Annotated in this window: 35 protein-coding genes and 2 pseudogenes; 22 read left to right on the forward strand and 15 right to left on the reverse strand. The window is 69.9% G+C overall.

Annotation, left to right across the window (positions count from 1 at the left end; all coding sequences use genetic code 11):
• Positions 1–395: 395 nt before the first annotated feature.
• From mnmG to BLU84_RS27385, 3 genes are all read right to left on the reverse strand, one after another.
• The gene (mnmG, locus tag BLU84_RS23965; protein WP_074873199.1) at positions 396–2,285 is read right to left on the reverse strand and encodes a tRNA uridine-5-carboxymethylaminomethyl(34) synthesis enzyme MnmG; all 1,890 of its coding nucleotides are present in this window, start codon (positions 2,283–2,285) and stop codon (positions 396–398) included.
• Between the two features lie 703 nt (positions 2,286–2,988).
• Positions 2,989–3,519: a hypothetical protein gene (locus tag BLU84_RS23970; protein WP_074873202.1), complete on the reverse strand. Its 531-nt coding sequence runs from the start codon at positions 3,517–3,519 to the stop codon at positions 2,989–2,991.
• An 82-nt stretch (positions 3,520–3,601) separates the two neighbouring features.
• On the reverse strand, positions 3,602–3,742 hold the full coding sequence (locus tag BLU84_RS27385; RefSeq protein WP_170849239.1) for a hypothetical protein: 141 nt from the start codon (positions 3,740–3,742) through the stop codon (positions 3,602–3,604).
• Positions 3,743–4,208: 466 nt separating this feature from the next.
• Between BLU84_RS27385 and BLU84_RS23975 the strand changes: the two genes are divergently transcribed.
• From BLU84_RS23975 to BLU84_RS24015, 9 genes are all read left to right on the forward strand, one after another.
• Positions 4,209–4,895, forward strand: coding sequence for an ABC transporter ATP-binding protein (locus BLU84_RS23975; RefSeq protein ID WP_074873205.1), 687 nt, complete (start codon positions 4,209–4,211; stop codon positions 4,893–4,895).
• Positions 4,879–5,865 (forward strand): HlyD family secretion protein, encoded by a 987-nt coding sequence (locus tag BLU84_RS23980; RefSeq protein WP_083383072.1) that lies wholly within the window; start codon positions 4,879–4,881, stop codon positions 5,863–5,865. The genes BLU84_RS23975 and BLU84_RS23980 overlap by 17 nt, the downstream gene beginning before the upstream one ends.
• On the forward strand, positions 5,862–6,830 hold the full coding sequence (locus tag BLU84_RS23985; RefSeq protein WP_074873212.1) for an HlyD family secretion protein: 969 nt from the start codon (positions 5,862–5,864) through the stop codon (positions 6,828–6,830). Before BLU84_RS23980 ends, BLU84_RS23985 begins: the two co-directional genes overlap by 4 nt.
• Positions 6,827–8,158: an efflux RND transporter periplasmic adaptor subunit gene (locus BLU84_RS23990; protein ID WP_211664600.1), complete on the forward strand. Its 1,332-nt coding sequence runs from the start codon at positions 6,827–6,829 to the stop codon at positions 8,156–8,158. The genes BLU84_RS23985 and BLU84_RS23990 overlap by 4 nt, the downstream gene beginning before the upstream one ends.
• The gene (locus BLU84_RS23995; protein ID WP_233431219.1) at positions 8,155–9,408 is read left to right on the forward strand and encodes an ABC transporter permease; all 1,254 of its coding nucleotides are present in this window, start codon (positions 8,155–8,157) and stop codon (positions 9,406–9,408) included. The genes BLU84_RS23990 and BLU84_RS23995 overlap by 4 nt, the downstream gene beginning before the upstream one ends.
• Before the next feature lie 113 nt (positions 9,409–9,521).
• Complete coding sequence (locus tag BLU84_RS24000) at positions 9,522–10,529, forward strand: pyridoxal-phosphate dependent enzyme (protein WP_074873289.1); 1,008 nt, start codon at positions 9,522–9,524, stop codon at positions 10,527–10,529.
• Between the two features lie 221 nt (positions 10,530–10,750).
• Complete coding sequence (locus BLU84_RS24005) at positions 10,751–11,563, forward strand: V4R domain-containing protein (protein ID WP_074873218.1); 813 nt, start codon at positions 10,751–10,753, stop codon at positions 11,561–11,563.
• Positions 11,564–11,718: 155 nt separating this feature from the next.
• Complete coding sequence (locus tag BLU84_RS24010; protein WP_074873220.1) at positions 11,719–12,462, forward strand: MHYT domain-containing protein; 744 nt, start codon at positions 11,719–11,721, stop codon at positions 12,460–12,462.
• A gap of 272 nt (positions 12,463–12,734) precedes the next feature.
• The gene (locus tag BLU84_RS24015; RefSeq protein ID WP_074873221.1) at positions 12,735–13,160 is read left to right on the forward strand and encodes a ketosteroid isomerase-related protein; all 426 of its coding nucleotides are present in this window, start codon (positions 12,735–12,737) and stop codon (positions 13,158–13,160) included.
• Positions 13,161–13,203: 43 nt separating this feature from the next.
• On the opposite strand, the gene BLU84_RS24020 is transcribed toward BLU84_RS24015, so the two are convergent.
• The 6 genes and pseudogenes from BLU84_RS24020 to BLU84_RS24045 form a co-directional block, all read right to left on the reverse strand.
• Entirely contained in the window at positions 13,204–13,422 is a 219-nt protein-coding gene (locus BLU84_RS24020) for a colicin immunity domain-containing protein (protein ID WP_083383073.1), read from the reverse strand.
• Positions 13,423–14,035: 613 nt separating this feature from the next.
• A complete protein-coding gene (locus tag BLU84_RS24025; RefSeq protein WP_074873224.1) occupies positions 14,036–15,487 on the reverse strand; it encodes an efflux transporter outer membrane subunit in 1,452 nt (483 codons plus the stop codon).
• A pseudogene (locus BLU84_RS24030) lies at positions 15,480–18,653 on the reverse strand (efflux RND transporter permease subunit). The gene BLU84_RS24025 and the pseudogene BLU84_RS24030 overlap by 8 nt, the downstream one beginning before the upstream one ends.
• A gap of 234 nt (positions 18,654–18,887) precedes the next feature.
• The gene (locus tag BLU84_RS24035) at positions 18,888–20,099 is read right to left on the reverse strand and encodes an efflux RND transporter periplasmic adaptor subunit (RefSeq protein ID WP_074873228.1); all 1,212 of its coding nucleotides are present in this window, start codon (positions 20,097–20,099) and stop codon (positions 18,888–18,890) included.
• The gene (locus tag BLU84_RS24040; protein ID WP_083383074.1) at positions 20,096–21,100 is read right to left on the reverse strand and encodes an SDR family NAD(P)-dependent oxidoreductase; all 1,005 of its coding nucleotides are present in this window, start codon (positions 21,098–21,100) and stop codon (positions 20,096–20,098) included. Before BLU84_RS24040 ends, BLU84_RS24035 begins: the two co-directional genes overlap by 4 nt.
• Positions 21,097–21,378, reverse strand: a complete 282-nt coding sequence (locus BLU84_RS24045; protein ID WP_074873234.1) for a DUF2798 domain-containing protein — start codon at positions 21,376–21,378, stop codon at positions 21,097–21,099. The genes BLU84_RS24040 and BLU84_RS24045 overlap by 4 nt, the downstream gene beginning before the upstream one ends.
• A 527-nt stretch (positions 21,379–21,905) precedes the next feature.
• On the opposite strand from BLU84_RS24045, the pseudogene BLU84_RS24050 reads away from it, so the two are divergent.
• Positions 21,906–22,868, forward strand: a pseudogene (locus BLU84_RS24050) (LysR family transcriptional regulator); the annotation flags it as partial.
• A gap of 337 nt (positions 22,869–23,205) precedes the next feature.
• Here the strand turns inward: BLU84_RS24050 and BLU84_RS27980 are convergent.
• Complete coding sequence (locus BLU84_RS27980; RefSeq protein WP_267889200.1) at positions 23,206–23,340, reverse strand: hypothetical protein; 135 nt, start codon at positions 23,338–23,340, stop codon at positions 23,206–23,208.
• Positions 23,341–23,350: 10 nt separating this feature from the next.
• Here BLU84_RS27980 and BLU84_RS24055 point away from each other — a divergent pair, with 10 nt between their 5' ends.
• Genes BLU84_RS24055 through BLU84_RS24065 form a run of 3 tightly spaced genes read left to right on the forward strand, consistent with a single transcriptional unit; the run spans position 23,351 to position 30,181 of the window.
• The gene (locus tag BLU84_RS24055; RefSeq protein ID WP_139175222.1) at positions 23,351–28,720 is read left to right on the forward strand and encodes a hypothetical protein; all 5,370 of its coding nucleotides are present in this window, start codon (positions 23,351–23,353) and stop codon (positions 28,718–28,720) included.
• Between the two features lie 10 nt (positions 28,721–28,730).
• The gene (locus BLU84_RS24060) at positions 28,731–29,687 is read left to right on the forward strand and encodes an RHS repeat domain-containing protein (protein WP_074873236.1); all 957 of its coding nucleotides are present in this window, start codon (positions 28,731–28,733) and stop codon (positions 29,685–29,687) included.
• A gap of 17 nt (positions 29,688–29,704) precedes the next feature.
• Positions 29,705–30,181 carry an OmpA family protein gene (locus tag BLU84_RS24065; protein ID WP_170849242.1) on the forward strand — a complete coding sequence of 159 codons (477 nt, stop codon included), beginning with the start codon at positions 29,705–29,707 and terminating at the stop codon, positions 30,179–30,181.
• 115 nt (positions 30,182–30,296) lie between these two features.
• Here the strand turns inward: BLU84_RS24065 and recD are convergent, their stop codons facing one another.
• The 3 genes from recD to recC are packed head-to-tail and all read right to left on the reverse strand — an operon-like array spanning position 30,297 to position 39,144.
• On the reverse strand, positions 30,297–32,147 hold the full coding sequence (gene recD / locus BLU84_RS24070; RefSeq protein ID WP_074873241.1) for an exodeoxyribonuclease V subunit alpha: 1,851 nt from the start codon (positions 32,145–32,147) through the stop codon (positions 30,297–30,299).
• The gene (gene recB, locus BLU84_RS24075; protein WP_074873244.1) at positions 32,144–35,767 is read right to left on the reverse strand and encodes an exodeoxyribonuclease V subunit beta; all 3,624 of its coding nucleotides are present in this window, start codon (positions 35,765–35,767) and stop codon (positions 32,144–32,146) included. The genes recD and recB overlap by 4 nt, the downstream gene beginning before the upstream one ends.
• The gene (recC, locus tag BLU84_RS24080) at positions 35,764–39,144 is read right to left on the reverse strand and encodes an exodeoxyribonuclease V subunit gamma (RefSeq protein WP_074873246.1); all 3,381 of its coding nucleotides are present in this window, start codon (positions 39,142–39,144) and stop codon (positions 35,764–35,766) included. Before recC ends, recB begins: the two co-directional genes overlap by 4 nt.
• Before the next feature lie 413 nt (positions 39,145–39,557).
• Here recC and BLU84_RS24085 point away from each other — a divergent pair, with 413 nt between their 5' ends.
• The 6 genes from BLU84_RS24085 to BLU84_RS24110 all read left to right on the forward strand — a co-directional run bounded on the left by BLU84_RS24085 (position 39,558) and on the right by BLU84_RS24110 (position 44,147).
• Positions 39,558–40,349: an ABC transporter ATP-binding protein gene (locus BLU84_RS24085; protein ID WP_074873249.1), complete on the forward strand. Its 792-nt coding sequence runs from the start codon at positions 39,558–39,560 to the stop codon at positions 40,347–40,349.
• A complete protein-coding gene (locus tag BLU84_RS24090; protein WP_074873252.1) occupies positions 40,349–41,098 on the forward strand; it encodes an MlaE family lipid ABC transporter permease subunit in 750 nt (249 codons plus the stop codon). Before BLU84_RS24085 ends, BLU84_RS24090 begins: the two co-directional genes overlap by 1 nt.
• Positions 41,099–41,309: 211 nt before the next feature.
• The gene (gene mlaD / locus BLU84_RS24095; protein WP_074873256.1) at positions 41,310–41,882 is read left to right on the forward strand and encodes an outer membrane lipid asymmetry maintenance protein MlaD; all 573 of its coding nucleotides are present in this window, start codon (positions 41,310–41,312) and stop codon (positions 41,880–41,882) included.
• The gene (locus BLU84_RS24100) at positions 41,879–42,541 is read left to right on the forward strand and encodes an MlaC/ttg2D family ABC transporter substrate-binding protein (RefSeq protein WP_074873259.1); all 663 of its coding nucleotides are present in this window, start codon (positions 41,879–41,881) and stop codon (positions 42,539–42,541) included. The genes mlaD and BLU84_RS24100 overlap by 4 nt, the downstream gene beginning before the upstream one ends.
• The gene (locus tag BLU84_RS24105; RefSeq protein WP_139175223.1) at positions 42,538–42,843 is read left to right on the forward strand and encodes an STAS domain-containing protein; all 306 of its coding nucleotides are present in this window, start codon (positions 42,538–42,540) and stop codon (positions 42,841–42,843) included. The genes BLU84_RS24100 and BLU84_RS24105 overlap by 4 nt, the downstream gene beginning before the upstream one ends.
• A 221-nt stretch (positions 42,844–43,064) precedes the next feature.
• Positions 43,065–44,147 carry an MlaA family lipoprotein gene (locus tag BLU84_RS24110; RefSeq protein WP_083383078.1) on the forward strand — a complete coding sequence of 361 codons (1,083 nt, stop codon included), beginning with the start codon at positions 43,065–43,067 and terminating at the stop codon, positions 44,145–44,147.
• 420 nt (positions 44,148–44,567) lie between these two features.
• Here BLU84_RS24110 and BLU84_RS24115 read toward each other — a convergent pair whose 3' ends face one another.
• The gene (locus tag BLU84_RS24115) at positions 44,568–46,184 is read right to left on the reverse strand and encodes a DNA recombination protein RmuC (protein WP_074873262.1); all 1,617 of its coding nucleotides are present in this window, start codon (positions 46,182–46,184) and stop codon (positions 44,568–44,570) included.
• 296 nt (positions 46,185–46,480) lie between these two features.
• Here BLU84_RS24115 and BLU84_RS24120 point away from each other — a divergent pair, with 296 nt between their 5' ends.
• Together BLU84_RS24120 and BLU84_RS24125 are read left to right on the forward strand one after the other, a co-directional pair.
• Positions 46,481–46,804, forward strand: a complete 324-nt coding sequence (locus BLU84_RS24120; protein WP_074873266.1) for a hypothetical protein — start codon at positions 46,481–46,483, stop codon at positions 46,802–46,804.
• 74 nt (positions 46,805–46,878) lie between these two features.
• Positions 46,879–47,394 (forward strand): hypothetical protein, encoded by a 516-nt coding sequence (locus BLU84_RS24125; RefSeq protein WP_139175224.1) that lies wholly within the window; start codon positions 46,879–46,881, stop codon positions 47,392–47,394.
• Between the two features lie 36 nt (positions 47,395–47,430).
• Here BLU84_RS24125 and BLU84_RS24130 read toward each other — a convergent pair whose 3' ends face one another.
• Positions 47,431–48,600, reverse strand: coding sequence for a class I SAM-dependent rRNA methyltransferase (locus tag BLU84_RS24130; RefSeq protein WP_074873271.1), 1,170 nt, complete (start codon positions 48,598–48,600; stop codon positions 47,431–47,433).
• A gap of 126 nt (positions 48,601–48,726) precedes the next feature.
• On the opposite strand from BLU84_RS24130, the gene BLU84_RS24135 reads away from it, so the two are divergent.
• Positions 48,727–49,512 (forward strand): rhomboid family intramembrane serine protease, encoded by a 786-nt coding sequence (locus BLU84_RS24135; protein WP_074873301.1) that lies wholly within the window; start codon positions 48,727–48,729, stop codon positions 49,510–49,512.
• Positions 49,513–49,853 lie beyond the last annotated feature (341 nt).

Consider the following 49,853-nt stretch of genomic DNA (forward strand, 5'->3'; position numbering starts at 1 on the left):
CAGCCACAACGAAACCGAGTCGCGCCGCCCTCGCAGCGGCTACCTGTAGGAGCGGCGCAAGCCGCGACCGCGACAACGCAACTACGGCGAACCTTACAACGCAGCCGTATTGCCGCAATCGCGACTCGCGTCGCTCCTACAGTCGGAATCGCAATATCGATTCGCCCGGCGAGAACGCCGCACGCGCGTGAGCTGCATCAGCCACAACGAAACCCAGTCGCGCCGCCCTCGCGGCGGCTACCTGTAGGAGCGGCGCAAGCCGCGACCGCGAACACGCAACTACGGCGAACCTTGCGACGCAGCCGTATTGCCGCAGTCGCGACTCGCGTCGCTCCTACAGTCGGAACCGCCGCATCGATTCGTCGGGAAAGAACGCCTTGGGCGCCCCGTCCCGCTCACGCCACCCGCGAACGCCGCGCGCGCGTGAGGTGCACCAGCAGCAGCGAGATCGCCGCCGGCGTCATGCCCGGAATGCGCTGCGCCTGCCCAACCGTCTGCGGCCGCACGCGTTCGAGCTTCTGCTGCGCTTCGGCCGACAGGCCGCGCACCGCGGCGTAGTCGAAATCTTCGGGAATCGGCGTGTTCTCGTTGCGCTGCTGGCGCTCGATCTCTTCGCGCTGGCGGTCCAGGTAACCGGCGTACTTGACCCCGATCTCGACCTGCTCGGCCACCTCGGCGTCGCTCGCGCCCGGGCCCAGCGACGCCACCTGCATCAGCTTGGCGTAATCCAGCTCCGGCCGCTTGAGCAGGTCGCGCGCGCTGCTCTCGCGGCTGACCTCGATGCCCAGCGTCTGCGCCAGCTCGCGCCCCAGCGCATTGTTCGGCGCCGCCCACACCGCGCCCAGGCGCGCGGTTTCGCGCTCCACCGCGTCGAGCTTGCGTTCGAACCGGCCCCAGCGCGCGTCGTCCACCAACCCCATCTCGCGCGCCACCGGCGTCAGCCGCTGGTCGGCGTTGTCCTCGCGCAGTTGCAGGCGGTACTCGGCGCGCGAGGTGAACATGCGATAGGGCTCGCTGGTGCCGTGGGTGATCAGGTCGTCCACGAGCACGCCCAGATAGGCCTGGTCGCGGCGCGGGCTCCAGCCTTCGACGCCGCGCACGAACCGCGCCGCGTTGAGCCCGGCCAGCAGGCCCTGCGCGGCCGCCTCTTCGTAGCCGGTGGTGCCGTTGATCTGGCCGGCGAAGAACAGCCCGGCCACGGACTTGGTCTCCAGCGTGCTCTTCAACCCGCGCGGGTCGAAGAAGTCGTATTCGATGGCATAGCCCGGCCGGGTCAGGTGGGCGTTCTCGAAACCGCGGATCGAGCGCACCAGCGCCAGCTGCACGTCGAACGGCAGCGAGGTCGAGATGCCGTTGGGATAGATCTCGAACGTCTCCAGCCCTTCGGGCTCGACGAAGATCTGGTGGCTGGCCTTCTCGGCGAAGCGCACCACCTTGTCCTCGATCGAGGGGCAGTAGCGCGGGCCGATGCCCTCGATCTGGCCGGTGTACAGCGGCGAGCGGTCGAGCGCGCCGCGAATGATCTCGTGGGTCTGCTCGCTGGTGTGGGTGATCCAGCACGAGACCTGACGCGGATGGTCGGCCGCGCTGCCGATGAAGGACATGACCGGACGTGGATCGTCGCCCGGCTGCTCCTCCATCACCGAGTAATCCAGGCTGCGCCCGTCGATGCGCGGCGGCGTGCCGGTTTTGAGCCGGTCGACCACGAACGGCCCTTCGCGCAGCCGCACGGCCAGCGCGGTCGCCGGCGGGTCGCCGGCGCGGCCGGCGGCATAAGTGGTCTGGCCGACGTGGACCTTGCCGGCAAGGAAGGTGCCGGCGGTCAGCACCACCGCCGGCGCGCGGAAGCGCAGGCCGGTCTGGGTGACCACGCCGGTGACGCGGCCGGCGTCGAATTCGATGTCGTCGACCGCAGCCTGAAACAGGCTCAGCCCCGGCTGGCCCTCGACCGCGCGGCGGATGAAGGCGCGGTACAGCGCGCGATCGGCCTGGCAGCGGGTGGCGCGCACGGCCGGGCCCTTGCTGGCGTTGAGCCGACGCCACTGGATGCCGGCGGCATCGGCGGCGCGGCCCATGACCCCGCCCATCGCATCGATTTCCTTGACCAGATGGCCCTTGCCGATGCCGCCGATGGCCGGATTGCAGCTCATCGCGCCGACGGTTTCGATCGAATGGGTCAGCAGCAGGGTGCGGGCGCCGGCGCGCGCGGCGGTCAGCGCGGCCTCGGTCCCGGCATGGCCGCCGCCCACCACGATGACGTCGAATTGGTAGAAGGAGTCGGACACGGGAGCGGATTCGGAAGAAGGGAGTCGGGGGCGGGCTCGGCAACGGCCGGCCGCAGCGCGGGCCGTATTTTCGCACGCTCCGGTCGAGCGGGCCGTCAGGTCGGTTCCACGGGCCGCCGTGCCTTCCCTCGCCCGCCATCCCCACGCCTGAAGTTGGCACAGTTCATGCTTGAGTTATTCATGCACCTTGCGGGGCAGGCGCTAGACGCCGGCTGGAATTGGAACAGGGGCTGGCCAAGCGCTCGCGGGGGAAGCCGGGGGCCGAATGTCGGGGGACATTCGGCCCCTTTTTATTGTCTGCGTTTTGGCCTTCGCCGGCCTGTGCCGCGCCCACGCGGCGACCGCGGCGCCCGTTCCGGGCTTTCGCCGCAACCCTTTGAAACAAAAAGAAAAGCGCGCGTAGATACGCGCGCTTTTCGGTCGCGTCCGCGATGCGGAGCGGAATGGGCGCCGACGCCTGACGGGGACGGAACAGGGGGGATCCGTGATTCCTCGCCAGGCGCCGACATAGAAGCCTGTGCTTACCGAAAACGTCCAAATGCGACGTAAGCGGTCAGTAGCGGTAGATTGCTGTCACTCCGTCAGGAACGCAAGTGCGCACCGTTCCAGTTCCGACGAAAAAGGGGCCCGTAGGCCCCTTGTGGTGTCTTGAGCGGTCGTAAACGACCGACGGCCGGTGTCCGGTTCAGCGGATTCAGCCGGATCAGCGCTCCACGTCGCGCCAGGCGCGGCCACCGTCGCGGCGCGCCGAAGGCATGGCCGGGGCGCGCGGCGTCATCATTTGCGGCTGCGGCGTCGAACGCGGCTGCGGCATGCTGCCGCCCGGATTGCGCGGACCCCAGGCGCCGCCGCCGACCGGGCGGGTGTCGCGCCACGGCAGGCCGCCGTCGCTGCGCGGCGGCGGATTGTGGTTCGACGGCGGGTTGGGCTGGTGCGGCCGGCCCGGGCGGTTGGGGTAGTAGTAGCGCGGATAGCCGTAGTAGTACGGATAGCCGCCGTAACCGCCGTAGTACGGATTGCCGTAATAGCCGCCGCCGTAGCGGAAGCGGTACGACTCGCCGTACGGGTAATAGCCGTAGCCCGGCCCGTAGTAGTTGCCGTAGTAGTTGTAGTCGACGCTCGGCCGGCCGTAATAGTACGAGCCCGGCCCACCGCCGCCGCGGACGGTGTAGTCGGAGACGCAACCGGCCAGCAGGCCGGCTGCGAGAAGCGGAATTGTCAGTTTGCGGATCATGGCAGACCCCCCGGATAGGGTTTCAGAGTCTGCCTGAAGCATTGAACTCGGGCTTAACTCGGCCGACCCGCAAATGTCAGTTTCAGGCCTGTTCGGCCTGGGCCGCGTTGTCGCTCAGATCGAAGTGGGGAACCGCCTGCTTGGCCGTGGGGATCACATCCGGCGGCTCGCAGCCGGTGAGCAGGACCAGGCTCAGAGCCAGACAGACCAAGAGTTTGCGCATGGGAGTTTCCCCTGTGATGGAGCGTCGTGGTGGGCCGGGCGCGGCTGCGTCCGGGTGGCGGGCGGCTGTCGTGGCCGATCGATCCGAGGGTCCAACCGCAACGCGGGCCGGCCGGGCCGGATAACGCTGTGCGGCGCGCATCCGATGCGCCTGCGCCCGTTCCGCGACCGAAACACCTGGCGGGTCGATCCATAAACTATCGATGAAGACCTGCGCGATTGCGGTACGGGTTCACATTCCTGGTTCATGAATCGTTGCCTGCGGGCGCGCGCGGACAGGCCCTCGCGCGGCGCCGCCGGACGAGGCCGGCGCGGCCGCCGGCACAAATTCTGACAAATAGGGGATTGCGCCGACCCGCGTCGGCGCGGGAACCTTCAGCGGGCGCGCCGGGTCGCAACGACACGGCAGCGCTCGCGCGGCGGACGTCCGCGCGCCGCTCTTCTCTCTTCTCCCGGCCCGGTTATCGATGATCGAATTGGATGCGGTCCATCGTCGCTATGAAATGAACGGCCAGGCGGTGAATGCATTGGCCGGGGTGGACCTGAAGATCGGTGCGGGCGAGTTCGTCGCCATCACCGGCGCCTCCGGTTCGGGCAAGTCGAGCCTGCTCAACATCCTGGGCTGCCTGGACCGCCCGACCCGCGGCCGCTACCTGATCGAAGGCCGCGACGTCGCCGAGTTCGACGACGAGGCCGCCAGCGACATCCGCAACCGCCGCATCGGCTTCGTGTTCCAAAGCTTCCATCTGCTGCCGCGGCTGACCTTGCTGGAGAACGTGCTGCTGCCGCTGCGCTTCCATCGCCAGCCGCCGGCGGACGCGCCGCAGCGCGCGCGCGAACTGCTGGCGCGGGTAGGGCTGGGCGAACGCAGCAGCCACCGGCCCAGCGAGCTGTCCGGCGGCCAGCAGCAACGCGCCGCGATCGCCCGCGCGCTGCTGCTGCAGCCGGCGCTGCTGCTGGCCGACGAACCCACCGGCAATCTCGATTCCAAGAGCGCGGCCGACGTGCTCGACCTGATCGGCGAAGTCCACGCCGGCGGCCAGACCGTGGTGTTGGTGACCCACGACCGCGACCTGGCCGCGCGCGCGCCGCGCGAGGTGCGCCTGCACGACGGCAAGGTCGAACTGGACAGCGCGCATGACTGGGCGGCCTGAGCGCATGGCCGCCTGCATCGCGACGCTCGCCCTGGCCGCCACGCTGGCGCTGGCGGCGCCGGCCGCGGGCGCGGTGGTGCTGACCGGCGAAGTGCGCTCGGTCGGCGCGCAGCAGATCTACACGCCGCAGGCCAATACCGCGCCGGTGTCGATCCGTTACTTCGTGCCGGAAGGGCAGGCGGTGAAGGCCGGCCAGGTGGTGCTGCGCATCGATCCGGGCCAGGCCGGCACCCAGATTCCCGAGCTCGACGCCAAGATCGAACAGGCGCGGGCCAAGTCGGCCAAGGAATTGGCCGAGCTGGAAGTCAAAGCGGTCGACGCCGAAGTCGCCCTGGCCGAAGCCGACGCCGCGCTGGCCACGGCCAAGATCGAGGCGGCGATTCCGCGCGGATTGATCTCGCAGCTCGACTACGACCGCCACCAGGGCGAACTGGACAAGACCACGCGCGAGCAGCGGCTCAAGCGCGAACTGCTCGACGCCGCGCGCGCCGCGGTCGCGCGCCGGCGCCAAGACGGCGAACTGGAAACGCGCAAGCTCGGCGTGCAGCGCGACTACTACGCCGCGCTGCTGCGCCAGTCGGAAGTGCGCGCCGAGCGCGACGGCGTGGTTCTGCACGGCTTCAACAACAACTGGATCGGCGGGCGCATCGACGAAGGCAGCTCGACCATGCCCGGCAGCAAGGCCGGCGAAGTGGTCGGCAGCGGCGGCGCGATGCAGGTGCGCGCGTGGGCGCTGGAGCCCGACCGCCCCGGCCTGCGCGTGGGCCAGGACGTGCAGCTGAGCTTCGACGCGCTGCCCAAGCGCGCACTGCGCGGGCGCATCAGCGCGATCGCCGGCGCGCCCGACCGCAAGCCCGAGTGGGGCGACGGGCGCTATTTCACTGTCGATATCGACTTGCCGAACGGCCACGGCCTGGCGTTGCTGCCGGGCATGAGCGTGCGGGTGACCGCGGCCGGAGCGCGCCGATGAGCCGCGCCGCCGCTATCGTCGCCGCGCTTGCGCTGGCCTGCGCGTGCGCCGCCGCCGGCGCCGCCACACCGCTGCGCGTGGACGGCGAGGTCTATGCGCGCCGCTCCTCGGCGCTGATGCCGCCGAACATCGAGCGCATGTGGCAGTTCAGCATCACCCAGCTCGCGCCCGACGGCGCGCCGGTCAAGCGCGGCCAGGCGGTGATCAGCTTCGACAGCAGCGACGTGATCAAGCAACTCACCGAAAAGCGCAGCCAGCTCAAGGAAAAGCAGAGCGAGCTGCAGAAGCTCGACCTGGAACTGGCCGACCGCGAACGCACCGAACGCCTGGCCACGGCCGAAGCGCAGGCCGCGCTGGAGAAGGCCAAGCGCAAGACCGAGCAACCGGCCGAGCTGATCGCCGGGGTCGAGTACCGCAAGCTGGTGGTGGCGCGCCAACAGGCCGAGCGCAAGTTCGAACTGGCGCGCAAGCGCGAGACGCTCTCGGCCGAGCAGCGCCGGCAGGAGCGGCGCCTGCTGGCGTCCGAGCGCGATCAGTTGCAGGCCGACGTCGACCGCCTGCAACGCTCGCAGCAGGCGATGGAAGTGACCGCGCCGCGCGACGGGCTGATGATGCACCGGAGCAATTTCGAGGGCGAGAAATTCGATGTCGGCTCGCAGGTGTGGGTCGGCCAGACCGTGGCCGAGATTCCCGACATGAGCACGCTGGCGGTGCGCGCCGAACTGGCCGAGCGCGATCTGGGCCAGGTCAAGGTCGGCGCGCCGGTGCGGATCGTGGTCGAGGGCGGCGCGGGCAGCGTGGTGCGCGGCAAGGTCGCCTCGGTCGGGCGCGCGGTGCGCAGCAAATCGCAGGTACAGCCGGTGCCGGTGCTGGACCTGGACGTGCAGCTCGACGATCCGCGCGCGCCGCTGCGGCCGGGGCAGGCGGTGCGGGTGGAGATTGCGGCGTCGGGAGCCGGCAAATGAAAAGCGGCGCTCGCGCTACGTGGTTTCTGCTGCGATGCGGCGGCTGGGTGGTGCTGCCTCTTTGGTTGGCCGCTTGCTCGGGCGAGATCGCGCCGGCCGCGACCGAAACCGTCGCGCCGGCGCCGCTGCGCCTGAGCGTGCGCGGCGAAGGCGAACTCAAGTCGGCCAAGGCCACGCCGCTCAACGTACCGGGCCGCAACTGGGCCGCGCGTCAGGTCGAATGGATGCTGCCGGAAGGCAGCGCGGTCAAGAAGGGCGACCTGATCGCACGCTTCTCCGCCGACCAAGGCAAGCAAGAACTCGCCCAGACCTTGATCGACCTGCAGCGCAACCAACTGGCGCGCGCGGCCAAGCAGGGCGACCTGGACACGGCGCAGAGCAAGGTCGCGGTCGATCTGGCCCAGGTCGCGGTGCAGTTGGCGATCGCCGAGCGCTACGCCAGCGCCGACCTCAGCACGCTGGCGCGCAACGAAGTGCTCGACGCGGTGCAGGACCGCAGCTTCCTCACCGCCAAGCAGGACATCCTGCAATGGCAGCGCGGCCAGTCCGGCGTGCGCGGCGGCGCCGAGCTGGCGGTGCTCGACGCCCAGCGCGCGACTTTCGATATCGCCGCCAAGGCGCGCCAGTCCGATCTGGATGCGCTGGAGCTGCGCGCGCCCAACGACGGCGTGCTGATGCTGGCGACCAACTGGCAGGGCGACAAGGCCAACGTCGGCGCGACCCTGCGCGCCGGCTTCGACTACGGCAGCCTGCCCGACGCTTCGGCGATGGAACTGGAGCTGAGCCTGCCGCAGATCGAAGCGCAGGGCGTGCGGGTCGGCAATGCGGTGGAGATGTTCCCGGTCGGCCGGCCGCAACAGAAGATCGTCAGCAAACTGTCCTGGGTCGCCAGCGCGGCCAAGGTGCGCAACCAACAAAGCCCGGTGAAGTATCTGAGCATGAAGGCGCCGATTCCGGCCGAAGCGATCGCGCGCTACAAGCTGGTGCCGGGCCAGCAGCTGGAAGCGCGGGTGGTGCTGCTGGACGCGCCGCGCGCGCTCAGCGTGGCCAACGTCGCGGTCGACAGCGACGACGGCCGCGACTACGTGCGCGTGCGCGTGCGCGACGGCGCAGGGTTCCAGCGCCGCGCGGTCAAGCTCGGCGTGCGCGGGCCGGCGCGCTCGCAGGTGCTCTCGGGTTTGAACGAGGGCGAGCAGGTGCTGCTGGCCGAGGCCGGCGCGATCGACGCGCCCACCGCCAAGGCCGAAGACGCGGCCAAGGATGCGGCCGAGCATCAGGAAAAGAACGCAGCGGCCAAGCCGCAGCCGGCGCGGGCGGTGGCGCGGTGAACCGCGCGCTGGGCTGGCTGCCGCCGATCTGGCGCGAAGCGGTCGAGGAACTGTGGCGGCGCCGGCTGCGCACGCTGCTGACCTTGCTCGGCCTGATCTTCGGCGTCGGCGCGATCGTGGCGATGCAGGCGGTGGGCGAGGGCAGCCGGCGCGAGGCGCTGCGCCTGGTCGAAAGCCTGGGCCTGAACAACCTCATCGCCGAAGCCAAATTGCAGCAGGACGAGAACAGCCTGCGCGAGATCCGCGCGCGCAGCCTCGGCCTGAGCCTGGCCGACGCCGACGCGGCGCTGGCGGTGGTGCCAGGCGCGCAGCGCTACGCCGCCGAGAAACCCATCCGCACCCATTCGGTGTTCAGCGACAGCGGCCACAGCGATGCGCAGGCCAGCGGCGTGAGCCCGGACTATTTCGAACTGTCGTCGCTGCGCGTGGCCAAGGGCCGCGCGCTGAATGCCGACGACGACCGCGCGCTGGCGGCGGTCGCGGTGCTCGGCCATCAGGCCGCGGCCGACTTGTTTCCCGGAGTCGACCCGCTCGGCCGCGATCTCAAGGTCAACCACGTGTGGCTGCAGGTCGTCGGCGTGCTCGCCGACCGCGACCTGAGCAAGGATCAATTCGAAGGCGTGCAGCTCGGTCTGGAGAGCAACCGCGTATACGTGCCGCTGGCCAGCGCGCGGGCGCGGTTCAAGTTCAATCCGCAGGAAGACGAGGTCGACCGCTTCCTGCTGCGCCTGTCCGACCCGTCGCAACTGGCGGCCGGCGCGCGGGTGCTGTCGACGGTGCTGGGCCAGCGCCACGCCGGCAGCGCCGACTTCCGCCTGGTGGTGCCGCAGCAGTTGTTCCAGCAGCACCAGAAGACCCAACGCATCTTCCGCGTGGTGATGGGCGCGATCGCCGGGGTCAGCCTGCTGGTCGGCGGCATCGGCATCATGAACATCATGCTCGCCAACGTGCTGGAGCGGCGGCGCGAGATCGGCCTGCTGCGCGCGCTGGGCGCGCGCCGGCGCGACGTGGTCGCGCAGTTCCTGCGCGAGGCGACGGTGATCTGCGTGAGCGGCGCGGCGCTGGGGCTGTTGTTCGGCGTGCTGCTGGCCTATCTGATCGCCGCGTTCGCCGGCTGGCAGGTGGCGTGGGCGCCGATTCCGGTGCTGCTGTCGGCGACCTTCTGCGCGGCGGTCGGGCTGGCGTTCGGCGTGTATCCGGCGCGGCAGGCGGCGCGGCTGGATCCGATCGCGGCGTTGCGGCACGACTGATCCGCAAGTCGGGATCGCAGATTCGCGAACGGCGTCGCGACGCGGACAGCGCCGCCGTCGCGCCCGCCGTGCCGCGCACGCTGCGCGCGCGCCGGCTGCGCTACGCTTGCGCGATGAACGCCCACGACACCCAGACCCTCGACGCCGTCGCGCTCGCCGACGCCCCCGCGTATGCGGACATCCTCGCCGCGGCCGCGCGCATCGCGCCGCACGCGCACGCCACCCCGGTGCTGACCTCGCGCGCGCTGGACGAACTGGCCGGCTGCCGGCTGCATTTCAAATGCGAAAACCTGCAGCGCGGCGGCGCATTCAAGTTCCGCGGCGCCTGCAATGCGGTGTTCTCGCTCAGCGACGAGCAGGCCGCGCGCGGCATCGTCACCCAGAGCTCGGGCAACCACGGCGGCGCCATCGCCCTGGCCGCGCGCCTGCGCGGCGCGCGCGCCACCGTGGTCGCGCCGCACAACACGCCCAAGGTCAAGCTCGCCGCGATCCGCGCCTACGGCGCCGACGTCGTGTTCTGCGAACCGGCGCAGTCCGCGCGCGACGAAACGACCGCGCAGGTGCTGGCCGACACCGGCGGCGTGCTGGTGCATCCGTTCAACGACCCGCGGGTGATCGCGGGGCAGGGCACCGCGACCCTGGAACTGATGGCCGCCGCGCCCGGCCTGGACGCGGTGATCGCGCCGGTCAGCGGCGGCGGCCTGCTCTCGGGCACCGCCATCGCCGCGCACGGCGGCGACCCCGCCATCGCGGTCTACGGCGCCGAACCGCTGGGCGCGCGCGACGCCCACGACTCGCTCGCCGAAGGCCGGCGCATCACCGGCCGCGCCACCGACACGGTCTGCGACGGGCTGCGCGCGGAACTGGGCACGCTCACCTTTCCTATCCTTCGCTCACACGTGTGCGAGGTGTTGCTGGTCGACGACGCCCAGGCGATCGCGGCGATGCGGCTGATCTGGGAGCGCATGAAGCTGGTGGTCGAACCCTCCGGCGCGGTGCCGTTGGCGGCGGTGCTCGCGCATCGCGACCTGTTCGCCGGACGCAGCGTCGGCCTGATCGTCTCCGGCGGCAATGTGGACCTCGATCAGGCGGCGCATTGGTTCGCCGCGCAGGCCTCGTGACCGGTTCCGTATTCGCTTTGCGTTTGTTATGCGGCGCACGTTGAGAGCAGGTACACGCGCCGCATAAAAAGCCTCAAAACCAGGGCTTTTCTGTGATCTGCGTTAGTGTTTTTTGTTAACGCAACTGGCACGATGCGCCATCGCGCGCCAGTCCCTGTCATGCCGCGCGGACCGCCCCATCCGGGCGATACCGACCCGTGCACAGGCCAGGGGAGTTCTGCATGGTGGATGTCGAGTTTCGCGTGGTTTCCGAGCGCCGCGACGGCCTGCTGCTGGCCCTGGGTCAGGTCGTCATCGCCAACGGATTCACCCTGCTGCGCCAGCGCATGCTCAACAGCGACGAAGGCGTGGTGTTGGTGATGGTGGTGCGCGGGCCGGCCGACCAATTGCTGGTGCTGGAAGAGAAGCTGGGCACCCATCACCTGGTGCAGAGCTTCGAAGCCTCGCCCTACGAAGGCGCGCCGAGCGCGCCGCCGCCGGTCGCGCGCGCCAACGGCCACAACGGCCACGGCGACGGCCATGCGCCGCCCGTCGCGACACCGGCGCCAGCGCCGGCCGCGCAGGCCGCGCCGGCGCCCGCCGGGGCCGCGCCGATCGACCTGCAACGGGTGGAAACGCTGCTGCCGCAGCTGGCCCGCAACTATCCCAACATCCTGCTGCAGTTGGTCGCGCTGGAGCGCGAGCTGCCGCCGGCCCAGCGCGAATCGACCTTGCGCTACATCGGCCAGCGCGTCGGCGCCTGGGTCTACAAGCGCGACTTCGCGCTCGGCGGACAGTTGCCGCTGGGCGACTCGGTGCGCCGCATCGCCCTGCCGGCGATGCGCCAGCTGGTCCAGGCCGAGCTGCAGGACGACGTCTTGCGCGTGCGCAACAGCCCCTTCTGCCATCGCGGCGAACATGGCGAGTGCTGCCATTTCCTGCGCGGCATGCTCGGCGGCCTGCTCGAAGGCCAGCACGGCGGCAGCGTGCGGGTGGTCGAAAGCCAGTGCCGCAACACCGGCGCGGAGACCTGCCGGTTCGAATTCGAAACCTGACCGGACAGACCGGTCGACCGCCGCGGCCGGGATCGCCGCGGCGCCACGCGCCGACGCACGCGCCGGCGTGGGATGTCGCCTTGGCGCGGGACGGCGCTCGGGCGGCCGATTGCTGTTCATCCCTGCCTTACAACCCATCCACCAGGGGGTTCGCCATGCCGCTCGACCAAGCAATCCAATGCGTCCACGACCCGTTGCTCGTCATCCTGTCCTATGTGGTGTCGGTGCTGGGGTCGTTCACCGCCCTGCAGTTGGCCATCGCCATTCCGGGCTCGACCGGCGCGGCGCGTTGGCGCGCGATCACCGCCGCCGGCATCGCCATGGGCGGCGGCGCGATCTGGGCGATGCACTTCATCGCCATGCTCGCCTGCCGCATGAACGTGGAAGTCACCTACGACCTGCCCGTGACCCTGGGCTCGGCGGTGATCGCGGTGGTGTCGTGCATGGCCGGCCTGGCCATCGCCGGCAGCGGCGTCTTCAACTGGGGCAAGCTGATCGTCGGCGGCGTGCTGATGGGCCTGGGCGTGACCGGCATGCACTACGCCGGCATGGCCGCGATGGTGATGCCGGCCGACACCGTCTACAACAGCACGCTGCTGGTGGCCTCCGGCGCGATCGCCGTGGTCGCCTCGATCGTCGCGCTGTGGCTGGCGTTCAACCTGCGCGGCTGGGGCCAGATGCTCGGCAGCGCGCTGGTGATGGGCGTGGCGGTGTGCGGCATGCACTACACCGGCATGCTCGCGGCCAGCTTCATCCCGGACAAGAGCGCGGCCGCCGCCGGCGGCGTCAGCGGCGGCTACCTGGGCGTGGGCATCTTCGTGGTCACCACCGCGCTGCTGGCGGCGGTGCTGACGATCAGCCTGCTGCGCCAGCGGCAGCGCGCGATGGTGCGGATTTGACGATAGCGATCTGACGAGCCGGTCCCACCGCGCTCGTCCGACCTCAGATAGCTGAGATCAGAACACGGCCCGGCGCTCGCACCGCCGGGCCGTGCGCGTTTGTGGGAGGGCCTTCAGGCCCGATGCTTTTGGCTCAGCTCGCCTCGTAGCTTCGCAGCGAAGAGCATCGGGCCTGAAGGCCCTCCCACAAAGGCTGCGCACGCTGCGCCGTCTCGTCGCGCCGACGCGAATGCGCGATCATGCGCCTGCCCCGCAACGCAGGACGATCGACGATGACCGAAAGCCCCCGCCGCCACGATCTGGCCACCGAACTGGTGCTGTCCTACTACGCCGCCTTCAACCGCGGCGATTGGGACGGCATGCTCGCCACGCTCGGCGACGAGGTGATCCACGACCTCAACCAGGGCGCGCGCGAAACCGGCCGCGACGCGTTCGCGGCGTTCCTGCAGCGGATGTCGCGGCACTACCGCGAACAACTGCGCGACATCGTGGTGATGGCCTCGCCGGACGGGACGCGCGCGGCGGCGGAGTATGTGGTGCACGGCGAATACGCGGTCACCGACCCGGGCCTGCCGGACGCGCGCGGGCAGAAGTACGTGCTGCCGGGCGGGGCGTTCTTCGAGATCCGCGAGGGCAAGATCCAGCGGGTGACCAATTACTACAACCTCGACCACTGGGTGGCGCAGGTCGGCGGGTAACGGTCGTCGCGTCCGCCCCTGCGCGAGCGACGGACGGCGGATTTCACTCGTATCGCACCGGGCCGTCGCTTGCGGCGTCCAGTCGCGCCAGGATCTTGTGCACCTCGTTCAACAGTGCGGCGTCATCGAACTCTTCGCATCCACGGTCGCTGTCCGGGTCGTAGTTGTCGGCGACGCAGAAGATGTCGGAGAGCGCCAGGCTCAGCGCCGGATCGTCGGCCACCAACGCGCCGTTGTCGCGCTCGCGTTTCCAGGCGGCGATGAATCAATCCTGGGCCCGCACCTCGCCGCGTGCGTACTCGCGCGCCGTCCATAAAAGTTCGCGACTCATCCGGGCGGCATCCGTTTCTTCGATCGATGCCGGGATCTTATCGTCAGCGCCCGGGCCAAGCAGGCACCGAACGGTGCCGCGCGATCGGAATGCGGGAAAAAGCCGACGAGTCGGCCGCAGCGGCTGCGGCGCGGGCGCGCTACCAGTCGCGCCTGCGCGCTGCGCGGCGGCCGGAACCCGTGGCCGCCCGCGCATTGCCGCTACGACCGGCCCGTCGGACCGAGGAATGCGGCGTCGCGGCCTGCGCGGCCGCGACTTAGCCAGGAACCGACCGCCCGGGACGCGCGGGGCGAGCCCCACCGCGAGGAACGCGCCGCGCGTCCCGGGCGAATCGATTCTGGTGGGCCGGCGCGACCGTGCGGTCGCGCCGGCGGCGATCAAAAAAACCGACGAGCGGCCTGCGGCGGAGAGAGGGGGAGGGGCCGGCCGCAGGCCGGGGTCGTCGGTCTGGAAAGCGGGGGTGGGCGTGGGAAACCGGAAAGCGGTATCGCGGCGCAAACGCTGCGTTGCCGTCTCCCGGACCCCACGCCCGGATCCCTTTACCTCAGTTGCGCGCCACGCCTTCGCGCACCGGCTCGCGCGCCGGCCAACCGCCGGCCATCGCCTTGTACAGAGCGATGGCGCCGGTGACCGAGCGGGTGCGGCCGTCGGCGAAAGCGTCCTGCGCCTGCAGCTGGGTGCGTTCGGCGTCGAGCACTTCGAACAGGTCGGCGGCGCCGGCCTCGTAGCGCACGCGCGCGAGCTTGGCGGCCTTGAGGCTGTCCTGCGCGGCGCGTTCCAGGTGCTGGTCCTCGACCCGCGCGCGGGCATAACGCACCAACGCGTTCTCGGTGTCTTCCAGCGCCAGCAGCACGCTTTGCTGATAGCGCGCCAGCTCGCCCTCGGCGGTGGCGTCGGCGGCCTTGATCCGCGAACGCACCCGGCCAATGTCGAGGAACGACCAGTCGATGCCGAGCGCGACCAGGCGGGTTTCGCTGGCGCGTTCGAACAGCGCGCTGGTGTCGATGGCCTGCGAACCGATCAGCCCCGACAGGGTGAAGCGCGGGAACAGATCGGCGGTGGCCACGCCGATGCGCGCGGTGGCCGCGTGCAGGCGGTGCTCGGCGGCGGCGACGTCGGGACGCCGGCGCAGCAGGTCGCCCGGCGTGCCGGCATCGAGCCGCGCCGGCAGCGCCGGCAGCGGCGTCGCCTGATCGAGCTCGGCGATCAGCGCATCGGGCGTCTGCCCAGTCAGCACCGCGAGGCGGTGCTGGGTGACCGCGACCTGGGCTTCCAGGTTCGGCACCCGCGCCAAGGTCGCTTCGAGCTGGGCGCGCGCGCGCGAGGTGTCGAACTCGGTGCCGCGGCCGGCGTCGAAGCGCGCCTGCACCAGGCGCAGGGTTTCGGTCTGGTTCTCGGCGTTCTCGCGCGCGACCCGCAGACGTTCCTGCAGGCCGCGCAGCTCGACGTAGCTGCGCGCCACTTCGCCGACGATGGACACCTGCATGGCCTGCAGGTCGGCCGCGCTGGCCCAGGTGTCGGCGCGCTGCGACTCGACGTTGCGGCGCACCCGGCCGAACACGTCCAGCTCCCAGCTCACGTTGGCCTGGGCGCTGTAGCTTTCGTTGTCGCGGCCGCGGTTGTCCACGCCCGGCATCTGGTCGCTGCTGGAGCGGGTATCGCTGCCGCTGGCGCTGCCGGTGATGGTCGGGAAGCGGTCGAACTTGGCGCCGCGCAACAGCGCGTTGGCGCGGTCGTAGTTGGCCAGGGCGATGCGCAGGTCGTGGTTGGCGCTGAGCGACTCCTCGACCAGGTGGGTGAGCACCGGGTCGTTGAAGTTCTGCCAGAACTCGGCGGCCGGATCCGGCGCGGCGGTGCCGTCGGTGGCCGCTTGCGCGTCGGCGCGGGCGAACGCGTCCGGCGTGGCCAGGGTCGGCCGGACATAGTCCGGACCGACCGCGCAGGCGGCCAACGCGAGCGTCAGCAACGCGACCGCGGGGAGCTTCAAATTACGCATGGACGGTCTCCGAAACATTGTGGTGGTCGCCGTGCGAGACCAGCTTGTTGCCGACCATCTTGCGCAGCGCCACGTAGAACACCGGGGTCAGGAACAGACCGAACAGGGTCACGCCGAGCATGCCGGCGAACACGGTGATGCCGGTGACCGAGCGGACCTCGGCGCCGGCGCCGTGCGACAGCACCAGCGGCACGGTGCCGGCGATGAAGGCGATGGAGGTCATCACGATCGGACGCAGACGCAGGCGGCAGGCTTCCAGCGCGGATTCGACGATGCCCTTGCCCTGCAGTTCCAGCTCGCGGGCGAACTCGACGATCAGGATCGCGTTCTTACAGGCCAGGCCCATCAACACCACCAGGCCGACCTGCACGAACACGTTGTTGTCGCCGCCGGTCAGCTTGACGCCGAGCAGGGCCGAGAGCATGCACATCGGCACGATCAGGATCACCGCCAGCGGCAGGGTCCAGCTTTCGTACAGCGCGGCCAGCACCAGGAACGCCAGCAGGATGGCGAGCGGGAACACGATCATCGCCGCGTTGCCCTGACTGGCCTGCTGGTAGCTCAGGTCGGTCCACTCGATCTCCATGCCGTTGGGCAGGACCTTGGCGGCCACGTCCTTGACCACGTCCATCGCCTGCGCCGAAGACATCACGCGCGGGTCGACGTCGCCGGCGATGTCGGCGGCCGGGTAGCCGTTGTAGCGCAGCACCGGGTCGGGGCCGAAGGTCTGCTTGATGGTGACCATCGAACCGATCGGCACCATCTCGCCGCGGTCGTTGCGGGTGCGCAGGTTGGCGATGTCCTCGACGCTGTCGCGGAACGAACCGTCGGCCTGGGCGATGACCTGCCAGGTGCGGCCGAACTGGTTGAAGTCGTTGACGTAGGCCGAGCCCAGGTAGGTCTGCAGCGTATCGAACAGCTCGGTCAGCGGCACGCCCTGCGCCTTGGCCTTGACGCGGTCGACTTCGGCGTCGAGCTGCGGCACGTTGGCCTGGTAGGTGCTGTTGGCGTAGCCCATGCCCGGGGTCTGCATGATCGTGCCCTGGAACGCGCTGACCGCGTTCTGCAGCGCGCCGTAGCCCAGGTTGTTGCGGTCCTGGATGAACATCTGATAGCCCGCGCCGTTGCCCAGGCCGAGGATCGGCGGCGGCATCAGCGCGAAGGTGAAGCCTTCCTGGAAGCCGGCGATCTTCTGGTTCAGTTCGGCGGTGATCTCCACCGCGCTGCGGCTGCGCTCGCTGAAGGGCTTGAGCGGCAGGAACGCCACGCCGGTGTTGGGCGTGTTGGTGAACTGCACCGCGTTGAGGCCCGGGAAGGCGATCGAGTGCTGCACGCCTTCGGTCTTCATCGCAACGTCGGTCACCTTGCTCAGCAGGGCGTCGGTGCGGGCGATGGAGGAACCTTCAGGCAGCTTGACCGCGGCGATCAGGTACAGCTTGTCCTGCAGCGGGATGAAGCCGGCCGGCACGATCTTGAACATGAAGCCGGTGGCCACCAGCAGCACCGCGTAGACCACGAACACCGCGCCGCGCTTGCCCAGGGTGCGCGAGACCGCGCTCTGGTACTTCTCCGAGCTGGTCTTGAAGAAGCGGTTGAACGGACGGAACAGCCAGCCGAACAGACGGTCGATCAGGCGGGTCGGCGCGTCCTTGGGCGCGTGGTGCGGCTTGAGCAGGCGCGCGGCCAGGGCCGGCGACAGGGTCAGCGAGTTGATCGCCGAGATCACCGTGGAAATGGCGATGGTCACCGCGAACTGCTTGTAGAACTGGCCGGTCACGCCCGACAGGAACGCCATCGGCACGAACACGGCGCACAGCACCAGCGCGATCGCCACGATCGGGCCGGACACTTCCTTCATCGCCTGGTGCGCCGCGTCGAGCGGGCTCAGGCCTTCTTCGATGTTGCGCTCGACGTTTTCCACCACCACGATCGCGTCGTCCACCACGATGCCGATCGCCAGCACCAATCCGAACAAGCTCAGGGTGTTGATCGAGAAGCCCAGCAGGTACAGCGCGGAGAACGTGCCCACCACCGACACCGGCACCGCGATCAACGGAATGATCGAAGCGCGCCAGGTCTGCAGGAACAAGATCACCACCAGCACCACCAGCAGCACCGCTTCCAGCAGGGTCGAGACCACCGCCTTGATCGAGTCGCGCACGAAGATGGTGGTGTCGTACACCGCTTCGTACTTGATGCCTTCCGGGAACGACTTGGACAGGCGGTTCATCGTGTCGATGACCTGTTCCTGGATCTGCAGCGCGTTCGCGCCCGGCGCCTGGAAGATGCCGATGCCGACCGCGTTCTTGCCGTCGAGCTACGAACGCAGGCTGTAGTCGCCGGCGCCCAGTTCCAGACGGGCGACGTCGGACAGCCGCACCACTTCGCCGTCTTCGCCGCGCTTGAGCACGATCTCGCCGAATTCCTTCTGGTCGCGCAGGCGGCCCTGGGCGTTGATCAGGGTCAGGAAGTCGCTGCTGTTGGCCATCGGCTCGGCGCCGAGCTGGCCGGCGGAGACCTGCACGTTCTGCTCGCGCATGGCGCGGACCACGTCGCCGGCGGTGAGGCCGCGCGATGCGATCTTGTCCGGGTCGAGCCAGGCGCGCATGGCGTAGTCGCCGCCGCCGAAGATCTGCGCGTCGCCGACGCCCGACAGGCGCGCCAGGTTGTCCTTGACGTGCAGGCGGGCGTAGTTGCGCAGATACAGCGTGTCGTACTTGCCGTTGGGCGAGGTCAGGTGCACCACCATCAGGAACACCGGCGACTGCTTCTGCGTCGTCACGCCCTGGCGGCGCACGTCTTCGGGCAGTCGCGCCAGCGCCTGGCTGACCCGGTTCTGCACGCGCACGGCGGCATCGTCGGCGTTGGTGCCGGGGCGGAAGGTCACGGTGGTGACCAGCACGCCGTCGGAACCGGCGACCGACTTGATGTACATCATGTCTTCGACGCCGTTGATCGCTTCTTCGAGTGGCGTGGCGACGGTTTCGGCGATGACCTTGGGGTTGGCGCCCGGATAGACCGTGCGCACGACCACCGAGGGCGGCACCACTTCGGGATATTCGCTGATCGGCAGGATCGGAATCGCGATCAGGCCGGCGGCGAAGATCACGATCGACAGCACCGCGGCGAAGATCGGCCGGTCGATGAAAAACTTGGAAAAGTCCATGACGGATTCCTTGGTGCGGCGATGAGCCGCATGGGTCCCCGGCCTGGCCCGTGGGTTCGGGCCGGCCTTTGATTGCTTTTGAACCGGATCGGGCCAGTCGCTCTTGCTCGTCATTCCCGCGAACGCGGGAACCCGGAGACTTCAAACGTTCTCGCCCGAACAGCCCTGGGTCCCCGCCTTCGCGGGGACGACGGTAGGAGGGCTACGCGGTTCGCAGATACCGCTCGACCTGCCTCACAAGGCCCCGGCCGCCGCGCCCGGCGCCGCGGGCGCCGGTGCCGGCGCGCCCATGGCGATGGTCTTGGGCTGCACCGGCATGCCCGGGAAGAACACCTTCTGCACGCCGTGCACGATGACCTTGTCGCCCGGCGCCAGGCCCGACTGGACCACGCGCAGGCCGTCGATCATGCGGCCGAGGACCACGTCCTTGCGCACCGCCTCGTTCTTCGAGCCGAGCACGTAGACGTACTTGCGGTCCTGGTCGGTCAGCACGGCCTTGTCGTCGACCAGCATCGCCTTGAACTGGCCGCTGCCTTCCAGCTGCACGCGCGCGAACAGGCCCGGGGTCAGCACGCGCTCTTCGTTCGGCACCACCGCGCGGGCGCGGATGGTGCCGGTGTTGGAGTCGAGCTGGTTGTCGGTGAAGTCGACGGTGCCGGCATGCGGGTAGCCGCTCTCGCCGGCCAGACCGATCTTGACCGGGTTCTTGTCGCCGGAACGCTCGCCCTTGCGGGCCAGGTCGTTGTAGCGCAGGTAGGTCTGCTCGTCGGCTTCGAAGTACACGTACATCGGGTTCTGCGAGACCACCGTGGTCAGCACGGTCTGATCGGCCGAGGCGAGATTGCCGGTGGTGATCAGGGCGCGGCCGTCGATCGGCGAGCGCACTTCGGTGAAGGTCAGGTCGAGCTGGGCCGAGGCGACCGCGGCTTCGGCCGCGCGCACCGCGGCGTCGCCCTGGGTGCTGGCGGCGCGGCGGGTCTCGAATTCTTCGCGCGAGATCGCCTTGGCCTCGACCAGGGTCTGGGCGCGCTTGTCCTGGGTCTGGGCCAGGCGCGCTTCGGCGCGCGCGCGTTCCAGTTCGGCCTGGGCGCGGTTGAGCTCGGCGCGGTAGCGGCGCTGGTCGATCACGAACAGCAGGTCGCCTTTCTTGACGTCCTGGCCTTCCTTATAAGCGACGCGATCCACGTAACCGCTGACGCGGGCGCGCAGCTCGACCGATTCGGGCGCGCTGACCCGGCCGGTGAACTCGTCCCACTGCCGGACCTGCTTGCTCAGGACCTGGGCGACGCTGACCTCCGGCGGCGGCGGCGCGCCGCCTTCATGCGGAGCGGCTTGGCTGCCGCAACCGACGGCGGCCAGGGCGATGACGAGACTCGCGGTCAACGCGAGCACGGAAAGTCCGACGCCGGGCTTGCCGGAGCGGACGGAGAAGTGATGGGTGCTCATCGGGGGGTGGGTTCCTGTTTGGGATTCGGTGCGGTCAGCGACTTCAGCAGGGCGCGCGCGTCGAGCAGACATCGTTGGCTCTTGTCGTCGGACGCACAGTCCGGTTCTTGCGCGGTTGCGGCGGCAGCTGGGAGCGGAACTGTCTGAAGCGGGACCGTCTTGGGTACGGCGTGCTTGCTGGCAGAAAGCGGGCTGGTAGTAGGGGAAGCGGTGGGACTCGGGGCGGGGCTGGCGGGCGTTGCGTCGGCGACGCGGCTGGCGGGCGCGGAAGGGGGGCGCGCCCGCGGCGGCAGCAGCGCCGGCGCCGGCGCGCGCAGCGCGTAGGGCACGATCGGGCGCGGCGGCTCTTCGCTGATGTCGTGATCGATCAGCGCCATCGCGCGCTGGCCGACCGACAAGGCGCTCGGCCATTCGGGGCAGGAATGGCGTTGGTTGAACTCGGTGCACACCGGCGTGTCCACGGCCAGCAACTGCACCCGCACCGCCAGCTGGCGCGCTTCGTCGTGCAGCACGCGGGCGAGCATGCGCAGCGCGGCGGCGCCGATCGAACGGTGGCCGTAACCGGCCCAGGGGTGCTCGCTGCCGGGGCCGCCGATCAGCACGTAGGTGCCGCCGCGGTCGCGTTCGGCCAGCAGCGGCAGCAGGTGGCGGGCCGCGGCGAGGTGGGGGAGAAGGTCCTCGTCGAGCTTGCGCCGCAGGAACTCGGCCGGGTTGTCGAGCAGGCGGCCGCGCTCGGCGCTGCCGCACACCGCCGCGACCACGCCGGCCAGCGGGCGGCCGAGCTTGCGCAGGGCGCGCGCGAGCTTAGCGCCGGCGGCATCGTTGGCGACCGAGCCGGTCACCACGCTTAGGTCGGCGTCGGGGTAGCCGGACTTGAGCGCCTTGAGTTCGCTGGAGCTGCGCGCGACCGCGATGACCGGGCGGCCGCTGTCGATCGCGGCCTGCACGACCCCGCGGCCGACGCCGCCGGTGGCACCGAGTACAACCAAAGGGGCTTTCATTGTCCCGTCCCTGGGACTTTCCCTCCCACAACCGGGACGATACCGTGACGCTTGTCATCCCGGGTGTAGTGCGCGAGCACGGCGCCGACCGCCGGCATCAACAACATGGCGGCCGGCAGGGCGATGGTGAAGGCCAGCACCCAGGCCAGCATCCAGGCTTCTTCGGCGCCCTGGGCGAGGCCTTGGCGGAACACGACCACGGCCAGCCCGATCAGGGCGGACATGGCCACCGACATGACTGGCAAAAATGCGTACCTGGCTTGGCGTGGGGTCAACATGGCGGGGGGACCTCGTGACGATGTGCGGCACAGGTTAGAGACGCGAACGGGTCTTGATTAGCCCGGGATTCAGGGAATAATTGTCCCGGCAACGGTCCAATCCCGGTTCCGCCCCCCTTGAAGGCCGGCGGACGCGCCCCAACCCCGATCCTGCGAAGGGGGGCCGCCGCGCAGGGCATCGCACGACGGGGCTACTTTCGGCGTTCGCCCCGGACGGCGGCAGTGGAGGCGATCAATCCACGCCGGTGACAGCCGTCACCCGACGAACTACCGACACCGCAACGATCCACCGCGCCGGCAGGAGCCGGCGGGCGCCAACCGCAAAGGATTCGCCGGCTCCACGCCGGCCGCCGCGCCGCAGTCCGCGCGACGACGCCACCCGTTCCGGCGCGCGGCCGCAGCGCGCCACGCCTCATCGCTGCACGTACATATCGATACAACTTCCGTCTCGCGTTCGAACACAATCGCTTGCCGACCCCGGGTCTGCGGCGCTGCGTTCCAGCCATCGAACCAGGAGTCCAACCCCCGTGGCTCACGATCTCAACGACACGCTGATCTTCGTCAAGGTGGTCGAAAGCGGCAGCTTCATCGCCGCCGCGCAGGCCCTGCGCCTGCCCAAGACCACGGTCAGCCGCAAAGTCCAGGAACTGGAAACGCGCCTGGGCGCGCAGCTCCTGCACCGCACCACGCGCAAGCTCGGCCTGACCGAAGCCGGCAACGTCTACTTCGAGCACTGCCAGCGCATCGCCCGCGAACTCAACGAGGCCGAAAGCGCGGTCGGCCAGTTGCAGGGCGGCCCGCGCGGCTGGCTGCGCATCACCGCGCCGTATTCGGTCGGCATCACCTGGATCGCGCCGCTGCTGGGCGAATTCCACGCCCGCCATCCGGAAGTGCGGGTGGAGATGAACCTCAGCAACGAAACCGTCGACATGATCGACCAGGGCATCGACGTCGCCCTGCGCGTGGGCGCGTTGCCGGATTCGAACCTGATCGCGCGCAAGCTGGCGGTGTTCCGCACCCAGATCTACGCCAGCCCGAACTACCTGGCGCGCCACGGCGAACCGCTGCATCCCGACGACCTGCGCCACCACCGCACCCTGGCCATGCCCAAGTCGCGGCGCAGCAACAACGAATACGTGTGGCCGCTCAGCGACGGCGAGCGCACCGTCGATTACGTCATCGACCCGGTCATGGTCGCCAACGACCCAGGCCCCTTGCGCGGCGCGCTGCTGTGCGGCGAAGCGTTGATGCTGGCCGCCGACGTCACCGTCAAGGCCTTCGCCGAACAAGGCTACGTGCAGCGCGTGCTGGCCGGCTGGACCGGCCCGGAGTACGAATTCAACGCGGTGTTCCCGCGCGGCCAGGTGCAGTCGCCGAAGGTCCGCGCGTTCGTCGATTTCCTGGTCGAACGGCTGAACTTCGACGCCGACTACATGCAGGTGCTGTGCCCCGACGCCAAGCGCTTCCGCAAGGCCTCCGAGGAAGCCGAAGCCGCGCTCGCCCACGGCCTGGCCAAGGAAGCCGGCGAACCGCGCACCATCGCGGTGCCGGTGGTGGAAGCGATCGAAGCCATCGCCGAGGCGGTCGACAACAGCGGCAAGCGCCCGGGCAAGGCGCGCACCGCGACCAAGGCCGACACCGCGCCGGCGCGGCGCGACGATACGCCCAGCGACGAGGATGCGGCGCTGGTTTGAGCGATACCGCGGCGCACGGCGCCGGACAGTTTCGTTGTGTGGATCCCCGTCGCCTCGCGGTCGAGGCGACGGTTTTTTTTGGCTGCTGATCAGCGATCGGCGCATCGAATCCTGCTTTTTCCGACTGCAGGGATCAAAGCAAGTCACGCGATTTATGTCCCGCTATCGATGTGACTTGAATCTTGATTTCCATTGCTGCAATGATCTGCGCGGGGTGGGTCAAGGATGCCCCAGAAATAAGCAGCTTCAGCCGCAACGGCTGATCCACGGACGATCCTATGAATTCGATGAATGAGCGCTTTCTTCGCTGCCAAGTGTTGCGATTCGGCTTGGCGTGGGCGTTGTTCCTGGCCTCGGCGTTCGCACTGAGTCCGGCGCGCGCGCAGCACACCGACTGGCCCAACGAGTACGCCAAACGCGTGCGCGCGACCGAGAACATCTCGCCACTCAGCGACGAAGCCTTCGGCGACAAGGTCAATCTGTTCAACGGCACCGTCCGCTTCAACCACGAGTTGATTTCCCTACCCGGCAACAGTGCGCTGCCGGTCCGGCTGGGCATCGTCTACGACCCGCACGACATCACCCAGGGCCAGTTGAGCGCCCCGTGGGATCTCGACATTCCGTACGTGGCCGCGGTCCACCACAGCAAGACGTCGGAGACCGCCGGTTGGGTAGCCATTCCCGGCTCCGTAAACAACGGCTACGTCACCTTCGAACGCTCGATGTTCTGGAGCGGAAACCGGCTCTCTCTCGACGGCGGCGGCGGCGGCGATCTGCTCAGGATCACCGCCGATCCCAAGCGGGTGAAGCCGAACAACTCCGTGACCTATACCTTCGCGACCAAGGACGGCTGGTACTTCTCCGAGCTGCCCTCGGTGCAGAACGGTCCAGGCAAAGGCTTGGTCGGCTACGCCCCGAACGGCACCAAATATACCTTCGACTGGTTGGCCTACCGGCGCTATTCCTCGATCACCCACCCCTGGGGCTACAACGTCCCCAACGCCATCCTGGGGCGCTACAAGCTGCAGCTTTACGTCACCAAGATCGAGGACCGCTTCGGCAACTGGGTCAAGTACGACTGGGAGTACGACCATCCCAAGCGCATCTACGCCAACGACGGGCGCGAGATCGTCATGACCTATTCCGAACCCTCGCCGGGCATGTTTCCTGGCCACCTGCGGAGCCAGATCCTCTCGGCCACCGCCAACGGCCGCACCTGGTCTTTCTCCCAGTTGGGCGGGTACGGCGGCAACGTCACCAACCCCGACGGCACCGAGTGGAAGTTCGAAGGACCCGCCACCTTCAACGCCTTCCGCCTGGACGTCGCCGAGTACCTGCTTAATCCCGAAACCAACCAGACCTACCTGAAGAAAAACCTGCCGTGCTCCCCGGGCGCGATCATCAAGGACACCACCTCGCGCATCCGCATCACCCACCCCTCCGGAGCGACCGCGCTTTACGTGTTCAAAGGCATGCGCCACGGCCGCACCAACGTACCGTTCTGGTGCGAAACCGGCATGGACGAGCAGCGCAGCGAACGCAACCGCTTCTCCACCTTCCACGACACCTGGTCGTTGGTCGAAAAACGCATCAGCGCGCCCGGCGTCGCCGAGAAGACCTACAACTACGCCTACGACGGTCTGGGCGAAGGCTACGAAACCCAGGACGAATCGCGCTGGGACATCGGCCCGGGCTGGAACGCCAAGTACGCGCCACCGGCGCCGAACTACAAGACGGTCACCGTGACCGAGCCCGACGGCACCCAGAATATCCACACCTTCGGTCGCGACCGCGACATCAACGAAGGTCAGCTGTTCAAGGTGGAAACGCGCAAGAACGGCCTGACCTATCGCGTGGTCAACAATGCTTACGTCGACAATGCCGAAGCAGCGGGCATGCCGTTTCCCGAATGGATGGGCTCCAGCGGCGACGAATTCGCCGACCGCCTGCCCAACTCGAACCGGCCGCTGAAGAACGTCGTCACCCAGCAGGACGGCGCCAGCTTCAACCGCAGCGTCAACGCCTTCGACGCCCTGGTCCGGCCGACCAACGTGACCAAATGGTCTTCCGGGTCGGCCAACGACGGCAGCCGCACCGACGCGACCGAGTACCACGACGACCTGGCGCTGTGGGTATTGGGCCAGGTCAACAAGGAAACCAACGCCAACACAGGCTGGGTCGCCGCGCAGACCGGCTACGACGCGCTGGCGCGGCCGTCGCAGCGCTATGCCTTCGGCCGCCTGGTCGAAAGCTACGGCTACAACCCCGACGGCACCCTGGCCACCGTCACCGACGGCCGCGGCAACGTCACCTCGTTGGGCAACTGGAAACGCGGCGTTCCGCAGTCGATCCAATACGCCGACCGATCCGCCGATTCGGCCGTGGTCGACGACAACGGCTGGCTCAGCTCGGTCACCGACGAGAACGGCTATGCCACCAGCTACGCCTACGACCCGATGGGACGGCTGCAGACCGTCACGCCGCCGGCGGGCGACAGCAACGCTTGGAGTTCGACCCAGATCAGCTTCAGCCGCCGCGACGTCGACGAATACGGTCTGCCGCCGGGTCACTGGATGCAGACCACCGTGGTCGGCGGCCGCGCCTGCAAGAACGTATTCCTGGACGGCTTCTGGCGTCCGGTGCTGACCCACGAATGGGACTGCGCCGACATCCCCGGTACTTTGCGCGCCAGCGTGCGGCGTTACGACGACAAAGGCCGGACGGTCTTCTCCAGCTATCCGGTCGGCTACGCCGAGGCCTTCGGCAACGTATTCACCACGCCGCTGAAAGGCACCTACACCGACTACGAACCGCTCGGACGCGTGTCGTTGGTGCAGCAGGACAGCGAACTCGGGCGCCTGGCCACACGCACGGAGTACCTGGCCGGCTTCCAGACCCTGACCACCAATCCGCGTCAGTTCCAGACCGTCGTCGCCTATCAGACTTTCGACGAGCCCAGCACCGAGGCTCCGATCGCCATGGTCCACCCCGAAGGCGCGCGCACCAATATTTGGCGGGATATCTTCGGCGCGGTCACCGCGATCCGCCGCAGCAGCGCGGACGGCGCCACCCAGGTCACCCGCAGCTACGTCTATGACGGCCAGCACCGGCTGTGCAAGACCGTCGAACCCGAGACCGGCGCGACTGCGGTCGGCTACGACGCCGCCAACAACATCGCCTGGACTGCGGCCGGCCTGGCCTTGCCGGCCAGCGACCAATGCAATGCCGCCGAAGCCCTGGCATCGGGCCGCGCGGTCCAGCGCGGCTACGACGCGCGCAACCGGATCAAGACCCTGGGCTTCCCCGACGGCCGCGGCAACCAAAGCTGGGAGTACTGGCCCGACGGCCTGCCCAGGCAGATCGTGACCCTCAACGGCGACGGCAGCGGCGCGGTCGCCAACCGCTACGAGTACAACAAGCGCCGCCTGCTGACCCGCGAGCAGCTCAGTTTCGACGCCATCGACTGGGCCTTCGGCGTGGGCTACACCAACGAAGGCCAAGTCGCCTCGCATACCTACCCCGACGGCCAGCAGGTCGCCTACGACAGCAACGGCCTGGGCCAGCCGCGCCGAGTCGGAGCCTACGCCAGCGACGTGAGCTACTTCGCCAACGGCGGCATGGCCCGCTTCGTCTACGGCAACGGCATCGTCCATACCCTGACGCAGAACGCGCGCGGCCTAGCCGAACGCAGCCGCGACGCCGGCGCGGCTGTCGTGCTCGACGACAGCTACGACTACGACGCCAACGGCAACGTCGCCGCGATCAGCGACGGTCGCGCCGGCGCGCCCGGCAACCGCAGCATGAGCTACGACGGCCTGGACCGGCTTACCGCCACCGCCGCTTCGATGTTCGGCCACGCGGCCTACAGCTACGACGCGCTCGACAACCTGCGCAGCGTCGCCATCGGCGGCACCGCTACCGTTGCGGGCCGCCAGCACGTCTATCAGTACAACGGCGCCAACCAACTGGAGCTGGTCAAGAACGCGGCGGGCGAGGGCGTGATCGGCCTGGGCTACGACCTGCAGGGCAACCTGCAGAACAAGAACGGCCAGGCGTTCGATTTCGATCTGGGCAACCGCTTGCGCGGGGTGGGCGACACCGAGTTCTATCGCTACGACGGCCACGGCCGGCGCGTGCTGTCCACCAGCCCCACGCTTGGCCGCATCGTCTCGATGTACGGACTGGACGGTGTGCTGCGCTACCAGCGCGACTACCGCAAAGAGAAGGACATCGCGTACTTCAGCCTCAACGGCAGCCCGGTGGCGAAGGCGACCACCGCGATCGCCCCGGACGTGCCGGTGCTGAAAGCGCCGAGCTACGTCTCGCAGCCCAGCTACACCGTGGAATGGAACGCCACCACCGCCGCCGGCAGCTATGAGTTGCAGCAGCGTGCCGGCACCGGCGCCTGGCAGAACCTGTACAGCGGCAGCCAGCGCAGCCACAGCGTCAGCGGCAACGCCAACGGCAGCTACGGCTACCGGGTGCGCGCCTGCAACGCCACCGGCTGCGGCGCATGGAGCGCCGAAGCGATCGTGCAGGTGCAGCGCGCCCCAAGCGCCGCTCCGGCCTTGAACGCACCGGCGACCGCGCTCAACGGCCAATACACGGTGAGCTGGAGCGCGACCGGCGGCGCCACCGACTACGTGCTGGAGGAAAGCTTCAACAACGGCGCCTGGACCACCGTCTACACCGGCGCCGGCCTGAGCCAATCGTTCACGGCGAAGCCCTACGGTTATTTCGCGTACCGGGTGAAGGCCTGCAACCCGGCCGGCTGCGGCCCGACCTCGGCGGCGAGCATGGTGTACGTGCTGTACCCGCCGGGTTCGGCGCCGACGCTGACCGCGCCGGCGCAAAGCGACGCCGGCAGCTTCAATCTCAGCTGGAACGCGATTGGCGGCGCGACCCGCTACGAGCTCGAGCAAAACGCGCTCGGCGGCGGCTGGGCGCTGATCCAGGACGCGGCCGCGACCGGCCGCACCATCGTCGGCGGCAGCACCGGCACGTATGCGTATCGCGTGCGGGCCTGCAACCAGGCCGGCTGCGGCGCAACCTCGGCCGAGGCCAGCGTGCAGGTCATCGGCCCGCCCACCGCCGCGCCGGCCATCAGCCTGGATGCCGTCACCAACACCGGCACCTTCTGGGTCGGCTGGACCAGCGTAGCGACGGCCACCTACTACCAAATGGACGAAAGCCGCGAGGGCGCGGCCTGGACCGGGGTGTACCAGGACACCGCAACCGGCGTCACCGTGTGGAACCGCGACGACGGCCGTTACGGCTACCGCGCGCGCGGCTGCAACGCGGCCGGCTGCGGCCCCTATGCCGACGCGCGCTTCATCACCGTAGACCGGCCGCCGGCCACGCCGGCCATCAACATGGCCGACTGGCTGATCAACACAATGCGCGGCAAGCCTTCAGTGAGCACCTGCACCGTGCGCTGGTCGACCTCGGCGAAGACTACCGCCTACGAACTGCAAAACGCCGATACCGGCGCGTTGCTCTATCGCGGCACATCCAACGATATCCGATCCACCTCCAGCGGCCAGTACTGCGCCTACAACTACAACGTGCGCGCTTGCGGATCGGGTGGTTGCTCCGCCTGGTCGGCGCCGGCGTATCCCGCGACCCGCCGCACCGTGCCGATGGATTGAGGAGCGAGCCATGCACAAGAGCCTGTCGAACCTGATCCTCATCTTCGCTCTCGATGCGGCCGCTCCAGCAAGAGCGGCCACAGTCGTGGAATACATCCATACAGACGCGCTGGGCTCGCCGACCGCAGTGACCGATGCAAACCAGAACATCGTGGAACGCAGCGAGTACGAGCCTTATGGACGCCTGATCAACCGGCCGCTCGCCGACGCCCCCGGCTACACCGGCCATGTAAGCGACGCTGCCACCGGCCTGAACTACATGCAGCAACGCTACTACGATGCCGAAATAGGACGCTTCCTGAGTACGGATCCGGTGACTGCGTACTCGAAGCCCGGCACGAACTTCAACCGGTTCTGGTATGCGAACAACAATCCATACCGGTTCATCGATCCGGATGGGCGTTACGTCTGCTCAGGAAGCATGGAAAACTGCAAACAGTTCGATTCGGCGATCGAAGCGGCGACCAAAGCCGCGGTCAATCCGAAACTGTCGACCGACCAGAGGGCCGCCCTCTCAAAAGCCGTCAACTTCTATGGGGAGAAGGGCAACAGCGATGTTAGGATTTCCTTCTCGAAGCTTGCGGGAGACTACGCGAACATCAGCACCGATAGGCAGGGCAAGGGCGATGTCGTTTTCGATCTGGCCAAAATCGGTAGTCGCGATCCTGCCAACGCTTCGGGACTTTCGAACGGTTTGGCGATGAGGATTCTGCACGAGGGCGATCATGGCGCCCGGATCAAAGACGACGGTTTCCCTGCCTCGCGATCCGACCGATTCGAGCGCGAGCAACATGGTTACCGGGCCGAAGGCTATTATCAGAAGGCCACCGGCTATCTGCAGAACGGAAACAACATCTGGGCGCCTTGGAACTCTGGCGACGGAATCGACGAAAGCACGGTGAACTCGCGCGCGCAATGGTCGGTAGAGTTCTCATGTCGCGGATCGAACGAAGGGAGTTGTCGGTGATGGCTAATCGATATCGTGTGTCGCTCCTGATCGCGGGTACAGTCATGGCAGCATGCGCTTGCGCGAGCGATCGCGTGCCCGAGTCCGGGCGAGACGGCGAGGACCGGATCGTCTTTTCCGATCCGGCCGACTTTATCGGCGTCACGTTCAAGGCGGGTCGACCTCGCGCCGGCGAGGCGCCCACCATCGAGGCCCTGCAGTCGCCTGTCGACGTGAAAGCGCTGGAGAGCGATCTGGAGCTGCTGAAGACCGCCCCGGCCAATATCGCCCTGGGAACCGCAGGCTTCACCGATTCCGCCGAATGTTCGGGAGATGCGTGCCGCGAGCTGTCGCTGCGCCGCGCGAAATTCCTCGCGAATTGGCTTTTCAGCCATGGCATCCCCCGATCGAGACTGTCCGGACCTAAGGGATTCGGCGCGGAGCAGGCAATCGGAGACAACACCACCGAAGAGGGCAGGGCGCGCAACAGGCGTGCGTACATCAGTTACGAATGACGGTCCGTTCCGCGCAGAGACAAGAAAACGACGCTCGCCGAGGCAACGCATCAAGCGCCGCCGCGAGGTAGTTGTGTGGCGAGCGAACGATGTCCATCGCTGAACCGCCTGTGTTCTATGTTTGCCCGGCCAACCGCCAAGCCAACCCCGACACCCGCGCCGCGTGCCGCGACAGCGCCGTGCGCAGCACCGCTTCGCTCGCGGCCAGATGCAGCTCGCTGCGCGCGCGGGTCAGGCCGGTGTAGACCAGTTCGCGCGAGAGGTGGCGCGCGTCCTGGCGCGGCAGTTGCAGCCACACCCGTTCGAACTCCGAGCCCTGCGATTTGTGCACGGTCATGGCGAAGGCGCCGCTGTGCGCGGGCAGGGCGGAGGGATGGAACGCGCGCACGCCCTGAGCGCCGCCGGCGAACCAGGCGACGGTGCCGGCGGCGAGGTCTTCGCGGCCGTCGGCGGCGCGCGCGCGCAGGCAGACGCCGATGTCGCCGTTGAACAGGCCGTGGCGATAGCTGTTCTCGGTGATCAACAGCAGGCGGCCGTGGAAGTAGGCGGAGCGGTGCGCGCCGGCCAGGGCTTCCTCGATGCGTGCGTTGAGCGGCGCCGCGCCCTGGCCGCCGTCGCGCAGCGCGGTCAGCAGGCGCAGGCGCGCGGCCAGGGCCAGCGCTTGTTCGGGATCGTCGGCTTCGCCGATGGCGCGCCACGCCGGCAGCAGGCGTTCGCGGCCGCTGCCGGCGAGCGGGTCGTGCACGTCCTCGTGGAAGTGCACGCCGCGCAGTTCGCCGCTGCGCAGCAGCGCCAGCGCGGTGTCGGCGTCGCCGCTGCGCACGGCTTCGGCCAGCGGCGCCAGTTGCAGGCTCTCGGCCTGGCGATAGCCGCGGCGCAGGTGGACGCGGCTGGCGGCCAGCGCGCTCGGCGCGGCCAACGCCGGCACCGCGTCGCCGAGCAGCGGGCGCAGCGCGCGGGCTTGCGCGGCGGGCAGGCCGTCGTCGTCGCCGGCGGCATCGACGATCGCGGCGAGCACGTCGCCGGCTTCCACCGACGGCAGCTGATCGCGGTCGCCGAGCAGGATCAAGCGCGCGCCGTCGGGCACGGCTTCGACCAGCTTGCACATCAGCGGCAGATCGACCATCGAGGCTTCGTCGACGACGACCACGTCGAAGGCCAGCGGATTGCGCGCGTCGTGGCGGAAACGCGGACGGTCGGGCACCACGCCGAGCAGGCGGTGCAGCGTGCCGGCCTGTTGCGGCAACGCGGCGAGCAGTTCCGCATCCACGCCCGGCAGCTCGCGCAAGCGCTCGGCCGCAAGGCGCAGGCTTTCGGCCATGCGCTCGGCAGCGCGGCCGGTCGGCGCGGCCAGGGCGATGCGCGGCGGCGCCACGCCGTCCAGGCGCGCCTGCGCGATCAGCAAGACCAGCAAGCGGGCGATGGTGGTGGTCTTGCCGGTGCCGGGGCCGCCAGTGGCGAGCAGCAGCGATTGCAGCAGCGCCAGCGCGGCGGCGCGCGCTTGACGGTCGTCGTCGCGCGCGTGCGGGAACAACTGCGCGAACAGCGGCGCCAGCGCGTCCAGGTCGGCCGGCGGCGGCGCGAACGCCTGCAGACGGCGCAAGCCGGCGGCGAGGCGGCGTTCGTACTCGCGATAGCGGCGCAGATACAACAAGCCGCGTTCGAGCACCAACGGCGCGGCCGCATCGGACGCCGCATCGGCGGCCGGCACCGCGACCCAGCGCGATTGCGCCAGCATCCCCAGCCACGCCTCCGGCTCGGGCCATTCGACCGCCGCTTCGCTGAGCAACTGCGGCCGGCGCGGATCGAACGCGGCGTGGCCGCGCGCGATCGCCTGCGAGGCCAACGCGGCCGCGGCCAGCACCGGGTCGGGCGTGTCGCGGTCGAGCCGGCGCAGCGCTTGGGCCAGGGCGTGGTCGACCGTGCGCAGCGAGCCGTCGCGGAACAGGGCGTCGAGCAGGCTCATCGCGGGCCTCCGGCGAACGCCGCGTCCATCGCCTCGATCAATGCCAGCGGCGGCTTGGCCGCATGCACGCCGGCGCCGGGATCGGCCGCGTCCAGGCCGCGGCAGAACAGATAGCGCACGCCGCCGAAATCGCGTTCGTAGTCGTACGCCTCGCCGAGGCGGAAGCGCAGCCAGCGGTGCAGGGCGACGGTGTAGATCAGCGCTTGCAGGTCGTATTCGCTTTCGGCCATCGCCCGTTCGACCTGCGCGGCGTCGAAGCCGGGCAGGCGGTTGGTCTTGTAGTCGAGCACGTAATAGCGGCCTTGGTAGGCGTAGACCAGATCGATCTTGCCGGTCATCAGGCCTTCCAGGCGTCGGCGCGAACCGAACGTACGCCGCTCGCGCACCTGACCGTGCGCGTGCAGCGCCGCCAGCAGCGCGTCCACCGGCGCGGCGTCGAGGGCGAAATGGAATTCCATCTCGCTGCGGCGCTCGCGCTCGGCCAGCTCGCACAGGCGCGCGCCCTCGGGCAGCGGCGCGACCAGGGTGCGGCCGACCAGCGAGGACAGCAGTTCGATGCCGTCGTCGATGTCGGCCTCGGCATAACCTTCGCTGCGCATCGCCGACGCCAGCGCCTCGTCCTCGCCCGGCGGCGGCGGATCGCCTTCGCGCCACTCGCGCCAGGCGCCGAAGTCCACCCGCTCCAGCGCGGTGTGCACGACGTTGCCGAAGCGGCTGCCGCCGAAACGCGCATCGCCCGGCAGCGGCGCCGCCGATGCGGCCTCGACCTGGGTCTGCGGCTCGTCCTGCGCGCCGCCCTCGTCCTGCGCGGCCGGGTCGAAGCCGGCGTCTTCGTTGGTGAGCTGGGTGAAGCTGTACACCCACCAGTCGCGCGCGGCGCGGCTGCGCGCTTCGCGCGCCGGCGGCACCGCGCCGTCGGCGACCGGCGGCAACGGCGCGGGCGGCGGGCCGACCGCGCTGGCATCGATGGCGACGCCGGGCGCGCGCGCCAAGCCATCGAGGTCGGCCAGCATCGGTTGCAGCGGCGACAAGGCCGCGTGGTACAGCGGCCCGGTCGCGATCCACAGCGCGTGGCGCGCGCGGGTCAGGCCGACGTAGAGCAGGCGCGCGTCCTCGGCGCGGGTTTCCAGCGCGGCGCGTTCGCGCGCCGCGTCCCAGTCCGGCGCGTTCGGGTCGAACGCTTCGCTCTGCAATTGCAGCACCCGGCCGTGTTCGGGATCGGGATACTCGCACCAGCGGCCCGCGCGCGGCTCGCGGCCGAGCGCCACGAACGGCAGGAACACCAGGCCGAACTCGAGGCCCTTGCTCTTGTGCAGGGTCAGGATCTGCACCCGGTGCGCGTCCGATTCCAGCCGCAGCTGCTGCTTCTCGTCGCCGTCGTCGGCCTCGGCGATGCGCAGGCGCAGCCAGTCGCGCAGGCCGTGCAGGCCGAGCGCGCGGCGGTCGGCTTCCTGCAGGGTTTCGGCCAGTTGCAGCAAGTTGGTCAGGCGGCGCTCGCCGTCGCTCAGCGCCAGCAGCCGCGGCGCCTGTTGCGCGCACAGTTCGGCCAGCAGCGCGAGCGGGCCGTGGCGCTGCCAGCGCTCGCGCCAGTGCAGCGCCTGCGCTTGCCAGCGCGCCTGCTCGGCCTCGTCGGCGGCCAGCCGCGCGACCTGCGCGCCGCCCAGGCCGACCAGCACCGTCGCCAGCGCCGCGCGCAGGCGGCCGCTGTCGCCCGGATGCAGCAGCGCGTCGAACAGGGTCAGCACCTCCATCGCCTGGTCGGTCGCGAACAGGCTGCGGCGGCCGGCGGCCACCGCGGGGATGCCGGCGGCGCCGAGCGCGTGCTGGATCTGCGCGGCTTCGTCGTGGCTGCGTACCAGCACGGCGATGTCGGCCGGACGCAGCGGCCGGCCCTGGATCGTCGCCCGCCCGGCGCGCGCGTCGGCGAGCCAGCCGTGGATCGCGGCGACGCAGGCGCGCGCGGCCAGATCGCGCGATTCGGGCGAACTCCATTCGGCTTTCTTGCGGCCGTCGGCCGGCGGCGGCAACGCGCGCAGCAGCAAGGCCGGCGCAGTGGCGCCGTCGCGCTGCAAGTCGTCGTCGGCGACCGCGCCGCCGGCTTCGACTTCGCGGAAACGGATGCGCGGATCGACGAACGCGGCCGCGCCGGCCTGCGCGTACAGCGCGGCGATCGCGCGCAGCAGCGAGGGGCGCGAGCGGAAGTTGTGGTCCAGCGGCGGCGCTGCCTGCGCCTGCGCGGCGGCGGCCAGATAGGTGTGCACGTCGCCGCCGCGGAAGCCGTAGATCGCCTGCTTGGGATCGCCGATCAGGAACAAGCCGGTGGGTTGTGACCCATCGCCGTCCACCGCCGCCTCGCCGAACACGCGGCGGAAGATCGCCCACTGGCGCGGATCGGTGTCCTGGAACTCGTCGACCAGGGCCACCGCGTACTGCTCGCGCAAACGCCGCGCCAAGGCCTCGCCGTGCGGGCCTTCCAGCGCGTTCGCGACGTCGGCGATCAGGTCGTCGAAGCTCTGCACGCGGCGCACCCGCTTGAGTTCGGCCAAGCGCTGCGCCGCCGCCGTGCGGATGCGATGGGCCAAGGCCAGCCGCTGCCCCGCCAGCCATTGCTCGCGCTGCTGCGCGACCTCGAGAAAGCGCGCCACCGCATCGAACAAGGGCGAGGCCGGCAGCTGCGCTTCCTTGCCCTTGTTGGCCTTGGACGCGAGCGCGGCCGGCGCGAGCTTGGCCGCGCGCTCGTCCAGCGGTTGCGACCAGTCGCCGTTCGCGCACCAGGCCTGCAACTGCGCGCGCAGTTCGTCGGGCAGGTTGGCGCGGTAGCTGTTGCCGTTGAGCGCCTTGCCGGCGATGGCCGCGGCCAATGCGGCGAAGGCGTCGTCGGCGTATGCGGCGAAGGCGTCGCGCAGCGCAGCGCCGGCGCGGTCGAGTTCGGCCAGCGGGTCGTCGCTTACGGCCGGTGCGGCCGGCAGCAACAGCGGTGTGCGCAGCAGCGCGCCGAGGTCGGCCGCCAGCGCGGCGGGGCCGCCCGGCCATTGCAGCGCCAGCAGTTCGGCGTCGCCGGCGTTGTCGCCGAACGCGCGCCACAGGTCGACCGCGATTTCGTCGTGCAGCTCGCGCTCGCTGCCGATCAGTTCGGGCGCGGCGAACGGCTGGCCGGTTTCCAGCGCGTGCTCGGCCAGCACCCGCGCGCAGAAGCCGTGGATGGTGACCACCGCGGCCAGGTCGATCTCGCGCGTGGCGCGCTGCAGCCGCGCGCGCAGCGCCGCCTCGCCTTCGATCGCGGCTTGCGCGCGCACCAGCGTGCGGGTCAGCGCGCGCTCGGCATCGTCGTCGGCCTCGTCCAGCGAGGGATCGTCCGCGGCGATGCGCGCGGCCAGCAGCAGGCGCCGGCGCAGGCGTTCGCGCAATTCCTGGGTGGCCGCGTCGGTGAAGGTCACCGCGAGGATGCGGCTCACGCCGAGGCCGCGTTCGATCACCAAGCGCGCGACCAAGGTCGCCAGGGTGTAGGTCTTGCCGGTGCCGGCGCTGGCCTCGATCAGGCGCAGGCCGTCGAGCGGCAGGTCCAGGAAGGGATCCCTCGCCGTCGCGTCGCTCGAAACCGGATCGTGCGCGGCGCTCATGCGGCGTCCTCATCGCGGCCGAGCACGACCGCATCGAACACCAGCCGGGCGATGCCGCGGAATTGCTCGCCGAGTTCCGCGTCGGCGAACGGATCGCGCCCGCGCAGCGCCAGGCGCACGCCGGGCTGGCCGCCTTCGCCCCAATGGCGCGGGCCGCCGTGCCATTGCGCTTCGGCCTTGGCCCAACCGTCCTTGTCCTGCATCGCCGCCTCGTACCACAGCCAGCCGGCGCGCGGCAGGAACGGCAGCGGCATGCGCAGGCCGTAGTCGCGCAGGCGCAGCAGCGCGGCCAGCGCGGCGCGCGCTCGCGGCGGCGGCAATGCGGCGCGCAGGTGCGGGCCGGGGCCGTCGCTGGCTTGGGCGAACTGCGCCAGCGGGCGCGCGTCGCCGAGCGCCGACAACACCAACCAATCCAGGCCGTGGGCGATTTGCGCCGGTCCATGCAGCGTATCGAAGCGCAATCGCGCCAGCCCACTGGGATACAACTCGTCGAGTCGCCCGAGCAAACGGGTGCCATCGACTTCCAGTTCGAACGGCAGCGTCTGCGCCGCGCCGCCGCGCCAGCGCGCGAACGCATCGGCGTAAGGCCGCACCTGGCTCAGCAAGGCATCGAGCTGGCGTCGCCCCAACGGCCCCGACGGCAGCAGCGCGCGCGCGCGCAACGAAGCCTGCAAGCGCTCGCGATCGACCGCGCCGTCGCCGGCGAGCAGATCGTCGAACACCGCGCGCTGCAGTTGTTGGCGGAACAGACCGCGGCCCGGCAGCACCAGCGGCTCGACGTCTTCGGCGCTGTCGATCTCCTCGGGCAGACGCAGGCCCAGGCGCTGGCGCAGGAACGCGGTCGGCGGATCGCGCAGGAAGCTGCGCAGGTCCTGGTAATTCAGATCGCGCTCGTCGCCGTCGCCTTCCAGCGGCGGCAACGGATCGTCGAGCCACGGGCCCAGCTCGCTGCGGCGGCCGGCGCCGGCGTCCGCCGCCGGCCGCCATTCGCTGCGATAGCTGAAACGGCGCGGCTCCGCGGCGTCGGCGCCGTCGCCGCCGAACGCGGCCGGCGCGAACGGCTGCAAGGGCTGGCGCACGACGAACTGCGCGCGCACCCGGGCCGGGTCGGCGTGGTAGCGCGCGACCGCATCGAGCAGCTCCGACACCAGCGGCGAAGGTTCACGCTGGCTGCCGTCGCGCGGGTCGGCGCCGAGGTAACTCAGATAGAACGCGTCGGAAGCGGCGCCGAACAATTGCAGGAACAAGAAGCGGTCGTCGTCGCGCAGCGAGCGGTCGCCGTGGCGGCGCGCGCCGGTGCCGAGTTCGGCGGCGAGGCGGTTGAGGCCGCCGGACGGATCGCGGCGCGGATAATCGCCGTCGTTCATGCCGAGCAGGCAGATGACCCGGAACGGAATCAGCCGCATCGGCACCATGCGGCCGAAGCTGACCCCGCCGGTCAGCAGCGGCGCGCGCGTGTCGGCCTCGGCCAGCGCGGCGCGGAAATGCGAACGCACCACTTCCGGCGCGACCGCGCCGTCGAAGCCGGCCGCCGCGGCGTCGCCGGCGAAACTCTCCACCAGGCTACGCAGGCGTTCGAGCGTGCGCTGGTCGCCGCTGTCGCGCGGGCGCTCGGGCAGCAATGCGCGCAGCAGGCCGAGCAGGCGCTCGGACCACTGCGCCGGCGTCAATTCGGCGGCGAGGCCGCGCTCGAACCGCGCCAGCACGCGCAGCAAACGGATCAGCGCATCCAGCGCGTCGAGCGCGGCGCCTTCGAGTTCGGCGTACGGCGCGACGCCGGCGACCATGTGGCCGCCCTCGTCGTCGTCGCTGTCGCCGGCGGCGTGGCCGATCAGCAGGCGGTCGAGCGCGAACGCCCAGGTGTAGGCGTCGTCGCCGGGCGCGTCGTGGCGGCCGCGATGGGCCGCGTCGATGCCCCAGCGCGCGCCGGCTTCGCTGAGCCACACGCGCAGGCGCTCCAGGCCGTCGCCGTCGAGGCCAGCCTGTTCGGCGATCGCCGGCGTCGCCAGCAGGTCGAGGATTTCGCTCAGCCCGAAGCGCGACACCGGCAGCGCCAGCAGGCGCAGGAACACTTCGGCCAGCGGCTCGGCGGCGAGCGGGCTGACGTCGGCCAGCGCATACGGGATGAAGCCCGGCCGCCCGGCGAGGCCGCCGAACACCGCGGCGATGTGCGGCGCGTAGGGATCGATGTCGGGCGCGAGCACCGCGATGTCGCGCGGTTGCAGCGGCGGGTCGAAGCGGCGGCCCTGTTCGGACTGCGGATCGAGCAGGCCCTGCAATTGGTCGTGCAGCACCTGCACTTCGCGCAGACGGGTGTGGCAGGCGTGGACCTGCACGCTGGCGTCGAAGCGGTCGAGCTCGGCGCGCCACGGCTGCGCCGGCAGCGCGCGCCGGTGCAGCAGGTCGCGTTGCAGGCGTTGCAGCAGGCTGTCGCGCGCGGGGTCGTCGAAGCGGCTTTCTTCCGGGTCGGCGTAAGCGGCGATCTCGCCGGAGGGATGCACCACTTCGTAACCGCCCAGCACCGCCATGAAATCGCGGCCGGCCGCGCCCCAGGCCTGCAGCAGCGGGTTGTCGTCTTCGCCGAACGCGGCCGTTTCGCCCTGGCGCAGGCGCTCGGCCAGGGTGCCCAGGTCGCCCCAGTACTTGCGCGTGGGCGTGGGCAGATAGAAATGCAGGGTGCCGGCGCGCGCCTGGGTGGCGATCACCCGCAGCACGTCGGGCGAGATGTTGAGGGTGGCGAAGGCGAACAGGCGCGGCGGCAGGCCGCGCGGCGCGTCGTCGCGTTCGCCGTCGCCGCCGGCGTCCCCGCCGAACCGGTGCAGGTACTCGTCGATGCGGCGCGCGCGGTAGCGGCGGCCGCCGGCGACCTTGCGCCACAGCGCGGCCTGCGGGTCGTGGCGTTCGTGCCCGGCGTCCCAGGCCAGCAGCCAGTCGCGGCGCCAGGCCTGATATTTCTCGAACAGGCCGGCCAGTTCGCCCGACAGCGACCAGGCCTTGAGCGGGTCGTCGCCGCCGAGGTAGGCGCGCAGCGGCGCCAGCGCCGGCTCGCGCAACTGCGCCGGTTGCGCCAGTTGCGCGTACAGCCGCCAGCGCAGCGCGGCGGCGTCGAGATCGTCCTCGCCGCCGGCCACGTTGGCCGCCAGCGCGCGCTGGACGAATTCGCCCGGGGTCAGGAATTCCAGGTTGGCGGCGATGCCGTGCGCCTGCGCCAGGGTCGCCTGCAGCCAGCGCCGCATCGCCACCTGCGGGATCAAGATGGTGTCCGGCGCCAGCAACGGCTGCCCCGGCGCCGGCGTGCGCAGTTCCTGCGCGAGCAGTCCGGCCAGCACGTCCAGCGCATTGGAATGGTAGAGACGGAAATCGGGACGCGCGGGCATAGGGCGCCATCTTGCCGCACGCTGGCGCTGCGCGCGCGCAGCGCATCGGGCGTTTGCGCGCGGCGCGGGTTACGCGCTGTTACCCAGCGCGCATGGGCGAGGGCTTAGGCTGAGCTGCGGCCTGTGCGCGACGATGCGTTGCTCTCGTGGTGGCGGCGCCGGCGCTTAAAACCGTTTTAATCGGCGAAGGCTCCAATCATCAAGGTCGCGCCGCGCGGCCGGCGAGGATTCGGCCCACTCAGGATCCGGTCAAACAAGCGGCACGCCGGCAGCGGCGCCCGCGGCCGGCTAAGCTGCGACAATGTCCCACGCTCCATCCCCGTTCAGGCTGGCTGGGCCAAGCTGCGCCGTTTTGCAGCCCCCCACCTGCCTGCTTGCTGGCCAGCTCGCTCTCACCGGATAGCCGCCCCCGCATGACGACGACTTCGACGCCCATCGTCCGCCTGACCGACCTGCGCCTGGATCGCGGCGGCCGCAGCGTGCTGCGTGGGATCAACCTGAGCGTGCCGCGCGGCAGCATCGTCGCCGTGCTCGGCCCGTCCGGCAGCGGCAAGTCGACCCTGCTGTCGGCGCTGACCGGCGAGCTGGCGCCGGCCTCGGGCACGGTCGAAGTGTTCGGCCAGCCGGTGCCGCAGAACCAGCGCGAACTGCTGGAGCTGCGCAAGGGTATCGGCGTGTTGTTGCAAGGCAACGGCCTGCTGACCGACCTGACCGCGGCCGAGAACGTGGCCCTGCCGCTGCGCGCCCACACCAAGCTGCCGAACCCGCTGATCCGCCGGCTGGTGCTGATGAAGCTGCACGCCGTGGGCCTGAGCGCGGCCGCCGACGCCTACCCGCGCGAACTCTCCGGCGGCATGGCCCGGCGCGTGGCGCTGGCGCGCGCGCTGGCGCTGGACCCGCCGCTGATGATCTACGACGAACCGCTGACCGGCCTGGACCCGATCGCCTCGGGCGTGGTCATGAGCCTGGTGCGCCGGCTCAACGACACTCTCGGCCTGACCAGCATCGTGGTCACCCACCACGTCCACGAAACCCTGCCGGTGGCCGACCACGCCATCGTCATCGCCAACGGCGGCATCGTCTTCTCCGGCACCCCGGCCGAGCTGGAGCACAGCGACGACCCCTTGGTGCGCCAGTTCCTGCGCGGCGAGCCCGACGGCCCGATCGGCTTCGACGCCGCCCCGCGCACTTCGGAGGCCGCGTAATGGCGTTGTTCGATGTCGTCCGCTCGCTGGGCCGCGCCGGCCTGTTCTCGCTGTCGGTGCTGCGCGCGTCCAAGCCCACGGCCGACTTTTTCCGCGAGCTGATCCGCGAGATCTACAAGATCGGCGCGCGTTCGCTGCCGATCATCGCCGTTGGCGGCGCGTTCGTGGGCTTGTCGGTGACCCTGCTGGGCTACCGCGCGCTCGACACCTACGGCGCGGCCAACCAGGTCAGCGCCATGCTCGGCCTGGGCCTGTACCGCGAGCTCGGCCCGGTGCTGACCGCGCTGCTGTTCATCGGCCGCGCCGGCAGCTCGATCGCCGCCGAGCTGGGGCTGATGCGCGCGACCGACCAGATCACCGCGCTGGGCCTGATGGCGATCGACCCGGTCGGCAAGGCGGTGGCGCCGCGGTTCTGGGCGGCGGTGCTGTGCGTGCCGTTGCTGACCGGCTTCTTCTGCAGCCTGGCGATCAGCGCGAGCTATTTCGAGTCGGTGCACGTGATCGGCCTGGAGCCCGGGATCTTCTGGCAGGTGCTCAAGGACAGCGTGGATTTCTTCGACGACTTCCTCATGGCGTTCGTGAAGTCGGCCGTGTTCGGCGGCACCGCGGCGCTGGTGGCGGCTTATGTGGGCTACCACGCCGAGCCGACCATCGAGGGCACCTCGGTGGCGACCACGCAGGCGGTGGTCAACGCTTCGTTGCTGGTGCTGATGTTCAACTTCGTGATGTCGGCGTTCCTGTTCAAGTAACGATTTCCCCTTCTCCCGCTTGCGGGAGAAGGTGCCCGAAGGGCGGATGAGGGCGAGCAAGGTGATCGGAGCCGCGCGCTGCGCGCCCCTCACCCCAACCCCTCTCCCGCTCGCGGGAGAGGGGCTTTCCGCAGTTCGCTGTCGCGATAACAGACAAACCGTTTCCCCAGCCGCGTTGAACCGCGCGGGCTTTATCCCCAAGGTGGTGCCCATGTCCGTCCGCAGTCCCCGCATCGAATTCGCCGTCGGCGCGTTCCTGCTGCTCGCCCTGGCCTCGCTGCTGGTGTTGGCGATCGCCTCCACCAACGGCAAGTTCGGCTTCGGCCGCGACAATTACGAGGTCACCGCCAAGTTCACCAGCATCGGCGCGCTGCGCCCGAACGCGCCGGTGAAGATCGGCGGCGTCAACGTCGGCCAGGTCGCCGACATTTCGCTGGATCCGAAGAGCTACGCCTCGGTGGTCACCCTGTCCATCGACAAGCGCTACAACAAGCTCTCGGCCGATACCTCGGCCGGCATCTTCACCAGCGGCCTGCTCGGCGAAAGCTATATCGGCCTGACCCCGGGCGGCGACCCGGACGACCTCAAGCCGGGCGACGAGATCTACCTGACCCAGCCGGCCATCGACCTGATCCAGTTGGTCGGCAAGTACATGTTCAGCGGCGGTGGCGCACAAGGCGGTGGCAACGCCAGCGGCGGCGACGCCGCCAAGCCCGCCGACGCCGGCACCCCCGATTACCTCAAGGGCGAACCCACCGCCCCCTCCAGCGAGAGCAAGCCATGAAGCGCATCCTGACCGCCTCCCTCCTCGCCTGCGCCCTGCTCGCCGGCGTGCCGTCCCTGGCCCTGGCCCAGGCCACCGCCGCGGCGGGCACGGCGCCGGCCGCCGGCACGCCCAGCGCGATGGTGCTGACCAACACCACCCGCATCCTGTCGACCCTGGAATCGCGCCGCGCCGAGTTCAGCAAGAACCGCGCCGCGCTGAGCCAGTTCGTCACCACCGAGTTCAACCAGCTGTTCGACCGCGACTACGCCGCGCGCCTGGTCCTGGGCACCCACGGCCGCGGCGCGGCCGACGCCGACGTGGCCAACTTCGCCGACGCGCTGACCAGCAGCCTGATGCAGCGCTACGGTTCGGCCCTGCTCGACTTCAACACCCGCCTGCAGGTGCGGATCAAGTCCGAAACCCCGCTGCGCGGCGGCGCCATCGTCAAGGTGTCGAGCGAGTTCCTGCGCCAGGGCGGCGAGCCGGTGCCGGTGGACTACCTGCTGCGCAAGAGCGGCAACCAGTGGAAGGTGTTCGACGTGATGGTGGAAGGCGTCAGCTTCGTGCAGACCTTCCGCAACCAGTTCGACACGCCGCTGAGCCAGAAGTCGATCGCCCAGGTCGCCGCCGACATCAAGGCCGGCAAGCTGCAGGCGCAGGCGAGCGGCAACCAGTGAGCCCGACGGCGCGCCCGGCGGACGCGACGGCCAGCGTGCGCCGCGACGGCGAGACGCTGGCTTTCGCCGGCACGCTCGACCGCGCCGCCGCGGCGGCGTTGTGGCCGCAGGCGCGGCCGCTGGCGGCCGGCGCGCGCCGTTTCGATCTGACCCAGGTGGCTTCGGTCGACAGCGCCGGCCTGGCGCTGTTGGCCGAACTGGCCGCGCAGGCGCCGGGCGTGGCCGTGGTCGGCGAGCCGACCGGGCTGGCCGAGCTGCGCGCGGCCTACCGCCTGGACGAGTCGCTCGGCTTCGGACGCTGAGGACCGCGCCGCCGGATCGCTGTCGCCCCTCCCCCATTGTTGCGGTCGCCGACGCCCACGGACGTGGCCTGGCCGCCCCCACCGCTGTCCCGGAAGACTAGACTGCAACCATGCGCCCCCACGCACTCCCTCTCGCGCTGGCTTTGGCCTTGGCCGCGCACACCGTCCCGGCCCTGGCGAACGACGCCGCGCCGGCCCTGCCGGGCGACCCGTCCGCGCTGATGATCGATCCGGCCACGCTGGCCGCCGCCGCGCAAGCGAGCGCGGCGCCCGCCGCCGATGCCGACGCGCCGGTGCAGACCGACTCGGCGCGCGCGCTGGCCAAAGCCGGTGCCGCCGATGCGCATGCCGGCGCCGATGCCGTCGCTGCCGATGGCGCGCAAGCGCCGCACGACGCGCCGTCGCTGGACTACGCCGTCGCCCAGGTCGACCCGACCGCCGGCGCGACCGCGCCGCCGGCCGAACCGGCCGCCGCGAGCGCCGACCCGCGCACCGACGCCGAACGCGACTTCGATGCGCTGTACGGCAACCCGCAGCAGGAATACAACCCGGTCGCCGATCCCACCCTGCCGGCGCCGGCCAACGTGCCCGGCGGCTACGACCCGTGGGAGAAGTACAACCGCAAGATGCATCGCTTCAACAACGCGGTCGACCGCAGCGTGGCCAAGCCGCTGGCGCGCGCCTACACCAAGGTGGTGCCGCGGCCGCTGCGCCTGGGCGTCAGCAACTTCTTCAACAACCTCGGCCAGCCGGTGTCGATGGTCAACGCGTTGCTGCAGGGCAAGCCCAAGCAGGCGGCGCAGTCGCTGGGCCGGTTCGCGCTCAACACCACGCTGGGCATCGGCGGCATCTTCGACCCGGCCACCGCGGCCAAGCTGCCCAACCGCAGCGAAGACTTCGGCCAGACCCTGGGCGTGTGGGGCTGGAAGCGCTCGCGTTACTTCGAACTGCCGTTCTTCGGCCCGCGCACCGTGCGCGACGCCTTCGGCGCGGTCGGCGACGCCCCGCTGAGCCCGCTGCGCCGGATCGAACGCGACCGCATCCGCATCGGCCTGCAGGGCCTGCAACTGGTCGACATCCGCGCCCAGCTGCTGCCGCTGGACAACCTGCGCGAAGGCGCCGAGGACGAATACGCGCTGGTGCGCGATTCGTGGATGCAGCGCCGCGATTACCAGATCTTCGGCGACCGCCTGGAGAAGAACGGCGAGACCCAGCTGCCGGACTACCTGCAGGACGACAGCAACCCCAGCGTGCCGGCCAACGCCATGCCGGTGATGCCGACCGACGGCGCCGGCGTGCGCTGATCTACGCAAGCCTTCGAAACGCGAACGGCCCGGATGCGAATCCGGGCCGTTTTGTTTTCAGATCGCCGCGTTGCTTCGGTTTCCCCCTGTAGGAGCGGCGCGAGCCGCGACCGCGGGGTGGCCAGCTTGCGTCGCAAGCGAGTGTCGCGGTCGCGACTCGCGTCGCTCCTACAGGGAGAAACGCGACCGCGCCGCGAGCGGGGCAACGCGCTTCATCCTGCTCCGACAATCCCGTCGCGTCTTCGATACGTTGAGCCGCGCAGGCCGTTTCGTTTCACGCCCGCCGCGTTGCTTCGGTTTGCCCCTGTAGGAGCGGCGCAAGCCGCGACCGCGGGGTGGCCAGCTTGCGTCGCAAGCGAGTGTCGCGGTCGCGACTCGCGTCGCTCCTACAGGGAGGAACGCGACCACGCCGCGAGCGGGTTACTTCGCTTCGTCCGGATCCGGCAAGCCTGCCGCGCCCTCGATCGGCCGCGGGCCGTCGGGTTCCAGCGCCTGCGCGTCGTCGTCGACCGGCGGCAAGGCCAGCGGGGCGGACGCCGCTTCGCCTTCGCGCTCGTCCTCATCCAGCGCCGATTCCACCAGCTTGGCCGGCATCGCCTTGTTCGGCTTGACGCCCAGCTCGCGCAGCATTTCGGCCTGGCGGATCGCGTTGCCTTTTCCGCGGCCGAGCTTGTCGCGCGCGGCCTCCAGGGTCTTGTTGGCGCCGTCGAGCTGGCTCGCGGCCTTGTCCAGGTCGGCCACGAACGCGGCCAGCTTGTCGTACAGCAACGCGCCGCGCTTGGCGATCTCCTGCGCGTTGCGGCTCTGCGCTTCCTGCCGCCACAGGTGCTTGATCGTGCGCACCACGAACAGCAGCGTGGACGGGCTCACCATCAGCACGTTGCGGTCCCAGCCTTCCATGAACAAGCCGCGGTCGTTGGCCACGGCCAGCATGAACGCCGGTTCGATCGGCACGAACATCAGCACGAAATCCAGCGAGCGCAAGCCGTACAGCTCCTCGTAGCGCTTCTCCGACAGGCCGCGCATGTGCTGGCGCATCGACTCGATGTGGCGCTTGAGCGCGCGCGCGCGGGTGTCTTCGTCCTCGGCGCTGACGTACTGCTCGTAGGCGACCAGCGACATCTTCGCGTCGACGATCATGTGCCGGTCTTCGGGCAGGTGCAGGGTCACGTCCGGGCGGCGCTCGCCGTCCTCGGTGCCGTGGCTTTCCTGCACGTCGTATTCCTCGCCGCGGCGCAGGCCGGCGGACTCCAGCACCCGCTCCAGCACCAGTTCGCCCCACGCGCCCTGGGCCTTGTTCGAGCCCTTCAGCGCGGTGGTGAGGTTCTTGGCGTCCTCGCTGAGCGACTGGTTGAGCGTCATCAGCTGGCGCACCTGCTCGCCCAGCGCGGTGCGGTCGCGGGTTTCGTTGTCGTAGACGGTTTCGACCCGGGTCTGGAACTCGGCCAGCTTCTGCTGCAACGGATCGAGCAGTTGGCCCAGGTGGCTGCGGTTTTGCTCGGTGAAGCGCCGGCTCTTCTCTTCCAGGATCTCGTTGGCGAGGTTGCGGAACTGCGCGCTGAGTTCGTCGCGCACCTCGCGCAGTTGGGCGATCTTCTCCTGCGCCTGGTTGCGTTCGGCGTCCAGCTGGGTCGCGGTGCGGCCGAGTTCGACCGTGCGCCGGTTGAGATCGCCGGCGATGGCGTCGCGCTCGCGTTCGAGCTGTTCGAACTCCAGACGCAGGCGCTGCAGAGCCTGCTGTTCCTTGTCGAGTTCGGCGCTGCTGCGGCCGATGGCCTCGCGCAGCAGGCCGCTGTCGCGCACCAGCTGGTTGCGCTGGGCGTCGAGCTCGTCGAGCCGCGCCTGCAGTTCGGGAATGCGCGCGCAGCGCTCGCTCAGCTGGGCGCGCTCGGCCTGGGCGGCGGCGAGCTGGGCGCCGAACTCGGCCCGGGCGGCCTCCTGCGCGCGCGCGGCGCCGGCGCGGGCCAGCAGCCAGGCCAGCGCGGCGGAGGCCAGGGCAGCGACGAGAACGACGGCGACGACAAGGGCTGGGGACATCCGGGACTCGGGACCAAGGCTGCGAAGCGGGGGAGGCGGGCCGTCCATGCCCGGGCGCCGCGCGGCGGCGCGGCGTGCAGGCACGTGCGGGTGCCTAGTCTAGGGCCAGTCTAAACGGGTGAGTCTCAGGCCCTGCGACCGGCGGCGGCGGCGCGACTACTGCGCGATCGGTCACACATTTTGCGCAAGATAGGCATTCCCTGTTCCATACGGAACGGCACTGGCGGCCACGGCTGTGCCAATCTTGGCCGCAGCCGTCGGGCGGCGCAGCCCGTTGCGTGCGAGGAGGCCCGCCCATGGACCCGCGAGACCCCCGACTGTACGCCGACCCGCGCGGCGTCTGGCGCGACGACGGCGCCGGCCGCGTGCACGGCATCCGCTGGCGCGACATCGACGGCATCGACGGCTACGCCATCGACGCCCCCGAGCGCCGCCTGATCTATCTCGAACTGGGCACCGCCAGCGGCGAACGCCTGGAACTGCGCACCGACTGGCCCGGCTACGCCGACGTAGCGCGCGCGCTCAGCGCGCGCCTGCCGGGGCTCGATGTGGACGCACTGCAGCGGCTGGAGCAAGCGCGGCCGGAGGATCCGCCGGCGATTCTGTGGTGGCGGGACTGAGCGTCAGCATTCCCGGCTGCCATTGGCTTTCCCCGCAAAAGTTTGGCTATTCTCCCCGGCAACAGGGGGAGCACATGTCAGGATCGACTTCTTTCAAAGTGGAAGGCCCGTTCGCAGTACCGTTCGAACGGCGCAAAGGCGGGAGAACCCTGGTCTTCTCCGACTTCTGGAAGGACGGCTCGGAAGCCGGCCATCTGGCGCACGAGCGCGGCTGCTACGTATTCGCGATTCAAAACCAGGGCAGCCCGCAACCGTTGTACGTAGGCAAGGCGACCAAGACGTTCAAGCAGGAAACGTTCAACGACGCCAACAAGCACAAATATCACAATGGCTTCAGCGAGTACGCGCGCGGCAAGCCGGTGATGTTTTTCGTCGTGCATCCGCGCAGCAAGGGCAAGACCAACGGCACCTACATCGCGCAGATCGAAGACTTCCTGATCCAGGCCGGCGTCGCGAAAAATCCCAATCTGCAGAATGTGCGGGGCATCCAGACGCCCAAATGGAAGATCAAGGGCGTGGTGCGCGGCGGCGCCGGAAAGCGGACCGACGCTGAAGTCCGCTTCGGCAATATGTTCGACATCCATCGATAGTCCGCGGCGAACCGGGTTCCGGCCCGCCGCGAACGCTCAGTCCAACACCCGACAGAACACCGCCTTCAGATACCGCGATTCCGGCACCTGCGCCAGCCACGGGTGGTCGGCGCCGGCGCCGGACACGCGCAGCACCTGCACGGTGCGGCCGGCGTAGAACGCGGCGCGGCGCAGCATGTCGAGGAACTGGTCCTCGCTGACCAGGCCGGTGCACGAGAAGGTCGCGAACAGGCCGCCGGGCTTGACCACGCTGAGCGCCAGCTTGTTCATGTCCAAGTATTTCTTCAGCGCCGGGATCACCTGCTCGCGGTCGCGGGTCATCTTGGCCGGGTCGAGGATGACCACGTCGAAGCGCTCGCCGGCGTTGCCCATGTCGCGCAGGTACGGAAAGATGTCGGCCTGGACGAATTTCACGTGCGCGCCGTTGAGCTTGGCGTTGCCCTTGGCGATGTTGATCACGTCGGCGTCGATGTCCACGCCGATCACTTCCTCGGCGCCGCGCACCTTGGCGTAGACGCCGAAACCGCCGGTGTTGCAGCACAGGTCGAGCACGCGCTTGCCGGCGACCTGCTGCGACAGCCATTCGCGGTTTTCGCGCTGGTCGGCGAAGAAACCGGTCTTGTGCGCGCCGGCCGGGTCGGCGCGGAACTTGATGCCGTATTCGGTGATGATCGCCGGCGGCACCGCTTCGGTGCCGCGGAAATCGAAGCTCTCCTGCTTCTGCACGTGCTCGTCGGCGAAGGCGTAGAAGCGGCAGCCGGGGAACTGCGCGCGCAGCGCGTCGTAGATCCACTCGCGGTGGCGGAATGCGCCGGCGCTGAAGTACTCGACCACGAGCAGGTCGCCGTAGCGGTCGACCACCAGCCCGCTGATGCCGTCGCCTTCGCTGTGCACCACGCGCCAGGCGTCGCTGATCTGGTCGAGCTTGAGCACGTCGCGGCGCAGCGACACGGCGGCGGCGATCTTGCGCGCGAACCAGTCGGCGTCGACCGCCACGTCGGGATCGTTCTCGAGCATGCGCAGGGCGATGCGCGAATGGCCGTTGTAGAAGCCGCGGCCGATCCACACGCCGTCCACGCCGATCACCTCGACGATGCTGCCCGGCTTGGGGCGCTGGGCCGGCTTGTCGACCAGGCGCTGGAAGATCCAGGGGTGGGTGGATTTCCAGGCGTTCTTGAGGCGTACGGTGGGGAGTTCGGTAGTCATCGCGCCATTCTACCGGGCCCGGCGCCCGAGCCCGGACTGCCAACCCCGGCCCAGTCCCGCCGACGGGACAAAGAAGCCCATCGCGGCCGGCTTGTTTTGGCCGCGGCCGGTGCCAATCTGGTTCCCATGCACCTGCCTACCGACGCCCCGATCCCCGACACCCCGGCGCAGCGCAAGGCCGACCGCGCGCGGCTGGTCCGGGCCCTCAACGCCAGCCTGGCCTTCGTGCTGCTGCTGGCGGCGGTGTTCGCCGCCCAGAGCAGCTTCGACATCCGCCCGTTCACGGTCCAGCCCGGCTCGGCCGAGGGCCTGCTCGGCCTGCTCACCGCGCCGCTGCTGCATGGCTCGATCGAGCATCTGGCCGCCAACGCGACCTCGTTGCTGCTGCTGGGCACCCTGGCCGGCGCGGTCTACCCCAAGGCGACGCTGCGCGCGCTGCCGCTGGCCTGGGTGGGCTCGGGGCTGGGGGCGTGGCTGCTGGGCGAGCCGGGGAGCCATCATCTGGGCGCCAGCGGCCTGACTCATGGCCTGATGTTCCTGGTCATGACCCTGGGCCTGCTGCGCCGCGACCGCTCCTCGATCGCCGCGGCGATGATCGCCTTCCTGCTCTACGGCGGCATGCTCCTGACCGTACTGCCGCGCGAAGCCGGGGTCTCCTGGCAGGCCCACCTGGGCGGCGCGGTGGCCGGCGTGGCCGCCGCCTTCCTGTTCCGCCGCAGCGACCCGCTGCCGCCGCGCAAGCGCTACAGCTGGGAAGACGAAGAGGACGCCGAACTGGTCCCGCTCAACGACGAACTGGAACCGCCGAGCCCGCGCCAGGTACCGGTGTTGTGGAACCGGCCGGATTCGCGCGATGTGCAGTCCGGGGTGGTGCTGCGGTTTCCGCCGAGGGAGCCGCCGGCGGCGGAGTGAGCGGTGTGGGATGACCGCGGCGATGCAACGCCGCCGAGCATCCGAAGCCGGCAACCTCCAGAGATTCGCCGCAGGTGCATTGGCGCGGTCGCGGCTTGCGCCGCTCCTACAGTCGGATACGAACCCCCGAGATCATCATTCCGGCGAAAGCCGGAATGCGTATGGCCGTTGCCGTGGCCGTTGCTCTTCGCTCCCCCCGCCGCCACGAACTCGCCACAGGCAATGAGAGACCCGGAGGGCGGCGCGCAGGACGCGCGCCGTGCGCCACCCAGGCCATGGATGGCCTGTGTGGCGCATCCCTGCGAACGCACCGAACCTTAGTGGCTCTTGATTCGAAAACA

Origin of the sequence: Lysobacter enzymogenes, from assembly GCF_900106525.1 — a bacterium.
Lineage (GTDB): Bacteria > Pseudomonadota > Gammaproteobacteria > Xanthomonadales > Xanthomonadaceae > Lysobacter > Lysobacter enzymogenes.

Coding starts and splice junctions, on each gene's coding strand:
- BLU84_RS23970 (WP_074873202.1), bottom strand. CDS start 3,519: ATGATCCGCAAACTGACAATTCCGCTTCTCGCAGCCGGCCTGCTGGCC.
- BLU84_RS27385 (WP_170849239.1), bottom strand. CDS start 3,742: ATGCGCAAACTCTTGGTCTGTCTGGCTCTGAGCCTGGTCCTGCTCACC.
- BLU84_RS23975 (WP_074873205.1), top strand. CDS start 4,209: ATGATCGAATTGGATGCGGTCCATCGTCGCTATGAAATGAACGGCCAG.
- BLU84_RS23980 (WP_083383072.1), top strand. CDS start 4,879: ATGACTGGGCGGCCTGAGCGCATGGCCGCCTGCATCGCGACGCTCGCC.
- BLU84_RS23985 (WP_074873212.1), top strand. CDS start 5,862: ATGAGCCGCGCCGCCGCTATCGTCGCCGCGCTTGCGCTGGCCTGCGCG.
- BLU84_RS23990 (WP_211664600.1), top strand. CDS start 6,827: ATGAAAAGCGGCGCTCGCGCTACGTGGTTTCTGCTGCGATGCGGCGGC.
- BLU84_RS24000 (WP_074873289.1), top strand. CDS start 9,522: ATGAACGCCCACGACACCCAGACCCTCGACGCCGTCGCGCTCGCCGAC.
- BLU84_RS24005 (WP_074873218.1), top strand. CDS start 10,751: ATGGTGGATGTCGAGTTTCGCGTGGTTTCCGAGCGCCGCGACGGCCTG.
- BLU84_RS24010 (WP_074873220.1), top strand. CDS start 11,719: ATGCCGCTCGACCAAGCAATCCAATGCGTCCACGACCCGTTGCTCGTC.
- BLU84_RS24015 (WP_074873221.1), top strand. CDS start 12,735: ATGACCGAAAGCCCCCGCCGCCACGATCTGGCCACCGAACTGGTGCTG.
- BLU84_RS24025 (WP_074873224.1), bottom strand. CDS start 15,487: ATGCGTAATTTGAAGCTCCCCGCGGTCGCGTTGCTGACGCTCGCGTTG.
- BLU84_RS24035 (WP_074873228.1), bottom strand. CDS start 20,099: ATGAGCACCCATCACTTCTCCGTCCGCTCCGGCAAGCCCGGCGTCGGA.
- BLU84_RS24040 (WP_083383074.1), bottom strand. CDS start 21,100: ATGAAAGCCCCTTTGGTTGTACTCGGTGCCACCGGCGGCGTCGGCCGC.
- BLU84_RS24045 (WP_074873234.1), bottom strand. CDS start 21,378: ATGTTGACCCCACGCCAAGCCAGGTACGCATTTTTGCCAGTCATGTCG.
- BLU84_RS24055 (WP_139175222.1), top strand. CDS start 23,351: ATGAATTCGATGAATGAGCGCTTTCTTCGCTGCCAAGTGTTGCGATTC.
- BLU84_RS24060 (WP_074873236.1), top strand. CDS start 28,731: ATGCACAAGAGCCTGTCGAACCTGATCCTCATCTTCGCTCTCGATGCG.
- recD (WP_074873241.1), bottom strand. CDS start 32,147: ATGAGCCTGCTCGACGCCCTGTTCCGCGACGGCTCGCTGCGCACGGTC.
- recB (WP_074873244.1), bottom strand. CDS start 35,767: ATGAGCGCCGCGCACGATCCGGTTTCGAGCGACGCGACGGCGAGGGAT.
- recC (WP_074873246.1), bottom strand. CDS start 39,144: ATGCCCGCGCGTCCCGATTTCCGTCTCTACCATTCCAATGCGCTGGAC.
- BLU84_RS24085 (WP_074873249.1), top strand. CDS start 39,558: ATGACGACGACTTCGACGCCCATCGTCCGCCTGACCGACCTGCGCCTG.
- BLU84_RS24090 (WP_074873252.1), top strand. CDS start 40,349: ATGGCGTTGTTCGATGTCGTCCGCTCGCTGGGCCGCGCCGGCCTGTTC.
- mlaD (WP_074873256.1), top strand. CDS start 41,310: ATGTCCGTCCGCAGTCCCCGCATCGAATTCGCCGTCGGCGCGTTCCTG.
- BLU84_RS24100 (WP_074873259.1), top strand. CDS start 41,879: ATGAAGCGCATCCTGACCGCCTCCCTCCTCGCCTGCGCCCTGCTCGCC.
- BLU84_RS24110 (WP_083383078.1), top strand. CDS start 43,065: ATGATCGATCCGGCCACGCTGGCCGCCGCCGCGCAAGCGAGCGCGGCG.
- BLU84_RS24115 (WP_074873262.1), bottom strand. CDS start 46,184: ATGTCCCCAGCCCTTGTCGTCGCCGTCGTTCTCGTCGCTGCCCTGGCC.
- BLU84_RS24120 (WP_074873266.1), top strand. CDS start 46,481: ATGGACCCGCGAGACCCCCGACTGTACGCCGACCCGCGCGGCGTCTGG.
- BLU84_RS24125 (WP_139175224.1), top strand. CDS start 46,879: ATGTCAGGATCGACTTCTTTCAAAGTGGAAGGCCCGTTCGCAGTACCG.
- BLU84_RS24130 (WP_074873271.1), bottom strand. CDS start 48,600: ATGACTACCGAACTCCCCACCGTACGCCTCAAGAACGCCTGGAAATCC.
- BLU84_RS24135 (WP_074873301.1), top strand. CDS start 48,727: ATGCACCTGCCTACCGACGCCCCGATCCCCGACACCCCGGCGCAGCGC.